This is a genomic window from Pseudorhodoferax sp. Leaf274 (assembly GCF_001422445.1).
Lineage (GTDB): Bacteria > Pseudomonadota > Gammaproteobacteria > Burkholderiales > Burkholderiaceae_C > Pseudorhodoferax.
Genome location: NZ_LMNA01000011.1, coordinates 1 through 46,010, shown reverse-complemented (window position 1 = coordinate 46,010; position 46,010 = coordinate 1). Strand labels below are relative to the sequence as shown.

Annotated in this window: 48 protein-coding genes, 2 tRNA genes and 1 riboswitch; of the genes, 19 read left to right on the top strand and 31 right to left on the bottom strand. The window is 69.2% G+C overall.

Features of this window, described 5'->3' with window-relative positions; genetic code table 11:
- From ASF44_RS14090 to ASF44_RS14075, 4 genes are all read left to right on the top strand, one after another.
- Nucleotides 1-309, top strand: a 309-nt coding sequence (locus tag ASF44_RS14090; RefSeq protein ID WP_156374505.1) for a P-loop NTPase, incomplete at its 5' end; no start/stop codon positions are given.
- Between the two features lie 89 nt (nucleotides 310-398).
- A complete protein-coding gene (locus ASF44_RS14085) occupies nucleotides 399-1,394 on the top strand; it encodes a LysR family transcriptional regulator (RefSeq protein ID WP_056899861.1) in 996 nt (331 codons plus the stop codon).
- 218 nt (nucleotides 1,395-1,612) lie between these two features.
- Nucleotides 1,613-2,593: a tripartite tricarboxylate transporter substrate binding protein gene (locus ASF44_RS14080; RefSeq protein WP_056899860.1), complete on the top strand. Its 981-nt coding sequence runs from the start codon at nucleotides 1,613-1,615 to the stop codon at nucleotides 2,591-2,593.
- A gap of 35 nt (nucleotides 2,594-2,628) precedes the next feature.
- Nucleotides 2,629-2,997 carry a hypothetical protein gene (locus ASF44_RS14075; RefSeq protein WP_056899859.1) on the top strand — a complete coding sequence of 123 codons (369 nt, stop codon included), beginning with the start codon at nucleotides 2,629-2,631 and terminating at the stop codon, nucleotides 2,995-2,997.
- Here the strand turns inward: ASF44_RS14075 and ASF44_RS14070 are convergent.
- Together ASF44_RS14070 and ASF44_RS14065 are read right to left on the bottom strand one after the other, a co-directional pair.
- Nucleotides 2,966-3,931 carry a tripartite tricarboxylate transporter substrate binding protein gene (locus tag ASF44_RS14070; protein WP_056899858.1) on the bottom strand — a complete coding sequence of 322 codons (966 nt, stop codon included), beginning with the start codon at nucleotides 3,929-3,931 and terminating at the stop codon, nucleotides 2,966-2,968. The two genes, ASF44_RS14075 and ASF44_RS14070, sit on opposite strands and share 32 nt — an antisense overlap.
- A 46-nt stretch (nucleotides 3,932-3,977) precedes the next feature.
- Nucleotides 3,978-4,895 (bottom strand): dihydrodipicolinate synthase family protein, encoded by a 918-nt coding sequence (locus tag ASF44_RS14065; RefSeq protein WP_056899857.1) that lies wholly within the window; start codon nucleotides 4,893-4,895, stop codon nucleotides 3,978-3,980.
- A gap of 101 nt (nucleotides 4,896-4,996) precedes the next feature.
- Here ASF44_RS14065 and ASF44_RS14060 point away from each other — a divergent pair, with 101 nt between their 5' ends.
- Nucleotides 4,997-5,881 carry a LysR substrate-binding domain-containing protein gene (locus tag ASF44_RS14060; protein ID WP_056899856.1) on the top strand — a complete coding sequence of 295 codons (885 nt, stop codon included), beginning with the start codon at nucleotides 4,997-4,999 and terminating at the stop codon, nucleotides 5,879-5,881.
- Nucleotides 5,882-5,888: 7 nt separating this feature from the next.
- Here ASF44_RS14060 and ASF44_RS14055 read toward each other — a convergent pair whose 3' ends face one another.
- The 4 genes from ASF44_RS14055 to ASF44_RS14040 form a co-directional block, all read right to left on the bottom strand.
- Nucleotides 5,889-6,686: an HAD-IIB family hydrolase gene (locus ASF44_RS14055; RefSeq protein WP_056899855.1), complete on the bottom strand. Its 798-nt coding sequence runs from the start codon at nucleotides 6,684-6,686 to the stop codon at nucleotides 5,889-5,891.
- 59 nt (nucleotides 6,687-6,745) lie between these two features.
- The gene (locus ASF44_RS14050) at nucleotides 6,746-8,494 is read right to left on the bottom strand and encodes a hypothetical protein (protein ID WP_156374504.1); all 1,749 of its coding nucleotides are present in this window, start codon (nucleotides 8,492-8,494) and stop codon (nucleotides 6,746-6,748) included.
- Between the two features lie 23 nt (nucleotides 8,495-8,517).
- Nucleotides 8,518-10,146 carry a peptide chain release factor 3 gene (locus ASF44_RS14045; protein ID WP_056899853.1) on the bottom strand — a complete coding sequence of 543 codons (1,629 nt, stop codon included), beginning with the start codon at nucleotides 10,144-10,146 and terminating at the stop codon, nucleotides 8,518-8,520.
- Between the two features lie 88 nt (nucleotides 10,147-10,234).
- Nucleotides 10,235-10,534 (bottom strand): DUF1161 domain-containing protein, encoded by a 300-nt coding sequence (locus tag ASF44_RS14040; protein ID WP_056899852.1) that lies wholly within the window; start codon nucleotides 10,532-10,534, stop codon nucleotides 10,235-10,237.
- 51 nt (nucleotides 10,535-10,585) lie between these two features.
- On the opposite strand from ASF44_RS14040, the gene ASF44_RS14035 reads away from it, so the two are divergent.
- Complete coding sequence (locus tag ASF44_RS14035; protein WP_162243809.1) at nucleotides 10,586-10,894, top strand: MliC family protein; 309 nt, start codon at nucleotides 10,586-10,588, stop codon at nucleotides 10,892-10,894.
- Here the strand turns inward: ASF44_RS14035 and ASF44_RS14030 are convergent, their stop codons facing one another.
- Nucleotides 10,895-11,680, bottom strand: a complete 786-nt coding sequence (locus ASF44_RS14030) for an IclR family transcriptional regulator C-terminal domain-containing protein (protein ID WP_056899850.1) — start codon at nucleotides 11,678-11,680, stop codon at nucleotides 10,895-10,897.
- Between the two features lie 167 nt (nucleotides 11,681-11,847).
- On the opposite strand from ASF44_RS14030, the gene ASF44_RS14025 reads away from it, so the two are divergent.
- The 3 genes from ASF44_RS14025 to ASF44_RS14015 are packed head-to-tail and all read left to right on the top strand — an operon-like array spanning nucleotide 11,848 to nucleotide 15,337.
- Complete coding sequence (locus ASF44_RS14025; RefSeq protein WP_056899849.1) at nucleotides 11,848-13,251, top strand: MFS transporter; 1,404 nt, start codon at nucleotides 11,848-11,850, stop codon at nucleotides 13,249-13,251.
- A gap of 39 nt (nucleotides 13,252-13,290) precedes the next feature.
- Nucleotides 13,291-14,124: a shikimate dehydrogenase gene (locus ASF44_RS14020; protein ID WP_056899848.1), complete on the top strand. Its 834-nt coding sequence runs from the start codon at nucleotides 13,291-13,293 to the stop codon at nucleotides 14,122-14,124.
- A 10-nt stretch (nucleotides 14,125-14,134) separates the two neighbouring features.
- On the top strand, nucleotides 14,135-15,337 hold the full coding sequence (locus ASF44_RS14015) for a lyase family protein (protein ID WP_056899847.1): 1,203 nt from the start codon (nucleotides 14,135-14,137) through the stop codon (nucleotides 15,335-15,337).
- Here ASF44_RS14015 and ASF44_RS14010 read toward each other — a convergent pair.
- The gene (locus ASF44_RS14010) at nucleotides 15,318-17,438 is read right to left on the bottom strand and encodes a bifunctional diguanylate cyclase/phosphodiesterase (RefSeq protein WP_082524772.1); all 2,121 of its coding nucleotides are present in this window, start codon (nucleotides 17,436-17,438) and stop codon (nucleotides 15,318-15,320) included. The two genes, ASF44_RS14015 and ASF44_RS14010, sit on opposite strands and share 20 nt — an antisense overlap.
- Before the next feature lie 213 nt (nucleotides 17,439-17,651).
- Nucleotides 17,652-17,730, top strand: a riboswitch (S-adenosyl-L-homocysteine riboswitch).
- Between the two features lie 74 nt (nucleotides 17,731-17,804).
- Here ASF44_RS14010 and ahcY point away from each other — a divergent pair.
- Genes ahcY through metF form a run of 3 tightly spaced genes read left to right on the top strand, consistent with a single transcriptional unit; the run spans nucleotide 17,805 to nucleotide 20,871 of the window.
- Entirely contained in the window at nucleotides 17,805-19,253 is a 1,449-nt protein-coding gene (gene ahcY / locus ASF44_RS14005) for an adenosylhomocysteinase (RefSeq protein WP_056899845.1), read from the top strand.
- Nucleotides 19,254-19,270: 17 nt separating this feature from the next.
- The gene (locus ASF44_RS14000) at nucleotides 19,271-20,029 is read left to right on the top strand and encodes a TlyA family RNA methyltransferase (protein ID WP_056899865.1); all 759 of its coding nucleotides are present in this window, start codon (nucleotides 19,271-19,273) and stop codon (nucleotides 20,027-20,029) included.
- Nucleotides 20,026-20,871: a methylenetetrahydrofolate reductase [NAD(P)H] gene (metF, locus tag ASF44_RS13995; RefSeq protein ID WP_056899844.1), complete on the top strand. Its 846-nt coding sequence runs from the start codon at nucleotides 20,026-20,028 to the stop codon at nucleotides 20,869-20,871. The genes ASF44_RS14000 and metF overlap by 4 nt, the downstream gene beginning before the upstream one ends.
- Before the next feature lie 9 nt (nucleotides 20,872-20,880).
- On the opposite strand, the gene ASF44_RS13990 is transcribed toward metF, so the two are convergent.
- From ASF44_RS13990 to ASF44_RS13965, 6 genes are all read right to left on the bottom strand, one after another.
- Nucleotides 20,881-22,182, bottom strand: a complete 1,302-nt coding sequence (locus ASF44_RS13990; RefSeq protein WP_056899843.1) for a hypothetical protein — start codon at nucleotides 22,180-22,182, stop codon at nucleotides 20,881-20,883.
- A 16-nt stretch (nucleotides 22,183-22,198) separates the two neighbouring features.
- Nucleotides 22,199-23,686: an ABC transporter substrate-binding protein gene (locus tag ASF44_RS13985; protein ID WP_056899842.1), complete on the bottom strand. Its 1,488-nt coding sequence runs from the start codon at nucleotides 23,684-23,686 to the stop codon at nucleotides 22,199-22,201.
- Between the two features lie 52 nt (nucleotides 23,687-23,738).
- Nucleotides 23,739-24,548 (bottom strand): ATP-binding cassette domain-containing protein, encoded by an 810-nt coding sequence (locus ASF44_RS13980; protein WP_082524771.1) that lies wholly within the window; start codon nucleotides 24,546-24,548, stop codon nucleotides 23,739-23,741.
- The gene (locus ASF44_RS13975) at nucleotides 24,545-25,531 is read right to left on the bottom strand and encodes an ABC transporter ATP-binding protein (RefSeq protein WP_056899863.1); all 987 of its coding nucleotides are present in this window, start codon (nucleotides 25,529-25,531) and stop codon (nucleotides 24,545-24,547) included. Before ASF44_RS13975 ends, ASF44_RS13980 begins: the two co-directional genes overlap by 4 nt.
- A gap of 5 nt (nucleotides 25,532-25,536) precedes the next feature.
- Complete coding sequence (locus ASF44_RS13970) at nucleotides 25,537-26,400, bottom strand: ABC transporter permease (protein ID WP_056899841.1); 864 nt, start codon at nucleotides 26,398-26,400, stop codon at nucleotides 25,537-25,539.
- A 94-nt stretch (nucleotides 26,401-26,494) separates the two neighbouring features.
- Nucleotides 26,495-27,454, bottom strand: coding sequence for an ABC transporter permease (locus ASF44_RS13965; RefSeq protein ID WP_056899840.1), 960 nt, complete (start codon nucleotides 27,452-27,454; stop codon nucleotides 26,495-26,497).
- A gap of 98 nt (nucleotides 27,455-27,552) precedes the next feature.
- Between ASF44_RS13965 and ASF44_RS13960 the strand changes: the two genes are divergently transcribed.
- On the top strand, nucleotides 27,553-27,837 hold the full coding sequence (locus ASF44_RS13960; RefSeq protein WP_056899839.1) for a YfhL family 4Fe-4S dicluster ferredoxin: 285 nt from the start codon (nucleotides 27,553-27,555) through the stop codon (nucleotides 27,835-27,837).
- Here the strand turns inward: ASF44_RS13960 and pth are convergent.
- The 8 genes from pth to ASF44_RS13920 form a co-directional block, all read right to left on the bottom strand.
- Entirely contained in the window at nucleotides 27,828-28,445 is a 618-nt protein-coding gene (gene pth, locus ASF44_RS13955) for an aminoacyl-tRNA hydrolase (protein WP_056899838.1), read from the bottom strand. The two genes, ASF44_RS13960 and pth, sit on opposite strands and share 10 nt — an antisense overlap.
- Nucleotides 28,446-28,453: 8 nt before the next feature.
- Nucleotides 28,454-29,422, bottom strand: coding sequence for a tripartite tricarboxylate transporter substrate binding protein (locus ASF44_RS13950; protein WP_056899837.1), 969 nt, complete (start codon nucleotides 29,420-29,422; stop codon nucleotides 28,454-28,456).
- Between the two features lie 82 nt (nucleotides 29,423-29,504).
- Nucleotides 29,505-30,134 (bottom strand): 50S ribosomal protein L25/general stress protein Ctc, encoded by a 630-nt coding sequence (locus tag ASF44_RS13945; RefSeq protein ID WP_056899836.1) that lies wholly within the window; start codon nucleotides 30,132-30,134, stop codon nucleotides 29,505-29,507.
- 100 nt (nucleotides 30,135-30,234) lie between these two features.
- A complete protein-coding gene (locus ASF44_RS13940) occupies nucleotides 30,235-31,209 on the bottom strand; it encodes a ribose-phosphate pyrophosphokinase (protein ID WP_056899862.1) in 975 nt (324 codons plus the stop codon).
- Nucleotides 31,210-31,274: 65 nt separating this feature from the next.
- Nucleotides 31,275-31,351: transfer RNA gene (locus ASF44_RS13935), tRNA-Gln, on the bottom strand.
- Nucleotides 31,352-31,381: 30 nt separating this feature from the next.
- A complete protein-coding gene (gene ispE, locus ASF44_RS13930) occupies nucleotides 31,382-32,224 on the bottom strand; it encodes a 4-(cytidine 5'-diphospho)-2-C-methyl-D-erythritol kinase (protein WP_056899835.1) in 843 nt (280 codons plus the stop codon).
- Nucleotides 32,221-32,712, bottom strand: a complete 492-nt coding sequence (locus ASF44_RS13925; RefSeq protein ID WP_235579221.1) for an outer membrane lipoprotein LolB — start codon at nucleotides 32,710-32,712, stop codon at nucleotides 32,221-32,223. The genes ispE and ASF44_RS13925 overlap by 4 nt, the downstream gene beginning before the upstream one ends.
- Nucleotides 32,712-34,481 carry a lipopolysaccharide assembly protein LapB gene (locus ASF44_RS13920; RefSeq protein ID WP_056899833.1) on the bottom strand — a complete coding sequence of 590 codons (1,770 nt, stop codon included), beginning with the start codon at nucleotides 34,479-34,481 and terminating at the stop codon, nucleotides 32,712-32,714. The genes ASF44_RS13925 and ASF44_RS13920 overlap by 1 nt, the downstream gene beginning before the upstream one ends.
- Before the next feature lie 38 nt (nucleotides 34,482-34,519).
- On the opposite strand from ASF44_RS13920, the gene mutM reads away from it, so the two are divergent.
- Together mutM and mutY are read left to right on the top strand one after the other, a co-directional pair.
- A complete protein-coding gene (mutM, locus tag ASF44_RS13915) occupies nucleotides 34,520-35,335 on the top strand; it encodes a bifunctional DNA-formamidopyrimidine glycosylase/DNA-(apurinic or apyrimidinic site) lyase (protein ID WP_056899832.1) in 816 nt (271 codons plus the stop codon).
- A 59-nt stretch (nucleotides 35,336-35,394) separates the two neighbouring features.
- The gene (gene mutY / locus ASF44_RS13910) at nucleotides 35,395-36,468 is read left to right on the top strand and encodes an A/G-specific adenine glycosylase (RefSeq protein WP_056899831.1); all 1,074 of its coding nucleotides are present in this window, start codon (nucleotides 35,395-35,397) and stop codon (nucleotides 36,466-36,468) included.
- Here the strand turns inward: mutY and rapZ are convergent.
- Genes rapZ through ASF44_RS13895 form a run of 3 tightly spaced genes read right to left on the bottom strand, consistent with a single transcriptional unit; the run spans nucleotide 36,422 to nucleotide 39,893 of the window.
- Complete coding sequence (rapZ, locus tag ASF44_RS13905) at nucleotides 36,422-37,354, bottom strand: RNase adapter RapZ (RefSeq protein ID WP_056899830.1); 933 nt, start codon at nucleotides 37,352-37,354, stop codon at nucleotides 36,422-36,424. The two genes, mutY and rapZ, sit on opposite strands and share 47 nt — an antisense overlap.
- Nucleotides 37,351-38,985 (bottom strand): DNA repair protein RecN, encoded by a 1,635-nt coding sequence (recN, locus tag ASF44_RS13900; protein WP_235579220.1) that lies wholly within the window; start codon nucleotides 38,983-38,985, stop codon nucleotides 37,351-37,353. The genes rapZ and recN overlap by 4 nt, the downstream gene beginning before the upstream one ends.
- Nucleotides 38,986-38,999: 14 nt before the next feature.
- Nucleotides 39,000-39,893, bottom strand: coding sequence for an NAD kinase (locus ASF44_RS13895; protein ID WP_056899828.1), 894 nt, complete (start codon nucleotides 39,891-39,893; stop codon nucleotides 39,000-39,002).
- A 28-nt stretch (nucleotides 39,894-39,921) separates the two neighbouring features.
- On the opposite strand from ASF44_RS13895, the gene hrcA reads away from it, so the two are divergent.
- From hrcA to ASF44_RS13880, 3 genes are all read left to right on the top strand, one after another.
- Entirely contained in the window at nucleotides 39,922-40,923 is a 1,002-nt protein-coding gene (gene hrcA, locus ASF44_RS13890; protein ID WP_056899827.1) for a heat-inducible transcriptional repressor HrcA, read from the top strand.
- A gap of 60 nt (nucleotides 40,924-40,983) precedes the next feature.
- Nucleotides 40,984-41,061: transfer RNA gene (locus ASF44_RS13885), tRNA-Ile, on the top strand.
- Nucleotides 41,062-41,154: 93 nt separating this feature from the next.
- Nucleotides 41,155-41,475, top strand: coding sequence for a hypothetical protein (locus tag ASF44_RS13880; RefSeq protein ID WP_056899826.1), 321 nt, complete (start codon nucleotides 41,155-41,157; stop codon nucleotides 41,473-41,475).
- 21 nt (nucleotides 41,476-41,496) lie between these two features.
- Here the strand turns inward: ASF44_RS13880 and ASF44_RS13875 are convergent, their stop codons facing one another.
- The 6 genes from ASF44_RS13875 to ASF44_RS13855 form a co-directional block, all read right to left on the bottom strand.
- Nucleotides 41,497-42,087 carry a hypothetical protein gene (locus tag ASF44_RS13875; RefSeq protein ID WP_056899825.1) on the bottom strand — a complete coding sequence of 197 codons (591 nt, stop codon included), beginning with the start codon at nucleotides 42,085-42,087 and terminating at the stop codon, nucleotides 41,497-41,499.
- Entirely contained in the window at nucleotides 42,087-42,347 is a 261-nt protein-coding gene (locus ASF44_RS13870) for a hypothetical protein (RefSeq protein ID WP_056899824.1), read from the bottom strand. The genes ASF44_RS13875 and ASF44_RS13870 overlap by 1 nt, the downstream gene beginning before the upstream one ends.
- On the bottom strand, nucleotides 42,344-42,601 hold the full coding sequence (locus tag ASF44_RS13865; protein WP_056899823.1) for a hypothetical protein: 258 nt from the start codon (nucleotides 42,599-42,601) through the stop codon (nucleotides 42,344-42,346). The genes ASF44_RS13870 and ASF44_RS13865 overlap by 4 nt, the downstream gene beginning before the upstream one ends.
- Nucleotides 42,598-43,032 (bottom strand): hypothetical protein, encoded by a 435-nt coding sequence (locus ASF44_RS13860; protein ID WP_235579219.1) that lies wholly within the window; start codon nucleotides 43,030-43,032, stop codon nucleotides 42,598-42,600. Before ASF44_RS13860 ends, ASF44_RS13865 begins: the two co-directional genes overlap by 4 nt.
- A 135-nt stretch (nucleotides 43,033-43,167) precedes the next feature.
- Nucleotides 43,168-43,407 carry a hypothetical protein gene (locus tag ASF44_RS31785; RefSeq protein ID WP_156374499.1) on the bottom strand — a complete coding sequence of 80 codons (240 nt, stop codon included), beginning with the start codon at nucleotides 43,405-43,407 and terminating at the stop codon, nucleotides 43,168-43,170.
- Nucleotides 43,408-44,484: 1,077 nt separating this feature from the next.
- Nucleotides 44,485-45,003 carry a hypothetical protein gene (locus tag ASF44_RS13855; RefSeq protein ID WP_056899821.1) on the bottom strand — a complete coding sequence of 173 codons (519 nt, stop codon included), beginning with the start codon at nucleotides 45,001-45,003 and terminating at the stop codon, nucleotides 44,485-44,487.
- 256 nt (nucleotides 45,004-45,259) lie between these two features.
- On the opposite strand from ASF44_RS13855, the gene ASF44_RS31780 reads away from it, so the two are divergent.
- Nucleotides 45,260-46,009, top strand: a complete 750-nt coding sequence (locus tag ASF44_RS31780; protein WP_156374498.1) for a hypothetical protein — start codon at nucleotides 45,260-45,262, stop codon at nucleotides 46,007-46,009.
- Nucleotide 46,010: the final 1 nt, after the last annotated feature.

The following is a 46,010-nucleotide window of genomic DNA, read 5'->3' as shown; positions in this document are numbered from 1 at the left end:
CTGGGCCTGGTGGAGAACATGGCCGTGCACGTGTGCAGCCAGTGCGGCCACCAGGAGCACATCTTCGGTGCGCACGGCGGGCAGAAGATGGCCGCCGAGTACCAGCTTGACTACCTGGGCGCGCTGCCGCTGGCCATGGCCATCCGCGAGCAGGCCGACAGCGGCACGCCCACGGTGGTGGCCGAGCCGGACGGCGAGTTGGCCGGCATCTACAAGGCGGTGGCGCGCCAGGTGGCGGTGGCGATTGCGCAGAAGAACAAGGACTTCTCGTCCAGGTTCCCGACAATCAAGGTGTCCAAGGACACCTGAAGGGCCATGGCCCCCACGCTCCGCACTGCGTGTCGTCGCTGCCCCCCCGGGGGGCACTCGGTCGCCTTGGGGCGGCCCGGCGGCGGCCGATGAACCTGGCCTCGCTGCGCTACCTGGTTGCGCTGCACGAGCACCAGCATTTCGGGCGTGCGGCCCTGGCATGCCACATCACGCAGCCGGCGCTGTCCAACGCATTGCGCGCGCTGGAACAGGAACTGGGCGTCCCCATCGTCAAGCGCGGCCGCACCTATGCGGGCCTCACGCCCGAGGGCGAACACGTGCTGGCCAGCGCGCAGCGCATGCTGCACGAGCGCGAGCGGCTGCAGCAGGAGATCGACAGCACGGCCGGGGCTCCCGTCGGCCGGCTGCACCTGGCCGCCGTGCCCACGGCCGTGCCGATCCTGGCGCGCTTCGCAGCGCTGTTGCAGGCGCGGCACCCGGGCATCGTGCCGTCGGTGCGTTCGCTGAGCTCGCCCGAGATCGAAGCCGGGCTGGACGGGCTCTCCCTGGACCTGGGCCTGGGCTACACCGACCGGCTGCAGACCGCGGGCGTGCCGCGCCTGGCGGCGCTGCCCCAGTACACCGAGCACTACTTCCTGCTGCGCCGGCGCGCCGGCCCGGCGGCCGCCGGCCTGCAGATCGGCACGCCGCTGACCTGGGCCGAGGCGGCGCGGCTGCCGCTGTGCCTGCTGACGCCGGAGATGCACAACCGCCACGTGATCGACCAAGCCTTCGCCGCCGCGGGCGTGGTGGTGCAGCCTGTCGTCGAGACCAACTCCATCAGCGCGCTGGCCCCGGCCGTGCTGGCCGGCGAAGTCGGCAGCGTGATGCCGGGGGCCCTGGTGGGGACGCTGCGCGGGGAGGGAACGCTGGAGGCCTTGCCGCTGGTCGGCCCGGAGCTGCGCACGCCCATCGGCTTCATGCTGTCGCCAGGCGGCCAGCCCACGCGCACGCAGCAGGCCGCGCTGGCCCTGGCGGGCGAGGCCGGCTGGCTCGCCACCGCGGCGGCGCACAGCGGGCGGCTCGCCGCGCCGCCGGCGGGCCTGGCGGACGCTGCGCAGGCTGCAGGTCCACGCCGCGCCTGAGCCGTGGCCCGGATGGCAGCCCCGCGCGCGTCCGGCGCCACGCACGGGAACGGCGTGCGCCGGTCGGCGCTGCCCCGCGTGAGCGCGGCAGCGCGGTCGGATGCCGCTGCGGGCCGCAGCGCCATCGGCGGCGCGCGCCCCGGGACATCACCGATGCGCGCGCTCGGCAGCTCGTGTTCAATGGCCCGCTTTGCACCGCCACGATGAGAGACCGCTCCATGTTCCGCCGTTCCTTGCTGGGCGCCGCCGCGCTCGCCTCGCTGACCACGCTCGTGGCCCCCGTCACCGCCCAGGCCCAGGCCTGGAAGAATTTCCCCGACAAGCCGATCAAGCTGGTCATCGCCTTCCCCGCCGGTGGCCCGACCGACATCACCATGCGCTCGCTGGCCGACAACGCGGCCAAGGTGCTGGGGCACCCCGTCATCATCGAGAACAAGCCCGGCGCCGGCGGCACGCTGCCCGCGCAGGCGCTGCAGACGGCGCAGGCGGACGGCTACACCATCGCGCAGATCCCGCTGGGCGTGTTCCGACTGGGCTACACCACCAAGATCAACTGGGACCCGATCAAGGACATCAGCTACGTGATCAACGTCACCGGCTACGCCTTCGGTGTCGTGGTGCCGGCCAACAGCCCCTTCAAGACCTGGGCCGACTTCGTGGCCTATGCCAAGGCCAACCCCGGCAAGCTGACCTACGGCTCCACCGGCACGCTGACCAGCCCGCACCTGACGACCGAGATCATCGCCCAGCAGGCCGGCATCGAACTGCAGCACGTGCCCTACAAGGGCAGCGCCGACCTCATGCTGGCCGTGGTCAGCGGCCAGCTGATGGCCGCCGTCGATTCCACCGGCTTCGCGCCGCAGGTCGAGGCCGGCAAGCTGCGCGTGCTCAACACCTGGGGCGAGAAGCGCCTGCCCAAGTTCCCCGATGCGCCCACGCTCAAGGAGCTGGGCTACGACATCGTGCAGAACTCGCCCTTCGGCATCGGTGCGCCCAAGGGCACGCCGCCGGAAGTCGTCAAGCGCCTGCACGACGCCTTCAAGAAGGCCATGGAAGAGCCCAGCTACGTGGCCACGCTGGCCAAGTACGACATGCTGCCCGACTACAAGAGCACGGCCGACTACACCAGGTTCGCGCAGGAGACGGTCGCGCGCGAGAAGGTCGTCATCGAAAAGCTGGGCCTGGCCAAGCCGCAGTAAGCCACAGGCCGGCGCGGGCGCGGCATCATCGCGTCATGTCCGGCGCCCATCCACCCGAGCTTTCCGAATGGCAGGTCGTGCACGTGCATCCGCACGCGCCGGCCAAGCCTGCGCATGGCGCGCCGTGCAATGGCTGCGGCATGTGCTGCCTGCTGGAGCCCTGCCCGTTGGGCATGCTGCTGTCGCGGCGCAGGCGCGGCGCCTGCAGCGCGGTGCGTTGGGATGAAGGCCAGGGCCGCTACCTGTGCGGCGCCTTGAGCGCGCCGGCCGAGGTGCTCGGCGCCCGCTGGCTGGCACCGCTGGCGCGGCGCTGGATCGCCGCCGGCATCGGCTGCGATGCGCGCTTCAGCATCGCGCCCGATGCCCAGGAGGTCACTCCGGCTCGATCCCCGCCGCCCGGATGATCTTGCCCCAGCGCTCCAGCTCGCCGAGCTGGAACTTCGCCAGTTCCTCCGGCCCCATGAAGGCCGCTTCCTGCCCGGTCTTCTCGATCACCTGCTGCACGTTCGGTGCGGCCAGGGCCTCGCGCACCAGGGCCGCCATCTTCTGCACCACGGGCGCGGGCGTGCCGGCCGGCGCGTACAGCGCGTTCCAGTAGCCGAACTCGTAGCCCGGCAGCGACTCGTTGATGGCCGGCACCTCGGGCGCCAGCGGCGAGCGTTTGGGGCTGCTCATGCCGAGCGCGCGCAGCTTGCCGGCCTTGACCTGCGGCAGGCTGGTCGTGAGGTCCACGATCATGAGGTCGATCTGCCCGCCCACCAGGTCGAGCACGGCCGGCGGGTTGGCCTTGTAGGGCACGTAGTTGAACTTCGTGCCCGTGGCCTGCTGGAACAGCTCGGTCGCGATCTGCGCCGAGGAACTGCCCGAGCCGTAGTTCAGCTTGCCCGGCTGGGCCTTGGCCAGCGCGACGAGTTCCGACACGTTGTTCGCCTTGATCTGCGGGTTCACCACCAGCGCCAGGTAGCCGCGCGCCAGCAGCGACACGGGCGCGAAGTCCTTGATCGGGTCGTAGGCGATCTTGCGCAGCAGGTGCGGATTGGCCGACTGCGTGGTGTTGGTCGTCATGAACAGCGTGTAGCCGTCCGGCTGCGCCTTGGCCACGTACTGCGCCGCAATGCTGCCGAAGGCGCCCGCGCGGCTTTCGACGATGACGGGCTGGCCGCTCAGCCGGGTGATCTCGGCGCCCACCGCGCGCGTCAGGCCGTCGGTGGCGCTGCCGGGCGTGGAGCCGATGACGATGGTGATGGGCTTGGCCGGAAAGGCCGGCGTCTGGGCCGAGGCCAGGGGGGCGATGCAGGCCGTGCAGGCGAGCGCGATCAGCGCGCGACGTGTGCGCATGGTGGTGTCTCCGGTGAAGTTGAAGGGGAACGGGAAGGCGGCCGGGTCAGCGCAGCAGGTTCCAGCCGGCCAGCAATGCGCGCAGCTGTTGCTGCTGGGTGTCGGTCAGCGGCCAGGCCGAGGGCGCCCGCGTGGCGCCGCAGTCGTTGCCCATCAGCTGCAGGGCGCTCTTGACCACGGTGACGTTGGTGCCGTTGTTCTCCTGCGCGCGCAGTTCCTCGAACGGCAGCATCTGCTCGATCAGCCGCATGGCCAGCGACTGGTCGGCGGCCTCGAGCGCGTTGTAGATCGCCACCGAGCGCTCGGGCAGCACGTTGATGAGGCCCGAGGTGAAGCCGCGCGCACCCACCGCGTAGAACGGCGGCGCCCACACCTCGGCCAGCCCGCCGACCCAGGCCAGCTGCCGGTCGGCCGTGCGGCGCATGGCGGCGGCCAGCACCAGCGGCGTGGGCGAGGCCCACTTGATGCCGACCACCTCCGGGATGCGGCACAGCGCCTCGATGGCGTCCAGGCCGATGTTCTCGTTGCGCAGGTACAGCACCAGCGGCAGCCCGGCGCCGGCCTCGGCGATGCGCTGCACATAGGCCAGCACGCCGCGCGGCGAGACGAAGGGGTCGGGCGGCTGGTGCACCATGAGCGCGTCGGCGCCGGCGTCGCGCGAGACGCGTGCCAGCGCGCAGGCCTCGCCCACGCTGCGGCCCACGCCGGCCAGCAAGGGCACGCGGCCAGCCACGCAGTCGGCCGCGATGGCCACGGCGCGCTCGGCCTCGGCCGCCTGCAGGCCGTAGAACTCGCTGGTGTTGCCATTGGCCACGAGCACCTGCACGCCGGCTTGCACGGCGCGGTCGACCACGGGCTTGAGCGGCGCGGCCACCACCCTGTCCTGCGCGTCGAACGGCGTGACCAGGATGCCGGAAATGCCGTCCAGCGCCTGGCGCAGTGCGGGACCTTGGAACGAAGGCATGGGGAGGACTCCAGGAAGCGGTGAAACGGGGTGCTACTCTAGAAAGCGGCCGCCGCGCCGTCCAATCCAATCCGTCGATCCCGCCATCCAAGTTCTGAATCGTGTTCCAGCTCTCGCAACTGCGCTGCTTCGTCGCCGTCGCCACCGAACTGCATTTCGGCCGCGCCGCCGTGCTGCTGCACATGACGCAGCCGCCGCTGACGCGCCAGATCCAGCTGCTGGAGCACGAACTGGGCGTGCAGCTGCTCGAACGTGCCGGCGGCACGGTGCGCCTCACGCCGGCCGGCACCAGCTTCCTGCGCGAGGCCGAGGACATCCTGCGCCGCAGCCAGGCCGCCATGCTGGCCGCGCGCCGCGCCATGCGGGCCGATGCCGGCACGGTCACGCTGGGCTTCATCGCCGCGGCCAGCTTCGCGCTGCTGCCGCAGGTGCTGGGCGCGGTCCGTGATGCGCTGCCCGATGTGGAAGTGGTGCCGCGCGAGTTGCAGACGGTGGACCAGCTCGACGCGCTGGCCGCAGGCCGCATCGACCTCGGCATCGTGCGGCCGTTCGCGCCGCGCAGCTTCGCGGCGTCGTGCGTGCTGTTGCGCGAGCCGCTGTTGCTGGCCGCGCCCACGGGCCACGCCATGGCGCACGGCGATGCCGCCGCGCTGGCCGAGCTGCAGGGCCAGTCCTTCATCGGCTACTGCCCCTCGGAGACCCGCTACATCTACGAGCTCATCGCGGGCCGGCTGCGCGCCGAGGACGTGGCGCCGGAGACCGTGCTGACGCTGAGCCACACCCATTCCATCCTGGCCATGGTCGATGCGGGCTGGGGCGTGGCGCTGGTGCCGGCCTCCGCGCAGCGCCTGGGCTACGCGAACGTCGCGTTCCGCCCGTTGCGCGAGCCTGCCGGCCTACATGCCGAATTGCACCTGGCCTGGCGCGCGCAGAGCCGGCATGTCGTGGCCGACACCGTGCGCGAGGTGCTGCAGCGCAGCCTCTGACCGGGGTTCAATGCCGCTGCGCCAGCACCAGGCGCGCGAACTCGGCGAAGCCGGCGCCGCGCTCGCCCTGCGCCACGAAACGCGGCAGGTGCGCCAGCTGCGGCACGAAGCGCGCGATGTTGGCCACGCCCACGCTGTTCTCGAAGGCCTCGAACATGCGCGCGTCGTTGGTGGAATCGCCCACATAGGCCCAGCGGCCCATCTCGGCGTCCAGGTCGCGCTGCCAGAGTTCGCGCACGATCCAGCGCGCGCCTTCCAGCTTGTCGTGCGTGCCGAACCAGCCGTTCACATGGATGGAGCTTACCGTGGCGTGCAGGCCGGCCTGGCGCATGGCCTGCACGACAGCGTCGATCTGCGCCGCGTCCAGCCGCGCGAACTCGCTGTGGTCGATGGCGATGTCGGTCTCGCGCCCACCGGAGTCGGTGGCGCGCCGCGCGCCGGGAATGCCGTGCTCGACCAGCGCCAGCACCTCCTGCATGCGTGCGAAGTTCGCGGCGCGCGTGGCGGCGTCCTGCACATAGCGCTTGTCCACGCGGCCATCGGCCTGCCGCAGCAGCGCCACGGCGCCGTTCTCGGCCACGATGGCATCGACCGGCCACTGCGCCGCGAACGGCAGGCTCCAGCCGACCGAGCGGCCCGTGACGGCGACCACCGCCAGGCCCGCCGCCTGCAACCCAGCCAGGGCCTGCAGCGCGTCAGGCGTGATCGCGCCTTCGGTCGTGAGCGTGTCGTCGATGTCGGTGAAGACGCCGCGCAAGGCCCGCGAGATGGATGGGGGCCAGCTGTCGGGCTGCAGGGGTGTCATCGGCTGCCCGGCATGGGCGCCTGCACCCCTCGATGGCACGTGGCCAGCGGGTTCGATGCTCATGGCTGGGCCGGGGCCTTCAACCGGTACACCTGAACGCTGCCTTCGCCGTGCAGCAGTTCGAACCAGTCACGGAAGGCAAGCTGCGTCACGACGCCGGGGACGCGCTCCGTGTCGATCACGAGTGCATCGAAGTGCTGGCTGGACAGCTTGCGGTGCATCTCCGGCGCGGGCAGGCTCTGCACATCCCGGTAGCGCCAGGGGCCGAACACCTCGCCCCACACAGGCTGCGGCGCGTAGTAGAGAGAGTCTTCGACGCCAAGCTGGTAGATGCGGCCAGCGGGATGTGCCCGCAGATGTTCCCAGACGCCGTAGCCGCGCACCTTGGCGTGCAGCAGGGACGCTCTGGCCTCGGGCGTTGCCGCGATGCCCTTGCCTTGCTTGCCGACGGTGGCGACAGCCCCGGTCGCGGCTGCCGCCAGCAGCAGCCAGGCCGCTCCACGACCCAGCCGCTTCCAACGTGCCGATGGCGCCGGCACGCGGCCGAGCAACTGCATGGTCGCCGCCGCGGACAGCAATGCCAGCAAGGGATAGGCCATCATCAGATAGCGCGGATAGCGTGAGCTGACCAGCCAGACGAGCAGCATCCACCCGCTCAGCCACATGGCGCCGCGCGCTGTGGCGGATTGCCGCAGTGCAGGCAGCCACGGTGCGAGCAGTGCGGGCCACAGCAGCCAGGAGGGCAGTCCGGCGTTGCGCCGCAGGTCGGCGAACTGGCCCTGATGGTCAGCGGCGTCCCAATCTGTGAAGCCGAAGACGGGGCCGCCGATCGGGTTGAACGGATCGCCCGTCGCGATCGCATTGCGCACGTACCAGTACGCACATGGCAGGGCCAGGCTGGCCGCGGCAACCAGCAGGGTCGAGGCCCGCCGGTCGTGCCGCAGCAAGACCAGCGCGAAGAAGGGCAACAAGGCGAGCGGCTGGTACTTCGACCCGACCGCGACGCCCATCAGGAAGGCAGCCAAGGCCAGCCAGCGCCGGTCGCGGCCGCTGCTGCGCCATTGCTCGAACGCCACGGCGGCGGTCAGCACGAACAGGGCCACGCCCATGTCGATGTACGCGCTGTCGTACTCCCCCTTGGTCAGGACCAGCCAGACGATGGCGGCCACGCAGCCCACCATGCGGCTGGCGTGGCGGGTACCCAGTCCGAGGATCAGCCAGGCGGTGAGCCACCCCGCTGTCGCATGGAACAAGTGCGGCAGGATGTCATTGCCGAACAGCAGTGCTGCGGCGTAGAGCAGGTCGAAGTTGTACGGGAACCAGGGGTAGCGCAGCCAGGGGTTGACCTGCAGCCGGCCGGCTTCGGCCCATTGCTGCGCGTGCGGAAGGTGGTACATGAGCTCGTCCCATGCCTGCGGCGGGGCCAGGGGCCGCGGCAGCAACGAGACCAGCACCAGCACGAGGCAGGCCCATGCGACCCGGTCGCCAAACCCTGGCGCGGGCAGTGCGGGCGACGGCGGAGCGGTGCGTCGCCGCACCTGCACCAGCTGGTGGCACGCGACCAGCAAGCCCGACACCCACAGCGCAACGACCGTGGGCGCAGCCAGCCATCCGAAGATGGCGATGGCCTGCAGGACACAGATGGCGATGCCCAGTCCGGCGGCGACAGCGAATGGTGTCGCCAGGCCCGGTGCCAGCGGCGCAGACCTGCCCATGCGCATGAGCAGCAGGTGGCCAGCGCCCCAGCACGCCAGCAGGATGGTGCCCAACAGGGCATAGTGCCCGAGTCCAAAGAGCAGTGTCTGCATGGCGTCGACAGTGACGGAGACGATCAGCCCGCGTTCTGCAGCGCCAGCCCCGCGTGCTCGCGCAGCGGGTGGAAGTGGATCTTGGGAAAGCGCTCCTGCGCCAGCCGCACGTCGTACGGCGAGGTGCACAGGTAGGCCAGCGTGTCGGCCGCGTCGCGCGCCATGCGGGCGGGGTAGGCGTCGACGAACTGGCGCAGCTCGGCCGGGGTGTCGGCCGTGATCCAGCGCGCGCCGGTGTACTGGCAGCCTTCGAGCCGGATGTCGGCGTCGTACTCGGCCTTCAGGCGGTGCTGCACCACCTCGAACTGCAGCTGCCCCACGGCGCCCAGCAGCATGGCGCCGCCGGCCTCGGGCTTGAACACCTGGATCGCGCCTTCCTCGCCGAGCTGGGCCAGGCCCTGCTGCAGCTGCTTGGTGCGCAGCGGGTTGCGCAGGATCACCGTCATGAACATCTCGGGCGCGAAGAAGGGCAGCCCGGTGAACTGCAGGTTCGCGCCGTCGGTGATGGTGTCGCCCAGCTGCACGCCGCCGTGCGTGGTGAAGCCGATGATGTCGCCCGCGTAGGCCTCGTCCACCGCTTCGCGGCGCTGGCTCATGAAGGTGACGACCGAGGTGGGCCGCAGCTCCTTGGAGGTGCGCTGCACCTTCAGCTTCATGCCCGGCACGTACTTGCCCGAGGCCATGCGCACGAAGGCGATGCGGTCGCGGTGGTTGGCGTCCATGTTGGCCTGCACCTTGAACACCACGCCGGCGAAGTCCTTGTCCTCGGGCTGGATCTCCTTGGTGACGGGCTGGCGGTTGACCAGCACCGTGCTCACGCGCGGCTGCGGCGAAGGCGCCAGGTCCACGAGCGCGTCCAGCACCTCCATCACGCCGAAATTGTTGACACCCGAGCCGAAGAACACGGGCGTCTGCTTGCCGGCCAGGAAGGCGTCGTGGTCCCAGGCGGGCGAGGCGCCGGTGGCCAGCTCCATGCTGTCCATGGCGGTGTCGAACTCGTGGCCGAAGCGGGCCTGCAGGGCCGCGCGATCGGACAGTGGCATGGCCTCGAAGTCCTGAGGCCGGCGCTCGCTGCCGGACTCGAACACCGTCATGGCCTGGGTGCGCAGGTTGATGATGCCGCCGAAGGCCTTGCCCTGGCCCACGGGCCAGGTCATGGGCACGCAGGGCATGCCGAGCTCGCGCTCCACTTCGTCGAGGATGTCGAGCGGCTCGCGCACCTCGCGGTCCATCTTGTTGACGAAGGTGATGATGGGCGTGTCGCGCTGGCGGCAGACCTCGATCAGCCGGCGCGTCTGTGCCTCCACGCCGTTGGCCGCGTCGATCACCATCAGCGCCGAATCCACAGCCGTGAGCACGCGGTAGGTGTCTTCCGAGAAGTCCTTGTGACCGGGCGTGTCGAGCAGGTTGATCACATGGTCGCGGTAGGCCATCTGCATGACCGAGCTTGCCACCGAGATGCCGCGCTGCTTCTCGATCTCCATCCAGTCGGAGGTGGCGTGGCGGCTCGCCTTGCGTGCCTTGACCGAGCCGGCGATCTGGATGGCGCCGGAGAACAGCAACAGCTTTTCGGTCAGCGTCGTTTTCCCCGCGTCGGGGTGGGAAATGATGGCGAAGGTGCGGCGACGCCGGGTTTCGGAGGCGAAGGACAAAGCGCGGTTCCAGGTGAGGGGGCGGGCGGCGCGGCGGGGGCGCGGCCGGGAAAACCGCTATTTTCGGGCAAACCCGTGGCCCTGGCTTTCAGCGGCCGCAGCGGCCATCCACCGGCGTCGAGCCGTCGCGGCATTCGGTGAGGATCGCCGTGTCGCTGCGGGGCGGCACATCGGGCTGCGTGTAGACGATCTTCCGGCGCCCCATGGCGCAGCTGCCCACCACCTTGCCGGCTGCGGGCTGTTCTGCCTCCACCACGCTGACCACGGGGTTGGCGATGCCGCCGGCGCGGATGCGCGCCTCGATGCCGGCGCGCAGGTCTTCGCAGTTGTCGGCGGCATGGGCACCGGCGGCCAGCAGGCACAGCAGGGGGATCGGCCAGGATGTCATGGGCACGAGTGTCTCACTGCAAGAATGCCGCGGACGAAAAAGGAGGGCCGGATGCCGCATGGATGGATGTTGCCGCGGGGGGCCGTGGTGGTGTTGCTGGCCGCGCTGGCCGCGCTGGCAGCCTGCACGCCGGTGCGCGCGCCGGCCGTGGCCTACGCCTGCGAAGGCGCGGTGCGCTTCGAACGCGACCACGCGCTGGTGGCGCTGCCGGGTGGCGACGGGGCGCGGCTGGCGCAACAGGCCAGCGCTTCCGGCTTCCTGTACGCGGGCGCCGGCTACCATCTGCGCGGCAAGGGCAAGGCCGCCCAGTGGACCGTGGGCGAGGCCGCGCCGCTGTCCTGCCTCGTGGTCGGCCCTTGATCAGATCAGGTTGCGCATGGCCTGCGCGGTCTCGCGCAGCACCGGCAGCACACGGGTGACGGCGTCTTCGCTGCTTTCGTGGCCCATGGGCATGGTGATGTTGAGCGCGCCCACGACGTCGCCGTTGCGGTCGCGCAGCGGCACGGCGATGCCGCGCGAGTTCAGGTCCAGCTGCTGCTCCGACAGCGACCAGCCCTGCGCCCGGATGCGCGCGAACTCCAGGCGCAGCCGGTCCTTGCTGGCGATGGTGTGGGGCGTGAACACGCGCAGTTCGTGCGTCTGCAGCCAGTGCTCCGTCTCGCCCTCGGGCCGCAGCGCCAGCATCAGCGTGCCTGAGGCCGTCAGCTGCGCCGGCACGCGGGCGCCCAGCACGTAGCCGGTGTTCATGCTCCGGTTGGGGCCGTTGCGCGCGATGTAGACCACGTCGTCGCCGTCCAGGACCGCCAGGTAGGCGGTCTCGTGCGTCCCGGCCGCCACGCGCTGCAGGAACGGCTGCACCACGCGCGGCAGCCGCGCCGACTCCAGGTACGACTGCCCCAGGCGCAGCACGCGCGGCGTGAGCCAGAACAGCTTGCCGTCGCCGGCCACGTAGCCCAGGTGCTGCAGCGTGAGCAGGTAGCGCCGCGCCGCGGTGCGCGTCATGCCGGTGCGCTGGCCGATCTCGCTGGCGGTCATGCGCGGGTGGGCATCGTCGAAGGCTTCGATCAGGCCCAGGCCGCGGTCCAGCCCGGCGATCCAGTCGCGCCGCTGCAGGCCGGCGGGCACCGCGTCAGAGGGGTCAATCATCGGTGAAAACCCTTGCTTTGATCGATAATCGCGCGATATTGTTCGATTATCGAACGTTTGCGCCTCTTCCAAGCTGTTCGATGCGGGGGTGTCCTCTTTAGAGTTCGGTCCGTCGCACCGGTAGTGCGATTGTCGAACGACTTACCGTTTTCATCAGGAGACAGACCATGAGCACCGCAACCGCTGCGCACGAGCCGCAGGGCCGGCACCAATCCAAGAAGGCCGCAGCCAGCGGCTGGATCGGGTCCGCGCTGGAGTATTACGACTTCTTCATCTACGCCACGGCAGCGGCGCTGATCTTTCCGCAGATCTTCTTCCCCAAGGGCGACCCCGGCATCGCCATCATTGCCTCGCTGGCCACCTACGGCGTGGGCTACGTGGCCCGCCCCATCGGCGCCTTCGTGCTGGGCCACATCGGCGACACGCACGGCCGCAAGAAGGTACTGGTCTGGTGCATGTTCCTGATGGGCTTCTCGACCATCGCCGTCGGCCTGCTGCCGACCTACGAGCAGATCGGCCTGTGGGCGCCGTTCCTGCTGGTGGTGTGCCGCCTGATCCAGGGCTTCGCCGTCGCCGGCGAGATCTCGGGCGCCAGTTCCATGATCCTGGAGCACGCGCCGTTCGGGCGCCGTGGCTTCTTCGCCAGCTTCACGCTGCAGGGCGTGCAGGCCGGCCAGATCCTGGCCGCCGCCGTGTTCCTGCCGCTGGCGCACTACATGCCCGAGGAGTCGTTCAACACCTGGGGCTGGCGCATTCCGTTCCTGCTGTCCTTCATCGTGATCGTGGCTGGCTACATCATCCGGCGCGAGGTGGACGAGACGCCCGCCTTCACCGACAAGAGCGTGCAGCAGCAGCGCGCCCGCTCGCCCATCGTCGACGCGTTCAAGTACAGCTGGCGCGACATGCTGCGCGTGGTGCTGATGGCGCTCATGAACGTGATCCCGGTCGTGGCCACGATCTTCGGCGCCGCCTATGCGGTGCAGCCGGCCTACGGCGTCAACTTCGCCAAGGACGTGTACCTGTGGATTCCCGTGATGGGCAACATCCTGGCCGTGGTGGTGATCCCTTTCGTGGGCAACCTGTCCGACCGCATCGGCCGCAAGCCGCCGCTGATCGTGGGTTCGCTGCTGGCCGGCCTGCTCGCCTTCGGCTACCTGTACGCCATCAGCATCCACAACGTGACGCTGGCCATCTTCATGTCGCTGCTGATGTGGGGCGTGGTCTACCAGGGCTACAACGCGGTGTTCCCGAGCTTCTACCCCGAGCTGTTCCCCACGCGCACCCGGGTGTCGGCCATGGCCATCTCGCAGAACGTGGGCACGGCCATCACCGCCATGCTGCCGGCGCTGTTCACCGTCGTCGCCCCGCCCGGCGCGCAACACATCTGGCTGACCGTGGGCGCCATCGCCTTCGGCATCACGGTCATCGCCGCGCTGGCGGCCGCGAGCGCCCGGGAGACCTTCCGCATCCCGATGCTGGATCTGGGCCGGCCCGACGCGCAGCCCGTGCCGCTGGACGAATACCACCGCCAGCGCGATGCGGCCGTGGCCCAGGGCCGCGCCAGCGCCTGACAATCGCCCATCCGATCACGAACGCACCGCACACATCCCATGATCTCCGGCAAGACCACGCTGATCGCCCACCTGGGCTACCCCACGGCCACCTTCAAGGCGCCGATGATCTACAACCCCTGGTTCGACCAACAGGGCATCGATGCCGTGGTCGTGCCGATGGGCGTGCTGCCCGAGGACTACGCGGTCTCGCTGCGCCAGATCATGCGTTTCTCCAACCTGCGCGGTGCGTTGATCACGATGCCGCACAAGGTCGTGACGCTGGACCTGGTCGACGAGGCCACGCCCACGGCGCGCATCGCCGGTGCCTGCAATGCCGTGCTCAAGCGGCCCGACGGCAGCCTGCTGGGCGACATGTTCGACGGCGCCGGCTTCGTGCGCGGCGTGCAGCGCAAGGGCCGCAGCTTTGCCGGCGCGCGCGTCCTGGTGTCGGGTGCGGGCGGCGTGGGCTCGGCCATCGCGGCATCCATCGCCCAGGCCGGCGCGGCCGAGCTGGCGCTGTTCGACGCGCGTGCCGAATCGGCCGACGCGCTGGCCGCACGGCTGCGCCAGCACTATCCCAGCCTGGTGGTGCGCACCGGCAGCAAGGACCCGGCTGGCTTCGACATCGTCGTCAACGCCACGCCGCTGGGCATGCAGGAGGGCGATCCGCTGCCGTTCGACATCGACCGCATCGCACCGTCCGCTTTCGTCGGCGAGGTGGTCATGAAGAGCGAATACACGCCGCTGCTGCGCGCCGCCATGGACAAGGGCTGCGCCGTGCAGGTGGGCACCGACATGCTGTTCGAGCAGATCCCGGCCTACCTGGAGTTCTTCGGCTTCGGCACCACCACCGCCGAGGCGTTGCGCGCCGTGGCCAAGCTGCAGTACTGAACCTCCGTTCGTGAGCATCTTCGAGGGCTACCTCTCCACTTCCGAGGCGGTGGCCGCGTTCAGCGGTCCCGGCGTGGTGGCGGCGATGCTGCGCTTCGAGGCGGCCCTGGCCCAGGCCCAGGCCGACGAGGGGCTGATGCCGCAGGCCATCGCGCGCTCCATCGTCGGCACCTGCCGGGTCGAGCTGTTCGACGTCGAGAAGATCGTGCGCGACAGCGGCCGGGCCGGCAGCGTCGCGATCCCGCTCATCAAGGCGCTGCGCGAGGCCGTGGGCCTGTTCAACGCCGAGGCGGTGGAGTGGACGCACTTCGGCAGCACCAGCCAGGACGTGATCGACACCGCACTGGTGCTGGTCACGCGCGATGCGCTGGCCCTGGTCGATGCCGACCTGCAGCGCTGCACCGAGACCTTGCTGGCGCTGGCCGAGCGACACGCCGACACCCCCATGCTGGCACGCACGCTGATGCAGCCCGCATCGGTCACCAGCCTGGGCTTCAAGTGCGCCGACTGGGCCGCGCCGCTGGTGCGTGGCGGGCAGCGCCTGCAGCAGGCCGCGGCACAGGCGCTGCAGCTGCAGCTGGGCGGCGGCGTCGGTACGCTGGCGCAGATGCAGGTGGACGCGCAGCGCGCGGCGGCCGTGCGCGCGCGGGTGGCCGCGGCCCTAGGCCTGCGCGACGGCGGTGGCGCCTGGCACACCCAGCGCGACGACTGGGTCGCGCTGGGCTGCGCACTGGGCCTTCTGGCCGGCAGCCTGGGCAAGCTGGCGGCCGACCTGGCGCTGCTGGGCCAGCACGAGGTCGGCGAACTCATGGAGCCGGCCGAGACCGGCCGCGGCATCTCCACCGTGATGCCGCACAAGCGCAACCCGGTCGCGTCCATGGTGGCGCTGGCGGCGGCCCAGCGCGTGCCGCAGCGTGTCGCGGCGCTGCTGGCCGGCATGGTGCAGCAGCACGAGCGCGCACTGGGCGCCTGGCAGGCGGAGCAGGCCGAATGGTCGTCGCTGTGGATGGCTGCGCACGGCGGCCTGCGCGCCCTGGCCACGGCCTTGCCGGGCCTGCGCGTCGACACGGCGCGCATGCAGGCCAACATCGACAGCGTGTGCGCCGAACTGCCGGGCGAGACCGTGCGCGCATGGTTCGCGCCGGCCCAGGTGGCCATGGCCGGCGTACAGGCACGCCAGCGCGTCGCCGAACTCAGGCGCGCGGCTGGCTGAACCAGGCCTCGAACTGCTCGGCCGGCATGGCCTGCGCGAACAGGTAGCCCTGCGCGTAGTCGCAGCCGGCCTCCAGCAGCAGGTCGCGCTGCGCCGGGGTCTCCACGCCTTCGGCGATGACGGCGATGCCGAGCTGGTGGGCCATCACGATCATCGCCTTGCACAGCGCCAGGTCGTTGGACCGCGGCGCGAGTCCGCCCACGAAGGACTTGTCGATCTTGATGAAGTCGATGTCGTAGCGCTGCAGGTAGGCCAGCGAGCAGTAGCCCGTGCCGAAATCGTCCAGCGATACGCTGATGCCCGCTTCGCGCAGCGCCATCAAGTGGTCGGCCACGTTGGCGCTGGGGTCCAGCAGCAGGCTTTCGGTGATCTCCACCGCCAGCGCATGGCGCGGCAGCTGCCATGCCGAGAGTTCGCGCAGCCACTGCGTGCGGTCCTCGTCGGCACGGTGGAACTGCACAGGCGACTTGTTGACGCTGATCTGGAAGCGCGCATCGAGCCGCGCACGCCACAGCTGCGTCTGGCGCGCCGCCTCGCGGAACACCCATTCGCCGATCTGGACGATCATGCCGTTGGCCTCGGCGATGGGCACGAAGTCCACCGGCGCCATGCGGCCGCGTTGCGGGTGGCTCCAGCGCAGCAACGCCTCGGCCATGTGCACGGCGCCGCTGGCCAGCGCCACGATGGGCTGGTACTCGACGCTGAACTGCCGCGCCGGCAGCGCGCCGTGCAGGTCGTTGGCGACGCGGGCCCGCAGCTGGGCGCCTTCCTGCAGCGCCGGCGTGAAGTAGCCAAAGCGGTTGCGGCCGCCGTCCTTGGCCACGTAAAGCGCCTGGTCGGCCTGGCGCAGCAGGTCGTCCACGCTCTGGCCGTCGCCGGGATAGAAGGTGATGCCGATGCTGGCGGTGACGAACGCGGCCTCGTCGCCGATGTGGAAGGCCCGCGCCATCTCGCGCAGGATGGCCTGCACGATGCGCTCGACCTCGCGTGCGTCGTGCAGTTCGGGCAGCACCACGGTGAACTCGTCGCCGCCCATGCGCGCGACGGTGTCGGAAGCACGCACGCAGCTGCCTAGCCGCTGCGCGGCCTCGATCAGCAACCGATCGCCGCCCTCGTGGCCCAGGGTGTCGTTGACGGCCTTGAAGTGGTCCAGGTCGATGAACAGCAGGGCGAGCTGCCGCCGCTCGCGGTCGCAGCGCAGCATGTGCTGGCCCAGGCGGTCGCGCAGCATGCGGCGGTTGGGCAGGCCGGTCAGCGCGTCGAAGTTGGCCTGGTGCCAGATCAGTGCCTCGGCCTTCTTGCGCTGCGTGATGTCGGTGTGCGTGCCCACCATGCGCAGCGGCCGGCCCTGTGCGTCGCGGCCGATCACCATGCCGCGCGTGAGGATCCATTTCCACGAGCCGTCCGCGCACAGCACGCGGTGCTCGTTCACGTAGCTGGGGGCGCTGCCATCGAGATGGGCCTGGCGGTCGCGCAGCATCTGCGCCTTGTCGTCCGGATGGGTGCGCTGGTCCATGCCGCGCGGCGACAGGCGCGGGTCGTCCTCCGCGAAGCCGTACATCTCCAGGCAGCGGCGCGACAGCTGGGCCAGGCCCTCGGCCAGGTTCCAGTCCCAGACGCCATCGCCCGTGCTTTCCAGCGCGAGCTTCCAGATCTCGTCGCGCTGGCGTAGTTCGGCCTCGGCACGCACCCGCTCGGTGATGTCCTCTACGGTGCCCTCGTAGAACTGGATGCTGCCCTCGGCATCGCGCACCACGTGGGCGTTCTCGCTGACCCAGATGCGTTCGCCCGTCTTGTGGCGGTAGACCTCGGAGACGAAGCCGCGCACATAGCCCTGTCCGTCCAGCAGTGCCCGGAACGTGGCGCGCCGCGTCGGGTCCACATACCAGTCGCGGCCGATGTCCTGCATCACTGCCAGCAACTCGGCCTCGTGCGCGTAGCCGTTCAGGCGAACCTGGGCCGGGTTGGCACGGATCTGGCGGCCATCGGGCGAGGAGCGGTAGGCCCCGATGGGCAGGAAGTCGAAGAGGGTCGAGAAGTCGGCGGCCTGCGCCGGCGTGGCGGCGGGCACCGGTGTGCTCGGTGGGGCGTCGGGTTTCATGGGCGGCGTATTGTTCCGACCAATCCTGCAGGTGGGTCCACGCAATCGTGCACTTTCGCACGGTATGGGCTGGGGCCTGTCTTGTGCCTGGGGCAGGGCGTACGACCCGCGCGTGCCACTTCCACTTGCGCCGGTGGCTGGCATGGCAGACGGCGCGGCGCGGGGCGCTGCGCGCGCGGTTGCCGCCACGGCCGACGCTCCTATAATCCGCCGCTTCCGAGGAGCGTTGCAGCGCCGCCCGACACGAGGTGGCGCGAGGCTCGGATTCCATTTGCAACGACGCTCGCCCACGCTCCGTGCGGTGAGTCCTCTTCCCCCAAGCGTGGTCGTCTTCAACCTGTCCCTGCCCGGGACCACGGAGCCGTCATGAACGCCCCAGCCTCTTCCAAGCAACTGTTGAACGCCGATTGCGCCATCGCCGACCTGGGCCTCGCCGCCTGGGGCCGCAAGGAAATCGCCATCGCCGAGACCGAAATGCCCGGCCTCATGGCCATCCGCGAGGAATTCGCCAGGGCCCAGCCGCTCAAGGGCGCGCGCATCACGGGATCGCTGCACATGACGATCCAGACCGCCGTTCTGATCGAGACGCTGCAGGCACTGGGCGCGCAAGTGCGCTGGGCTTCGTGCAACATTTTCTCGACGCAGGACCACGCGGCCGCCGCCATCGCCGCGGCCGGCACGCCGGTGTTCGCCATCAAGGGCGAATCGCTGGTCGACTACTGGGACTACACCCACCGCATCTTCGAGTTCGACGGCAAGAACGACGGCCCGAACATGATCCTGGACGACGGCGGCGATGCCACGCTGCTGATGCACCTGGGTGCCAAGGCCGAGACCGACATCAAGTCGCTGGGCCGTGCCAAGAGCGAGGAAGAAAAGATCCTGCACGCCGCCATCAAGGCCAAGCTCAAGGAAGACCCGACCTGGTACAGCCGCCGCCTGAAGAACATCATCGGCGTGACCGAAGAGACCACCACGGGCGTGCACCGCCTCAACGAGATGTCGGCCAAGGGCACGCTGCAGATGCGCGCCATCAACGTCAACGACTCGGTGACCAAGAGCAAGTTCGACAACCTGTACGGCTGCCGCGAGTCGCTGGTGGACGGCATCAAGCGCGCCACCGACGTGATGATCGCCGGCAAGGTGGCCGTGGTGGCCGGCTACGGCGACGTGGGCAAGGGCTCGGCCCAGGCGCTGCGCGCGCTGTCGGCCCAGGTCTGGGTGACCGAGATCGACCCGATCAACGCGCTGCAGGCCGCCATGGAAGGCTACCGCGTCGTGACCATGGAGTACGCCGCCGACAAGGCCGACATCTTCGTCACGACCACCGGCAACAAGGACGTGATCCGCTACGAGCACATGGTGGCCATGAAAGACCAGGCCATCGTCTGCAACATCGGCCACTTCGACAACGAGATCGATGTCGCCGCGCTGGAGAAGAACTGCCAGTGGGAAGAGATCAAGCCGCAGGTCGACCACGTGATCTTCCCCAAGGTCGGCCGCAAGCCGGGCAAGCGCATCATCCTCCTGGCCAAGGGCCGCCTGGTGAACCTGGGCTGCGGCACGGGCCACCCGAGCTATGTGATGTCGTCCTCGTTCGCCAACCAGACCATCGCCCAGATCGAGCTGTTCACCAAGCCCAAGGAATACAAGGTCGGCCAGGTCTACGTGCTGCCCAAGCACCTGGACGAGAAGGTCGCCCGCCTGCAGCTGTCCAAGCTCGGCGCGCAACTGAGCGTGCTGACCAAGGAGCAGGCCGCCTACATCGGCGTGCCGGTGCAGGGCCCTTACAAGCCCGACACCTACCGCTACTGATGGCGGCGGGCCTGGGCATGCGTGCCGACCAACTGCTGGTGGACCGCGGCCTGGCCGCATCCCGCTCGCAGGCCCAGCGGCTCATCGCCGCGGGCCTGTCCTGGCGCGTCGGCAACGGTCCCTGGAAGGCGGTGGCCAAGAACCGCGACGAGCTGCCGGAAGCGGCCGAGCTGCAGCTGGCCGACGCGGCCGAATCGCGCTACGTTTCGCGCGGCGGGCTCAAGCTCGAAGGCGCGTTGCAATCGAGCGGCATCGACCCGACCGGCCTGGTGTGCCTGGACGTGGGCCAGTCCACCGGCGGCTTCACCGACTGCCTGCTACAGCACGGTGCGGCGCATGTCGTGGGCGTGGACGTGGGCCACGGCCAGGTCCATGCACGCGTGCGCGCGGACGAGCGCGTGGACTGCATCGAGGGCGTCAACGCCCGCGCGCTGCAGGCCGAAGACCTCGGCGATGCGCTGCCTGCAGAGGGCTTCGGCCTCATCGTGGGCGACCTGTCCTTCATCTCGCAGACGCTGGTGCTGCCGGCCATCGTGCCGTTCCTGGCCGACGACGGCGCGCTGCTCATGCTGGTCAAGCCGCAGTTCGAGCTGCAGCCCGGGCAGGTGGGCAAGGGCGGCATCGTGCGCGACGAGGCCATGTACCCCATCGTGCGCGAACGCGTCGAGGATTGCTGCACCGGGCTCGGCCTGGCCGTGGCCGGCTGGTGGGACAGCGCGATCAGCGGGGGCGACGGCAACCGCGAGTTTTGGATCCTGGGGAGAAAGAAGACATGAACACGGGCACCCAGCCGGCCACGCCGGTCAGCTACGAGTTCTTTCCGCCGAAGACGCCCGAAGGCGCGGTCAAGCTGCGCGGCGTGCGCCAGGCGCTGTACGCGCGCAAGCCGCAGTTCTGCTCGGTGACCTACGGCGCCGGCGGCTCGACGCAGCAGGGCACCTTCGGCACCGTGGGCGAGATCCTGGCCGAGGGCGTGGACGCGGCCTCGCACTTCTCGTGCATCGGCGCCACCAAAGAGACCGTGCGCACGCAGCTGGCCGAGCTGCGCGCGATGGGCGTCAAGCGTCTGGTGGCGCTGCGCGGCGACCTGCCCAGCGGCTACGGCGCGGGCGGCGAGTTCCACTACGCCAGCGACCTCGTGGCCTTCATCCGCGCCGAGACGGGCGACGCCTTTCACATCGAGGTGGCGGCCTACCCGGAAGTGCATCCGCAGGCGCGCTCGCCCGAAGCCGACATGCAGGCCTATGCGGCCAAGGTGCGTGCCGGTGCGGACTCGGCCATCACGCAGTACTTCTACAACGCCGACGCCTACTTCCGCTTCGTGGAGGACAGCCAGCGGCTGGGGCTCGCAGTGCCCGTGGTGCCGGGCATCATGCCCATCGGCAGCTCCACGCAGCTCATGCGCTTCTCGGACGCCTGCGGTGCCGAGATCCCGCGCTGGATCCGCTTGCGCCTGCAGGCCTTCGGCGACGACACGGCATCGATCAAGTCCTTTGGCCTGGATGTGGTCACGACGCTGTGCGAGCAGCTGCTGCGCGGCGGCGCGCCGGGGCTGCACTTCTACACGATGAACCAGTCGGTCGCGACGCTGGAGCTGTGCCGGCGGCTGGGCCGGTAGGCGCCGCCGTCAGTCGATGCCGAGCGCCGCCGCCAGCGCGTGGCCCTGGCGCTCCAGCCGGCGCGAGGCCGGCGACAGGCGTGCCTGCTGCTGCACGAGGTTCTGCGCTTCGGCCAACTGGCCGCCCCGCGCGAGCGCGTCGATGTAGATCTGCTGGAACAGGTCGCGCTGCGCATGGCTGCCGCCGATCTCGCGCAGCCGGGGCAAGGCCAGCGCCAGCGCACGGGCCGCGTCGGCATGCTGGCCGCGCGCGTGGGCCACCAGGCCGTGTGCGGCCGGCAGGGCGACTTCGCGCCAGGTGGTGTCGGCGGCGGCGTGCCGCTGCAGGTTGGCCAGCAAGGCATCGGCCTCGGGGCGGCCGGCGCGGGCCAGGCCGTACAGGTACTGCAGGTCGAGGAAAGCCAGCACCTGGTCGGCCACGCGCGGCGCCAGCCAGGTCGCCAGCGCCTGCCAGCGCGGGCCCACGTCGGTGCCCGCCAGCTCCAGCCGCGCCAGCAGCGAGACGGCGTTGATCTGGTCCTGCGAGTACGCCGGCAGCACGCCCCAGACCTGTTCGTCGTAGAGCCGCAGCGCGTCGTCGAACCGTTCCAGCTCGATCGCGAACAGCGCGGCGTGCCACCAGTTGTGCGTGCGCATGAAGGAGTTGAGGCCGGCCCAGTGCGGCGCCATCTCCGCCATGAACTGCTGGCCCTCGGCAAGCCGGCCTTCGGTCAGCATCACGTGCGCGAGCGCGTGGTGGGCCCAGGGTTCGCCGGGCTCGCCGGCCAGCGCCTGCTGCGCGGCGGCCTCGGCCTCGCGCAGGTAGTGGCACTGCTCCCAGCCGAAGGCCAGCATGCCGTGCAGCTGCGGCACATCGCCGGCGGCGGGCAGCACTGCGCGCGCGAGACGCAGCATGCCGGGCGCATCGCCGCGGTTGAACAGGTGGTACTGGCCGAGCTTGAGCGACACCAGGTCGCGCGGGAACTCGGCGGCCTGCTCGACGTGCAGCGCGATGGCGCGGTCGATGTCGCCGGCCACCCAGGCGGCGGTGGCTGCCACGAAGCGCTGTTCGCGCGGCGTGGCCTGCGCTGCCGCAGCCTGTGCGCGCGCCACATGCGGCCTGGCCGCGGCCGGCGCACCGGGCGTTTCCGCGAACATCTGCAGCGCGGCGGCGTAGGCCTGCACGATTGCGCCGGACTCCTGGTCGGCGATGTCCAGCAGCCGCACCGCGCGCGGTTCGTAGCGCAGCAGGCCCTGGACGAAGTCGTCGACATGGTCGAGGCTGGCCGCGTCGGCCAGCGTGACGGTGTTGCCCAGGCTGTCGACCGGCATGCCCGTCAAGCCTCGCTCAACCCCAGGACAGCGCGCCGAGGTCGTTGGCGAAGATCGGCAGGCTGGCCCACAGGCCCTTGACGTTCTTCTTCGCGATCGTGGGGAACTGCGGCTGGTACAGGAAGCCGTTGGCCGCGTCCGTGGCCAAGAGGCGCTGGGCCTCGCCGAGCAGCTTGTTGCGCTCGGCCAGGTTGCCCGTGGCCATGAGCTTGTCGTACACCGCGCGGAACTCCTTGGAGTCGTAGCCCCAGTAGTAGTCGGGCTTGGCGTAGTTGTTGAGGTCGAACGGCTCCACGTGCGAGACGATGGACAGGTCGAAGTTGAAGCCGCCGCCGTAGGTGCCCGACAGCCACTGCGCCCACTCGACGTTCTGCGTCTTCACGCTGATGCCGATCTTGGCCAGCTGCGCCGTGATGACCTCGCCGCCCTGGCGCGCGTAGGGCGGCGGCGGCAGCGTCATGGTCAATTCCAGCGGCGTCTTGATGCCGGATTCGGCCATCAGCTTCTTCGCCTTGTCCAGGTCGAAGGGGTTGATGCCCGTGGTGTCCACATAGCCGGGCGCGCCGGGCACGTAGTGGCTGCCGATGGGCGTGCCGAAGCCGTCGGCCGCGCCTTCGATCACGGCCTGGCGGTCGATCGCGGCCAGGATGGCGCGGCGCACGCGCACATCCTTGAGCGGGCCGCGCCGGTGGTTGAAGGCCAGGATGGTCTTGGCGCGCGAGCCGGCCAGGATGGTCTGGAACTGCGGGTTGTTCTTGAACTGCGCCACCACGCGCGTGGCGATGCGCGGGAAGGCGTCCACGTCGCCAGCCAGCAGCGACGCGGCCTGGGCGGCCGGGTCGGAGATGAAGCGAAAGCCGATGCGCGAGAGCTTGGCCGCGGCCGGGTTGCGGTAGGCCGGCCACTTGCGCAGCCACAGGGCCGAGCCCTTGTTGTAGCTCTCGAGCTGGTACGGGCCGGTGCCCACCGGCTTGGCGGCATTGGTGTCCACGCTCTTGGGCTCGACGATGACGGCCGTGGCCTGGCCCAGCGCGAACGGCAGGTCGGGGTCGATCTCCTTGTTCAGCAGCACGACGGTGTAGTCGTCCACCGCCTGCACCGACAGGTTGGCGAAGGTGCGCTTGTCCTTGTTGGTGCTCTTCTCGCCGCCGGCGCGCTCGTACGCGAACTTGACGGTCTGGGCATTGAAGGGCTCGCCGTTGTGGAACTTGACGTCCCTGCGCAGCCGGAAGGTGTAGGTCTTGAGGTCGGGCGAGACATCCCAGCTCTCGGCCAGCAGCGGCACGACGCGGCCGTCGGGCTGGATCTTGGTCAGCGTCTCGTAGATGCTGTAGAGCGTGACCTCGGCGATCGAGGCGGCGGCGCTGACGGTCGGGTCCAGGCCCGTGGGTTCCAGTGTCATGCCCAGCACCATGGCATCCTTGCGGTTCTGGGCAAGGGCCGGCAGCGCGGCGGTGAGGGCGCCGGCGGCGCTGGTGGTCAGGACGGTGCGGCGGTTCAGCATGTCATCGCTCTCCAGGAAAGAAGGCTTGCAGGAAAAACGGCCGGACCATACCTCAAATCGGTCGCCGGTCCGGTGGTTCGGCGCGCGGCACGGCCGCCAGCAGCGCCTGGGTGTAGGGGTGCTCGGCGTGCCGGAACAGCCGGCTGGTCTCGCCGCGTTCGACGACGAGGCCGCGGTGCAGCACGCAGACCTCGTCGCACAGGTGGTGCACCACGGCGAGGTCGTGGCTGATCAGCAGGTAGCTCACGCCGTAGCGCTCGCGCAGGTCCTGCATGAGGTTCAGCACCTGGGCCTGGACCGACACGTCGAGCGCGCTGACGGGTTCGTCGGCCACGATCAGCTGGGGCCGGGTGATCAAGGCGCGCGCGATCGCGATGCGCTGGCGCTGGCCACCCGAGAACTCGTGCGGGTATTTGTCGAGGTCGGTGCTGCGCAGGCCGACGGCGTCCAGCATCTCGGCGGCGCGCTGGCGCTGTTCGCTGCGGCTGGAGCCGGCCAGCGCGGCCAGCGGCTCGGCCACGATGCGGGCCACGGTCTGGCGCGGGTCGAGCGAGCCGTAGGGGTCCTGGAACACCATCTGGAAGTCGCGCCGCGCGGTCTTCAGCGCACCGGTGCCCAGCTGGTGCAGGTCCTGGCCCAGCAGGCGCACGCTGCCGCTGGTCGGCCGGTCCAGCGCCATGACCAGCCGCGCGATGGTGGACTTGCCCGATCCCGATTCGCCCACGATGCCCAGGCTGCGGCCGGCTTCGAGCGTGAAGCTCACGCCGTTGAGCGCGCACACCATCGGCGGCGGGCCGAACAGGCTTTCGCGCGGCATGGCGTAGTGGCGCACGAGGTCCTGCACCTGCAGCAAGGCCGTCATGCCGGCGCTCCCGCGATCTCGCGCAGGCGGATGCAGCGCACGGCATGGTCGTGCGGCAGCAGCGTCGGCGGCGGGGGCGTGGCCTCGCAAGCGGGCACCGTGTAGGCGCAGCGGCCTGCGAACGGGCAGCCCGGCGGCAGGTCGACCAGCTCGGGCACGCTGCCGGCGATGGTCGCCAGGCGCTGGCCCTTGGCTGCGCCGAGTGCCGGACGCGCCGCGAACAGGCCCTGCGTATAGGGGTGTGCGCGCTCGGCGAACACCGCCGCCGTGGGCCCGCTCTCGACCACGCTGCCGCCGTACATGACCAACATGCGCGAGACGGTCTGCGCGATCACGCCGAGGTCGTGCGAGATCAGGATCAGCGCCATGCCGCGCTCGGCCACGAGCTCGGCCAGCAGGTCGAGGATCTGCTTCTGGATGGTCACGTCCAGGGCCGTCGTGGGCTCGTCGGCGATCAGCAGGTCGGGCCCGCAGGCCAGCGCCATCGCGATCATGATGCGCTGGCGTTGGCCGCCCGAGAACTGGTGCGGGTAGGCGTCCAGGCGCTGCGCCGCGTCGGGGATGCCCACGCGGTCGAGCAGGGCCAGCGCCTCGCGCCGCGCCTCCAGCTTGGACAGGCCGCGGTGCAACCGCAGCGGCTCGGCCACCTGGCGCGCGATGGTGTGCACCGGGTTCAGCGCCGTCATGGGCTCCTGGAAGATCATGCCGATGCGGTTGCCGCGGATCTGGCACATCGCGGACTCGGGCAGGCCCACCAGTTCCTGGCCGCCAAAGCGGATGCTGCCGCCCACGCGCGCGTTGGCTGGCAACAGGCCCATCAGCGACATCACGGTGATGGACTTGCCGCAGCCCGATTCGCCGACGATGCCCAGCGTCTCGCCGCGGGCCAGGCCGAAGGAGATGCCGCGCACGGCGTCGGCCGGGCCGCGCTGCGTGGTGAGGCCGATGCGCAGATCGCGCACCTGGAGCAGGGGTTCGGTCATCTCGTTCACCGGGCGCGTGCGAGTCGCGGGTCGAGCAGGTCGCGCAGACCATCGCCCAGCATGTTGAGCCCCAGCACGGCCAGCGCGATGGCCAGGCCCGGGAACACGGCCAGCAGCGGCTGCTGGAACATGAGCGTCTGCGCCTCGCTGAGCATGCGGCCCCAGGAGGGCTGCGGCGGCTGCGTGCCCAGGCCCAGGTAGGACAGCGCGGCCTCGGCCAGGATCGCGATGGCGAAGCGGATGGTGCTTTGCACGATCAGTGCGGCCGAGATGTTGGGCAGCACGTGCTGGATGGTGATGGCCCAGGCGCCCTTGCCGCAGGCGCGCGCGGCCGTCACGTACTCGCGTGCCCAGACCGCCTTGGCCGAGCCGCGCGCGATGCGCGCGAACATCGGGATGTTGTAGATGCCGATGGCGACGATGGCGTTGACGATGCCGGGCCCGAACACCGCCGTCAGCATGATGGCCGACAGGATGGCCGGGAAGGCCAGCGAGAAGTCGGCCAGCCGCATGATGGCCTCCTCGACCCAGCCGCGCCGCGCCGCGGCCAGCAGGCCCAGCGCCGTGCCGGCGACGAGGCCGATGCCGACCGCGATCACGCCCACGAGGATAGACGCGCGGGCACCCACCAGCAGCAGCGAGGCCACGTCGCGGCCGAAGGCATCGGTGCCCAGCCAGTGGCTGGCCGAGGGCCCCTGGAGCTTGTTGGCCATGTCCATCTCCAGCGGCGCCCAGGGCGTCCACAGGTAGGAGAGCAGGGCGGCGGCGAGCAGCAGCGCGGTGAGCACGGCGCCGAGCACGAAGCTGCGGTGGCGCAGCGCGCGCGACCAGAAGCCGGGGACTTGCGCAACAGGGAGGACGGCGCTCATGTCGGCCGCCGCCGGGCCGCCCCAAGGCGGGCCGAGCCGCCCCCCTGGGGGGTGGAGTTACACGGAGCGAAGCGAAGTGAAAAGCCGGGGGGCTTCATATGTCGGAGGCCTTCAGGCGCGGGTCGATCACGGCATAAAGCAGATCGACCACGAAGTTCACGATGACCACCATGGCCGCCAGCAGCATCACGCAGTTGCGCACCACGATCAGGTCGCGGTTGGCGATGGACTGGAAGATCAGCCTGCCCAGGCCCGGCAGGTAGAACACGTTCTCGACCACGATGGTGCCGGCCATGAGTTCGGCGAACTGCATGCCCATGACGGTGATGACGGGGATCAGCGCATTGCGCAGCACATGGCCCCACAGCACGGCGCGCTGCTTGAGGCCCTTGGCGCGCGCGGTCCGCACGAAGTCCTCGCGCATGACCTCGAGCACGGCCGAGCGCGTGATGCGCGCGAGGATGGCCGCCTGCACCACGGCCAGCGACAGGGCGGGCAGCACCAGGGCCTTGAGGCCTTGCCACAGGCCTTCCAGGCCTTCGCCCCAGCCGTCGAAGCCGCCGGCCGAGAACCACTGCAGCTTCACCGAGAACAGCAGGATGAGGAGGATGGCGAACCAGAAATTCGGGATCGCGATGCCGACCTGGGTGAGCCCCATGAGGCCGACGTCGCCCATCTGGTTGTGCCGGGAAGCGGCCGTCACGCCCACGATCAGCGCCAGCACCGTGGTCAGCAGCATGGCGATGATGGCCAGCGGCATGGTCAGCGCCAGGCGTTCGAGGATCAGGTCCAGCACGGGCGAGCCGTAGGCATGGCTGTCGCCGAGGTTGCCGGTGACCAGGCCGCCGATCCAGTGCCAGTAGCGCGTCCAGGCCGGCAGGTCCAGGCCCAGCTTGGTGGCGAGTTCGGCCACGGCTTCGGGCGATGCGTCGGGGCCGAGCAGGATCTGCGCGGCATTGCCGGGCAGGATGTCCAGCACGAGGAAGACGATGACGGAGGCCCCGACCAGCGTGGCGATCAGCGTGGCGAAGCGCTTGGCCAGGAACAGGCTCATGCGGCGCCGAGCAGGGGGAGCGGCCTTGGGCCTGTTGTGGGTCGGGTCATCGTGGGCCGCCATGATAGCCATCGCGGCGCGGGCGGGATAATCACGCCATGGCCCTGACCATCACCGATGAGTGCATCAACTGCGACGTGTGCGAGCCCGAGTGCCCGAACGACGCCATTTCCATGGGCGAGGCGTTCTACGAGATCGCGCCCGAGCGCTGCACCGAGTGCGTGGGCCACTTCGACGAACCGCAGTGCGTGCAGATCTGCCCGGTGGCCTGCATCCCGCTGCACCCGGACTTCGTGGAGAGCAAGGAAAGCCTGTGGGCCAAGTACCGCAGGCTGCAGGCCGAGGCTGGCAAGCCGGCCACCGGCAGCGCGTCTCAGGCCTGAGGCACGGACGGCGGCGGCGGCTTGGGCCGTGGCGGCTTGCTGGTGTGGATCTGCATCATGGCCTGGGTGAAGTCGCCCGCCACCAGCAGCGGCAGCGCACGCACCGAGCGCTGGATGCACTCGTCGATGGCGTCGCGGTGCTCTGCCATCGGCTTCTTGAGCACCCAGCCCAGCACCTGGTCCTTGGCGCCCGGATGGCCGATGCCCAGGCGCAGCCGCCAGTAGTCGGGCGAGCCCAATTGCGCGTGGATGTCGCGCAGGCCGTTGTGGCCGGCGTGGCTGCCGCCCTGCTTGAGCTTGACCTGGCCCGGCACGATATCGAGTTCGTCGTGCGCGACCAGCACCTCTTCGGGCGCGATCTTGAAGAAGCGCGCGAGCGCCGCGACCGACTTGCCCGAGAGGTTCATGAAGGTCTGCGGCTCCAGCAGCCACAGCGTCTGGCCCTGGAACTGCGCGCGCGCCGCGAGCCCGAAGTAACTCTTCTCGGGCACCAGCGTGACCTTGAGTTCGCGCGCCAGCGCGTCGACGAACCAGAAGCCGGCGTTGTGCCGGGTCTGGTCGTATTCAGAGCCCGGGTTGCCCAGGCCGACGAAAAGCTTGATCCCCATGGCCGCGATTATTCCGCCGAGATCCTGGCGCTGCGGATGATGCGGCCGTTGGCCTCGTGCTCGGCGGCGATCGCACGTGCGAAGTCGGCCGCCGTGCCGCCGGTGGGCAGGTTGTCCGTGGCCTGCAGCTTGGTGCGCAGGTCGGGCGTGGCCAGGGCCTTGTTGATCTCCGCGTTGTAGCGCGCGAGCAGCGCGGCCGGCAGCCCGGCGGGCGCGAAGATGCCGAATTGGGAGGACAGGTTCGCGGCCGGCACGCCGAGTTCGGCCAGCGTGGGCACCTGCGGCAGGCTGTCCAGCCGCGCTGGCGAGCCCACGGCCAGCGGGCGCAGCTTGCCGGCGCGGATGTGGTTGGCCAGTGCCGGGCCGGCGTTGGTGGACAGGATCTCGAACTGGCCGCCCAACGCGTCGTTGAGCTGCTGGCCGCCGCCCTTGTAGGGGATGTGCGTGATGTCCACGCCGGTGGCCGCGCGCAGTTGCGCCAGCATGATGTGGCCCAGCGAGGCCTGGCCCGAGGTGGCCCAGCGCACGGCGCCGGGCTGGCTGCGCGCCTGTGCGAGCAATGCCGTGAAATCGGCCGCGGCGCAGGCCGGCGTGGCCGCCAGCACCACGGGCGAGACCATCACGCTGGCCACGGGCGCGATGTCCTTGAGCGGATCGAACGGCGACTTGCCCAGGTGCGGGTTCAGCACCAGCGGGCTGACGGCCGCGAAGCCCAGCGTCGCGCCATCGGGCGCGGCCTTGGCCACCATGTCCATGCCGATGGAGCCGCTGGCGCCGGCCCTGTTCTCGATGATGACGCTGGTGCCCAGCTGCAGCGCCAGCTTGTCGGCCAGCGCACGCGCGACCACGTCGGACACGCCGCCGGCCGGGTAGGCGACGACGATGCGCACGGTGGACGGGATGGACTGGGCCATGCCTGCCAGCGGCAAGGCTGCCAGGGCGCCCAGCACGCTGCGGCGGGACACGGGATGGTTCATGGGGGCGGCGTCGGGTGGATGCAGGAGTGTGCAGAAACGAAAACGGCCCGCCGAGGCGGGCCGTCGTGGCGAGGCGCAGAGCTTACTTCTTGCCCTTGCCCTTGGCGGGAGCGGCCGGGGCAGCAGCAGCCACCGGTGCCACTTCTTCTTCTGCCACGGGTGCCGTGGCCGAAGCCAGCACCGGGGTCTTGCGGCCATGGCTGACCCACTTGACGCCCTTGGGCAGCTTGATGTCGTTCAGCGTGACGGTGCCGTTGTTCTTCAGGCCCGACAGGTCGACTTCGATGAACTCGGGCAGATCGGCCGGCAGGCAGTTCACTTCCAGTTCGGTCGTCACGTGGTTGACCAGGTTCTGGTCGATCTTGACGGCATCGGACTCCTCCTCGCCCTTGAAGTGCACGGGCACCTTCAGGTTCATGCGGGTACGCGCGTCCACGCGCTGGAAGTCGATGTGCAGCACCAGCTGGCGGAACGGGTGCATCTGCACGTCGCGCAGCAGGACCTTGCTGACCTGGCCGGCCACTTCCATCTCCAGCACGGAGGAATGGAAGGCTTCCTTCTTGATGGCGTGCCACAGTGCGTTGTGGTCCAGCTCGATCAGCTGGGGCTCGCCGGAGCCTCCATAGACGATGCCGGGGGTCCGGCCGGTGATGCGGAGACGGCGGCTCGCACCCGTGCCCTGCTTGGCGCGCTCGAAAGCGACAAATTTCATGGTGAACTCCTGTGGGAACGGGCCGCGACCAGCCTGCGCTCCTGTTGAAAAAACGCCGCCTCGCGCAAGGCGAGTGCGGCGTCCGCTTGATGTTCCCGGTTCAGAACAGGTTGTCCTGGTCCGAGAACAGACTCATGACCGACTCGCCCTTGGCAATGCGCTGGATCGTCTCAGCGATCAGCGGTGCCACGGTGAGTTGGCGGATCTTCTTGCAGCCCGCAGCGGATTCGCTGAGCGGGATGGTGTTGGTGACGACGACTTCGTCCAGGGCCGAGCCCTGCGTGATGCGTTCGATGGCCGGGCCCGAGAAGATCGGGTGCGTGCAGTAGGCATAGACCTTCTTGGCGCCGCGCTCCTTGAGCACCTCGGCCGCCTTCACGAGCGTGCCGGCGGTGTCGATCATGTCGTCCATGATCACGCAGTTGCGGCCGTCGATCTCGCCGATCACGTGCATGACTTCGCTGACATTGGCCTTGGGGCGGCGCTTGTCGATGATGGCCATGTCGCAGTTCAGCTGCTTGGCCAGCGCACGGGCGCGCACCACGCCGCCGACGTCGGGCGAGACCACGATCAGGTCTTCGTAGTTCTTCTGGCGCAGGTCGCCCAGCAGCACGGGCGAGGCGTAGATGTTGTCGACCGGGATGTCGAAGAAGCCCTGGATCTGGTCGGCATGCAGGTCCATGGTCAGCACGCGGTCGACGCCGGCGGACTGCAGCATGTTGGCCACGACCTTGGCCGTGATCGGCACGCGGGCCGAGCGCGGGCGGCGGTCCTGGCGGGCGTAGCCGAAGTAGGGGATGACGGCACTGATGCGCTCGGCCGAGGCGCGCTTGAGCGCGTCGACCATGATCAGCAGCTCCATCAGGGTGTCGTTGGTCGGCGCGCAGGTGCTCTGCACCACGAACACGTCGCGGGCGCGCACGTTCTGGTTGATCTCGACCGTGACCTCGCCGTCGGAGAAACGCCCCACGCTGGCCGCGCCGAGCGTGATGCCGAGGTGGTGCGCGATCTCCGCGGCCATACCGGGATTGGCGTTGCCGGTGAAGATCATGAAATCGGGATGGAGGGCCTGCATCATGTGCCTCGGCAGAAAATTCGCCAGAAAAAACAGCGGGCCTGTATCAGGCCCGGCTTGTCAGGTGGCAGGGGAAGAAGGATTCGAACCTTCGCATGCTGGAATCAAAATCCAGTGCCTTAACCAACTTGGCGACTCCCCTACACAGGTGTCCGGCAAAGCCGTCCACCGTTCAATCGTCTCCGGAAGCCCACCCCGCCAAAGGATGGACCTCCATGTTGCTGCAGATCCGTGCTTGCCAACCCTGCGGAACGACCGGTAGGTCATCCCGTTGCCAGGGTGCAAACACCGCACTTCCAGAGCCCGTCATTCTGCCATTTGTGCCGTGTGCCGAGAGCCATGAAAGGGCGTCTGCGACATCGGTGCTCAGGCTTTGAGCGACGTCCTGCAAGTCGTTTCTACCGAAGTAGAAGGGGTGTGCAGCAAAGCCTGTGAGTATAGCACTATCTGAATCGCGCTTCAAAAGCGGCGACCCAAAAATTTTCGCGGTCTCCAGTCCCTGGGGCGGCTTGACCACCAGGAAGCGGGCCGGCGGAATGTCCACGGGCTGCAAGGATTCGCCGATGCCTTCGACCCAGGCATTGCGGCCGAACAGGAAGAACGGCACGTCCGCACCCAGCGTGAGGCCGATGGTGGACAGCGTGCGCAGGCTGAGGTTCAGGCCCCACAGGCGGTTGAGCGCCAGCAGGCAGCTGGCGGCATCCGAAGAGCCGCCGCCCATGCCGGCCTGTGCGGGTACGCGCTTGAGCACGCCGATGTGCGCGCCCAGCGACGTGCCGCTGGCCTCTTGCAGCGCGCGCGCGGCACGCAGCGTGAGGTCGTCCGCCGGCAGTGCGGGGCCGAGGTCCTCGCGGCTCAGCTGGCCGTCGGTGCGCAACTCGAAGTGCAGCGTGTCGTGCCAGTCGATCAGCATGAACACCGATTGCAGCAGGTGGTAGCCGTCCGCGCGCCGGCCCGTGATGTGCAGGAACAGGTTGAGTTTGGCCGGCGCCGCGACCTCGTACAGCGCCTTCACGGCTGCTGCAGCACGATGCGCAGTTCGGCCGTGGGCAGCGGCTGGCTGCGCCGCGCGATGAGGCGGCCATCGGCGATGCGCGACAGGTCGGCCTGCCATCCGGGAACCTCCGCAGCCCGACCGTCGAGCCAGGCGAACAGCGCGGGCAGCGGCAAGGCCGTGCCGGTGGCTTCCTGCGTCAGGGCCTCGATCGATGCGTACTGGCGGCGTCGGCCGTCCGCCTGGAGTTCGGCCATGCCGGGCGCCCAGCGCAGCTGCGCGAGCGTGGCGCCGAGCGGGGAGTACAGCGACAGTTCGCCGGCCTGCGGCGCGCCGCGCAACTCGAAGCCGGCCGAGAAGGACTGGGGCCGGTCGCCATCGACCTGCAAGGCCAGCCGGCCGTTCCAGTAGGGCTGGCCGGCCGTGTCGGGCGCGCGCGGCGGCAGGGCGCAGGCCGCCAGGCTGAGCACGGCCGCCAGCAGCAGCGCGCGCCGAGCGTGCTGGCGCATCATTGCAGGCCGGGCACGCGCAGGCGCTTGAGCGTGCTGCGCAGGGTCTCGTTGTCGGCGTTCAGGCTCAGGCCCTCGCGCCAGATCGCCACCGCGCGTTCGCGCTGGCCGCCAGCCCACAACACCTCGCCCAGGTGGGCGGCGATCTCGGCATCGGGCTTGGATTGGAAAGCCTGCAGCAGGATCTTCTCGGCCTCGGCGCGGTTGCCCAGGCGAAACTCCACCCAGCCCAGGCTGTCGGCGATGAAGGGGTCGTTGGGCACGATCTCCAGTGCCTTCTGGATCAGGCGCCTGGCTTCGTCCAGCCGCACGTTGCGATCGGCCAGCGAGTAGCCGAGCGCGTTGTAGGCGTGGTGGTAGTCCGGACGCAGCTCGATCAGCCGGCGCAGCAGGCGCTCCATCTCGTCCAGGCGCGAGAGCTTCTCGGCCATCATGGCCTGCTCATACAGCAGGTCGACGTCGTTCGGCTCGCGCTCCAGCGCCTGTTGCAGGCGGTCGTAGGCTTCCTGGTAGCGCTTGGCGTCGCGCAGCAGCTGCACTTCGGCATTGAGCTTGGCGCGCGCTTCTGTCTCGTTGCGTTCCGGCAGCCCGCGGATCAAGGCGCGGGCCTCGTCCAGCTTGCCCTGGCGCGCGAGCAGCGAGGCACGGCGGCTCTGCGCCGCCAGCATTTCCTCGGCGTTGTCGATGCGGCCGAGCCAGCCTTCCGCGGCGGCGAAGTCCTTGCGCTTCTCGGCGGTCTGCGCCAAGGCCAGGTAGGCCTGGTTCATGGCACGCTTGCGCTGCTCGCTGTCGGGCAGCGGCTGGGCCAGTTCGAGAAAGCGCTTGAGCGATGTCTCGGCCTGTTCGGGGCGGCTGTCCTGCGCCTGCACCGAGCCGAGCACGAGCCAGCCGTCCGGAAAGTCCGGATGGCGCGTCGTCAGCTGCTCGAGCTGCACCAGCGCTTCGGCGTAGCGCATCTCGTCGAGCAGCCCGCGCGCATAGGCCAGCTGCATCTCGGGCGAGGGGCTGGCCTGCAGCTGCCGCTTGATGATGTCTTCGGCCTGCGGCTGGTTGCGGCCGAACATTTCCAGCGCCAGGATGGCCGGCGCCTGCGCGCCGGGCTCGATCTCCTGCCCGCGGCGGGCCGCGTCCAAGGCGCCGGCCGTGTCGCCTGCCAACAGGCGCATGCGACCGAGGCTGGTCCAGGCCGATGCGCCGGTGGTCTGGTCCTGCAGATAGCCTTGCAGCGACTGCTCGACAGCCTGCAGCGCCAGCTTCTTGTCGGGCACGCGGCCGAACACGCGCGGCACCGCCAGAATGGCGGCATTGCGCTCCATCGGCGGGCTGCTGGAGATCTCGGTGCGCAGTGGCTCGACGGCTTCCAGGACCCGGTTTGCCGCGACCATGATCTGCAGCAGGAAGCGGTTGGCTTCGCGCGATTGCGGCAGCGTGTCGCGCCAGGCACGCGCGGCGCGCAGGGCCGCATCGGGCGAGCGCGACTGCAGGGCCAGTTCGACCGCGCGCTGGAACAGCTGCGGGTCCTTGGCCTTGATGGCGGCGTCGAGGATGAGCGCGTAGCCGGTCGCACGTTCGCCGCCGGAGACATTCATCTCGCCCAGCAGCAGTTCGTAGAACAGTTCAGCGGTCAACGCCGAAGGCACCGGCGGATCGGCCGGTGCGGGCGTTGATTCGGTGGAGGGGGCGGGGGCTTGCGCATGCGCCGGCAGCAAGCCCAGCAGCAATGTCAGCGAGACAAGACCACGGGCGGCCGGTCGCAGGAGACGCTTCATCGACCCATCATAATCCAGCCCGCCAAGCCCTATGGACCATGCCGGAACTGCCAGAAGTTGAAGTCACGCGCCGCAGTTTTGCCGAGCGCATCGCCGGCGCGACCGTGACCGGCGTGCGCCTGGGCAAGCCGTTGCGCTGGGCGCTGGGCTGCGCGCCCGAGGCCCTGGTCGGCCGGCGCGTCGAGGCCGTGCGCCGGCGCGGCAAATACCTGTTGCTCGACCTGGACCGCGGCCTGCTGCTGCTGCACCTGGGCATGTCGGGCAGCCTGCGCTTCGACCTGCAGATGCAGCCGGCCGGGCCGCACGACCACTTCGACCTGCAGACCTCGCTGGGTCTGCTGCGCCTGCACGATCCGCGGCGCTTCGGCGCCGTCGTGCATGCCGAGAGCCAGGATGCGCCCGAGGCCGTGAAGTTGCTGGGCCGCCTGGGCGTGGAGCCGCTGGACGAGGCCTTCGACGCCGCGGCCTTCCATGCCGGGCTGCAGCTGCGCGCGGCGCCCATCAAGCAGGTGCTGCTGGCGGGCGAACTCGTGGTCGGGGTGGGCAACATCTATGCGTCGGAGGCGCTGTTCCTGGCGGGCATCCGGCCCACGACACGGGCGCGGCGGCTGGGGCCGTTGCGCGCACGCAAGCTGCATGCGGCCGTGCGCGAGGTGCTGGCGCGCGCGGTGCAGCGCGGCGGCAGCAGCCTGCGCGACTTCTCCAACGCCTATGGCGAACAGGGGCACTTCCAGTTGGAAACCATGGTCTACGACCGCGAAGGCCTGCCTTGCCGCGTCTGCGGCACGCCGATCTGCGCGCTGCGCCAGGGCCAGCGCTCCACCTTCTTCTGCCCGCAGTGCCAAAAGGCATGAGCGCCGCGCCGGGCCGCGCCGAGCAAGCTCGCTCCGCAGGCGAAGCCGAAGGTACGCCAATGGGCGCGGCCGATCCCCGCGCGCCCGTTTGGGCCGCGCAGCAGGTGGTGCAGTGGCAGGCCACCCACGGCCGCCATGCGCTGCCCTGGCAGAACACGCGCGATCCCTACCGGGTCTGGTTGTCCGAGATCATGCTGCAGCAGACCCAGGTCGCCGCCGTGATCGGCTACTACGCCCGCTTCCTGGAGCGGTTCCCCGACGTGCAGGCCCTGGCCGATGCCAGCGAGGACGACGTCTTTGCGCACTGGGCCGGCCTGGGCTACTACAGCCGCGCGCGCAACCTGCATGCCTGCGCGCGCCAGGTGGTGGCGCTGCACGGCGGGCAGTTCCCGCGCACGGCCGAGGCCCTGCAGACGCTGCCAGGCATCGGCCGTTCCACGGCCTCGGCGGTCGCGTCCTTCTGCTTCGCCGAGCGCGTGGCCATCCTGGACGGCAACGTCAAGCGCGTGCTGACGCGCCTGCTGGGCTTTGGCGAGGACCTCGCCGAGGGCCGCAACGAGCGCGCGCTGTGGGCGCTGGCGACCGAACTGCTGCCGCAGGACGACCTGGACAACGCCATGCCGCGCTACACCCAGGGCCTCATGGACCTGGGCGCGACGGTCTGCACCGCGCGCAGCCCCGCCTGCCTGCTGTGCCCGCTGCAGGCGCGCTGCGTGGCCCGGCAGCAGGGCCGCATGCAGGACTATCCGGTCAAGACGCGCAAGCTCAAGCGCAGCCGTGCCAGCTGGTGGCTGCTGTGGGCCGAGGATGCCGCGGGCCGCATCTTCATCGCGCGCCGCCCGGCCACGGGCATCTGGTCGGGCCTGCACTGCCTGCCCGTGTTCGAGGACGAGGATGCCCTGCTGGCCGCCTTGCCGATGGGCGCGCGCGCGCTGGCGCGGCCGCTGCCGCCCTTCACGCATGTGCTGACGCACAAGGATCTGCTGCTGCACCCCGTCCATGTGCAACTGGCGCAAGGGGATCTGCCGCGCGAAGGCCAGTGGCTGCTGCCCGAGGAGCTGGCCGGCATCGGGCTGCCGGCCCCGGTCAAAAAACTGTTGAACCCCACTTCGGGTTGGGTGCCGGCCCCATGACGCTGCTGGCGTGCGCGTCCATCTCGCGGTGGCGCTTGAGCGTCACCCAGTTCCGGCTGAAGGCCTTGGCCAGCTGCTCCACCAGGTAGACCGAGCGGTGCTGGCCGCCGGTGCAGCCAATGCCCACGGTCACGTAGCTGCGGTGGTCGCGCGCAAGCGGCTCCAGCCAGTGCGCGAGGAAGCGTTCGATGTGCGCGAACATCTGGCCGACCTCGGCGCTTTGGCGCAGGAACTCGGCCACCGGCGGGTCCATGCCCGTCAAGGGCCGCAGGTCCGGGTCGTAGTGCGGGTTGGGCAGCATGCGCACGTCGAACACGTAGTCCGCATCGAGCGGAATGCCGCGCTTGAAGGCGAAGGACTCGAACACCAGGGTCAGCTGGCTGTTGGGCGCTGCGATCAGCGACTTGACATAGCCCTGCAGCTGCGACGCCCGGATGATGCTGGTGTCGATCACATGGGCCTGCTCGCGCAGGTCGGCGAGCAGCTCGCGCTCCAGCTCGATCGCCTCGAACAGCGCATGCTGCTGGTCCAGCAGGTCGCGCCGCGAGAGCGGGTGGCGGCGGCGCGTCTCGGAATAGCGCCGCACCAGCGTGTCCGTCCCCGCGTCCAGGAACAGCGACTTGACCGTCACGCCCTGGCTGCGCAGCGCCGCCAGCTGCGCGGGCACCAGCGGCAGCGAGGTGGCACTGCGCACGTCCATCGCGATGGCCACGCGGCGGCTGCCGTGCTTTTGCTCCAGCTCTGCCAGGTTCAGCAGCAGTTCGGGCGGAAGGTTGTCGACGCAGTAATAGCCCGCGTCTTCCAGCGCATGCAAGGCCACCGACTTGCCCGATCCGGACATGCCGGTGATGAGCACGATGTCCAGGTTCGTCGCTCCGTCGGTCATTGCCCGACCCCCAGCATCTCGCGTGCGTGCGCCAGCGTGGTGCCGGACAGCCGCTCGCCGCCCAGCATGCGAGCGACCTCGGCCACGCGTTGCTCGGCCTGCACCTCGCCGACATGGCTGACCGTGGCCGCGCCCTCGCGCTGCTTGGCCACCACCAGGTGGTGGTCGGCGCAGGCCGCCACCTGCGGCAGGTGCGTCACCGCCAGCACCTGGCGGTCGGTGCCCAGCTGCTTCATGAGCCGGCCCACGGTTTCGGCCACCGCGCCGCCGACGCCCGAATCGACCTCGTCGAAGATCAGCGTGGGCGCACCGCCCAGCGCGCTCGTGGTCACGGCGATGGCCAGCGCGATGCGCGAGAGTTCGCCGCCCGACGCGACCTTGCCCACCGGGCGCGGCGTGCTGCCCGCGTGGCCCGCCACCAGGAACTGCACCTCGTCCAGGCCGAAGGCGGCCGGTTCGGCCAGCGGCTCCAGCGCCACGGCGAAGCGGCCGCCCTGCATGCCCAGGCTCTGCATGGCGGCCGTGATGGCCTTGGCCAGCTTGGGCGCGGCCTGCGCGCGCGCCTTGGCGATGTGCTTGGCCTGCGCCTCGAAGGCCGCGAAGGCCGTGCGTTCGCCACGCTCCAGCGCAGCCAGGTCGGCCGCGGCGTCGAGCCTGGCGAGCTCTTCCTTCCAGCCTGCCCACAGCGCCGGCAACTCGGCCGGCTGGCGCTTGTAGCGGCGCGCCAGGCCCATCCACAGAGCCAGGCGCTCGTCCAGCAGCGCGAGGCGCTCGGGGTCCAGCTCGGTGCGGCGCTGGCTGGCGTGCAGCGAATGCAGCGCGTCTTCGGCCTGGGCCAGGCTTGCGGCCAGCACCTCGGCCATCTCGGCGTATTCCGGGGCGACGTGCTGCTGCTCGGCCAGCGCGGCATGGGCCCGCGTGAGGCCGCGCAGCGCGCCCTGGTCGTCGTCGTCGAGCGCCGCGATGGCGGCCTGGAGCGCGTCGATCAGCGCCTGGGCATGCGACAGGCGGCCGTGGTCGGCGTTGAGCTCTTCCCATTCGTCCTCGCCGGGAGCCAGCTTGTCGACCTCTGCGATCTGCCAGGCCAGCCGCTCGCGTTCGCGCTGCAGCGAGTCCTGTGCGGTGCGCGCCTCGGCCAGCGCACGGGCTGCGGTGCGCCAGCCGCTCCACAGGCGGTCCAGCGGGGCCAGGTCCAGCCCGGCATAGCCGTCCAGCAGGCCTCGCACGCTGGCGGGGCGCGTCAGGCTCTGCCAGGCATGCTGGCCATGGATGTCCAGCAGCAGTTCGCCCAATTCGCGCAGTTGGGTGGCCGTGGCGGCGCTGCCATTGATCCAGGCGCGGCTTTTGCCTTGCATGTCCACGCTGCGTCGCAGCAGCAGCGCGTCCGGCGCATCGAAGCCGGCCTGCTGTAGCCAAGCCAGCACGGCCGGCGTGGCGTCGAACTCGGCGCTCACCTCGCTGCGCGTGGCGCCTTCGCGCACCACGCCTGCATCGGCCCGGCTGCCCAGCGCCAGCTGCAGTGCGTCGATCAGGATGGACTTGCCCGCGCCGGTCTCGCCGGTCAGCACCGTGAAGCCGCCGGAGAGGTCGAGTTCGAGTTCGCGCACGATCACGAAATCGCGCAGTTGCATGCGCCTGAGCATCTTCAGCCGCCTCCGTTCCAGTGCAGTTTGGCCCGCAGTGTGTCGAAATAGTGCCAGCCCTTGGGGTGCAGGAAGCGCACGCAGTGCTGCGAACGCCGCACCGTGATGCGGTCGCCCTGCTGCAGCGAGGCCAGCGATTGCATGTCGAAATTGGCGCTGGCGTCTCGTTCGGACACCAACTCGATCGCCACCTCGGCCGGGTCGGCCAGCACCAGCGGCCGGTTCGACAGCGAATGCGGCGCGATCGGCACCAGCACCCAGCCCGGGATCGACGGATGCATGAGCGGCCCGCCGGCCGACAGCGCATAGGCGGTCGACCCCGTGGGTGTGGCGACGATCATCCCGTCGCAGCGCTGGTTGGACACGAAATGCCCGTCGATCTCGATGCGCAGCTCCACCATGCCCGAGGTCGGGCCGCGGTTGATCACCACGTCGTTCATCGCGCGGGCGTCGAACACGCACTGGCCCCCGCGCATCACGCGCGCATGCATGAGGCTGCGGTGGTCTTCCTCGTACGCGCCGGCCAGCATCGGCGCCAGCGTGGTCTGGTAGCCCTCCAGCGGGATGTCGGTGATGAAACCCAGGCGGCCCTGGTTGATGCCGATCAGCGGCACGCCATACGGCGCGAGCTGGCGCCCGATGCCCAGCATGGTGCCGTCGCCGCCGACCACCAGGGCCAAATCGCACTGCTCGCCGATGGCCTCGATGTCCTGGGCCTCGAACTCGTGCAGGCCGGCATTGGCCTGGGTCTGCCGGTCCAGCACCAGATCGCAGCCCTGGCTGACCAGGAACTGGGCGATCTCGCGCATGGCCGGGGCCGGGGTGGAAGACGAACCGCCGAAGGCCGAGGGCTGGTACTTGCCGAACAGCGCGACCCGGCGGAACGTGGATTTCATCGGCAAATTACATCACTAAAATGCGCCGATGCTGGATGACAGAGCCAAGTTGTTGATGAAAGCGCTGGTCGAGCGCTACATCGCCGATGGCCAGCCCGTGGGCTCGCGGACATTGTCCAAGGCCTCGGGCCTGGACCTGTCGCCCGCCACCATCCGCAACGTGATGTCCGACCTCGAGGAACTGGGGCTGATCGCCAGTCCCCACACCTCGGCCGGGCGCATTCCCACGGCGCGCGGCTACCGGCTGTTCGTCGACACCATGCTGACGGCCCAGCGCGACCAGCTGCACACGCCGCGCCTGGCGGCAGAGCAGCCGCAGAAGGTCATCGCCAATGCGGCCAACCTGCTGTCCAGCCTGTCGCAGTTCGTCGGCGTGGTGCTGGCGCCGCGGCGGGCCTCGGTGTTCCACCACATCGAGTTCCTGCGCCTGTCCGAACGGCGCGTGCTGGTCATCATCGTCTCGCCCGATGGCGACGTGCAGAACCGCGTGCTGTTCACCGAGGCCGACTACACCCAGTCGCAGCTGGTCGAGGCCGCCAACTACCTCAACGCCAACTACGTCGGCATGGCGTTCGAGCAGGTGCGCGACAAACTGGCCGGCGAGGTCGAGACGCTGCGCGGCGAGATCGCCACGCTGATGCAGGCCGCCGTGAGCGTGAGCACCGAGACCTCGGGCTCGCAGGACGAGGTCGTGATCTCGGGCGAACGCAACCTGCTGGCCGTCAGCGACTTCTCCAGTGACATGCGGCACCTGCGCCGCGCCTTCGACCTGTTCGAGCAGAAGACGCAGCTGCTGCGCCTGCTCGACGTGTCCAGCCGTGCCGAGGGCGTGCGCATCTACATCGGCGGCGAGAGCCAGGTCGTGCCGTTCGAGGAACTCTCGGTGGTCAGCGCGCCGTACGAGGTCGATGGCCAGATCGTCGGCACGCTGGGCGTGATCGGCCCCACGCGCATGCCCTACGACCGCATGATCCAGATCGTGGACATCACCTCCAAGCTGGTCAGCAACGCGCTGAGCCGGCCACGCTAGGTTCACAGCAGGCCCCCTACAATCGCCGCCGCCCGCCACCGGTTCTGCCCGGTGCGGCGCGGGGCCCTAGCTCATGTTGGTTAGAGCAGCGGACTCATAATCCGTTGGTGCCGAGTTCGACTCTCGGGGGCCCTACCAATATCCATGCGGGTTTCCAGCTTCGAAATGCATAGCAAGCCGCCTTTCCAAGGCCCGTATGTAGCCACGATGTAGCCACATTGCGAACGCAACATGAGCACTGGATCGACCGACTTCCTGAAGCACGAAGTGGAGAGGCATTCGTCGCTTGCTATGCAGGTGAACAAGGGCCGCCGCCACCGCATCGTGCGGCACGATCTGAGGCCTGGCAGTTTGTGGGTTACGCCGCAGCAAGACGCCTTCCACGTGGCCCTTTCGGGTGCTGCGGTGAAGGGCTTGTTCGGGCCTCTCATGGCCGAGATCGCGGGGCGGGCTAAGGACGGCGAAGACCAAGATCGGATCTATTGGAAGATCACCGACACGCTGATCATCACGCGCGCAGTCGAGGCGTTCAGCAAGGTGCTCGCGTCCTAGCCTTTGACGCCGCCTTGCTGCTCATGCCACCCTTGAACGATGCAGAAGATGGTTATCTAGATGGTGCCCGTCTCCCGGGACAGGCAGAGGGCCAAAAAGACCCCGGATAGGTCCGCCTCGCGGGACAGTAGCCGATGCCCCTGTCCCGTCTCCCGGACCTATATCGCGCGCTCCTGTCCCGCCAGACGGGCTAAGGGGTGCGTTTTCGCTGGCACGGTAGGCGCCGCGCTTGAAGTTGGCCACCGCGCCCACGTCGTAGCCAGGGTGTCGGTCGAGCGCGCGCCAGGTCAGCGCGTACCACGCGGCCTTGTTGGGCCGCTGGCCCATGACGGTCTCGAACAGCAGGCCGGCGGCGATCAGCTCGCGCTTGGCCCGCTGCAGCACGTCGTGCGAGTACCAGCCGCGGCCGGCCATGTAGGCGCGCGAGCAGAGCAGCTGCCCATTGTTGTCGCGGACGAACTGCCGGGCCACCTCGAGCAGCAGCGCCTTGGCGGGGTGCGACAGCCCCAGGTAGGCCGGCGAGTCCAGCACGGCCCAGGGCAGGGCCACGAATCCGCCGGCGTCTCTGCTGCTGTCGTGGCCGCGCCTCTTCGGGTTGCGGCCGTTGCTCATCAAGTCGCCTCTGGCGGCCGGCAGCGCTCGATCTGACCGGCCTTCCCCATCTCGTGGCGGCGGACCTCCCTGCGCTGGCGCTCTTGGACAGCCCAGGTGCGCAGCCAAGCGTCGACGCATGCCCGGTCGTCGGCCGGCAACTGGCGGAACCAGGCCTGCCGGCGTGCGTGGCGCGGCGCATAGTGGTGCTCTTGGCCCTGCGCCGCCACGATGAAGCCTCGCCCTTGGACGCGCAGGATGACTCCCTGCAGCCCGCTCATGCTGCACCTCGCTTCGCTTCTACAGCAGCAGCCGCGGCCAGCAGTTCGGCCGCCACGGCCCGGGCGTCTGCAGCGCTCAACCGGATGGCGCAGCTGATACCGCTGATCAGCGCGGTCATGTCGATCTCGCCCAGTCGGGCCGATGCGTGGATGGCCAGCAAGCACCCACTGGCTGGTAAGGTGCCGTCGGACGAGTGAACGTAGCCCTGCCAGCCCGTGGGCCGGAACTGGATGGCGTTGTCGGCGGTACTCATGCTGCCCTCCGCAGGGCCTGTGCCAGTTCGGCGATGCGCCGGGCGGGCTTGTAGACCTCGATCACGTAGCCGACCACCCGCAGGCCCACCGCCGCGGGCGACTGGATGAGCTTGTGGTCCCCTTCGCCAGTCTGGTCGATGTACAGGCCGGACAGGTCATGATGGAAGCGCCGCGCGCCGCGCCATGCCACTTGCCCGTCCCTCACGAGCTCCACTAGGTAGAGCCCATCGGGGCCGATCTGCCGCCGGTCGAAGTTGACCTCGAGCAGGTCGGATGCGTCGATGGCTGGAGGGTAGAAGCAGCCGATGTGGGCCGGCACGATGTGTGTGCCGTGCAGGGCCTGTGGCTGATTGCTGGTGGTGCTGAGCGCGTTTCCTGCGCCTTGCGGATGCGTGGGTGCCCCTCCCGGGGCGACAATGCGGGTAGCCATGATGTGCGTTTCCTTCACCGGTTGCACGTTGTGGTTAGACGGCTGCGGAGTTCGTACCTCCGTGGCCGTCGCCTTTTTTGCCTCTGAAATCAACGGGCTCACTTTTGAGCCCGGTGCCGCCCAGAGGCGCGGCGGTTATTCCTTCGGTGTCGGCACCTTGGCCTTGTCGATCTTGTCGCGCACCCAGGGCGCACCGCCAAGCTGATGCAGCTTCGCCTTCTGCTCCTCGGACAGCTTGATTGACACGGACTGCGTAGCCGGTGCGCCTGCAACTCTTGGCTTCCTGCCGGCCCCTGGCCTTGCGCCGCCCATTGGTTTCTGTGTGCTCATGAAGGAATGGTACTCTAAATCAATAGATTTGGTGATCTTTTTCAATTGAACGTGTCTGGCTGCCTTGCTTTTTCACCATTGACCTGGGCATGCACTGCCAGACCTTACGCAAGGCCCGGGCCCAAGGCGGCCACCTGAAATCGCTGCATCCCTGGTGGAGTTGCTTGTAGGACAAGCCCATGGCCAGGTTCAGCGGTCCTTGCGGCTGCAGGGCCGGCTGAATACTGGCGATGCGGTCTTCCTCGTGCCTTGATCGCCTTTGTCACCTGGCGCACGGTCGAGGGTCCTTCTTGCCAAGTCCAGTTTTCCGGGAGTGGGTTGCCGCCGAGCGCGCGGCGGAACAAGCACAGGCGGCACTTGCCGATGCGGTGCGCCAGCAGCGGCCTCCGACCGCCGCCGAACTTGAGAACGTGGCCAAGCTGCGGTGCCAGGCCTTCGACCTGTTCGTTGCGATGGTCACGGACATGAGCCACCCTGGCACGGCAGCGTCGGACGGTTAGCCAACCACGGCTCAAAAGTGAGCCGTCATTGACCGGCTGAAATTTCAGCCGGTGAGGCGTTGTCCAAGGTGGCCACCTGTAGCAGCTTTTCGCTGAGCGCGAATCTGCGCTCTGCTTGCAAATCAAGGGGTTGCGCTACCCAATGAGGTGGCCTGCTGCTGGGCCAACCTGGGCCGGCCCACTGCCGGTATCATCCGACGCACTTCCCCCTCTTGGGAGGCGAAAGGAGCTTCATGTTGAAGCGTTTCTCCGCTTCCCTTCCCTGGGCGCTGGCGCTATCCGGCGAGAGATGAGCTGATCGGGAAGCACAACTAGGGCAAACGCGAGCGAGAGCAACTGGCGCACCTGGAACGAGGTGACCGCGGACTCTGCCTGAAAGCGATAGCGCGCTGGATGGCCTGTCCTCACGGACGGCAAGCGGAAGGTGCAGGTTCATCAGCCGTGTGGCGATCGGGCCCAGGAGGGGAGAGATCTCCGAACGGATAACCCACAAGCGCGGTTCCTAAGGGAGCACCTTCGCCCTGGCCCGCAAGGGCAGCGCGCGGTTTCGCATCTGTTTGCAGATCAAGGGCTCGCGAGCGCTGCTACCCAGGCTCGACCGCTTGCAGCACTGCAAGACACGTCAGTCGCTCAGCCGCATTCGTCTGGAGCTTCGCGCTTTCAACTTACTGAACAGCTCTTCTCGACGGGCAAGGGCCCTTTGCAGGCACTGCTGGCAGGTTTGCGAACGCTGGAAGAGCTCACCATCGGTCATGTCCTTGTGGTGCACAGAGATGAGTTCCAGGGCAACACGGAAGGCCCTGATGTTGGAGTACACGTAGACCACTGGCTCCACGATGTCAGGCCCCAAAAGACCAATCTTGGACACTACCTCATCGAAGTAAAGATCCTTTGCTCGCTCGCCAAAACGCATGGAGAAGCGCTCGCGTGCGCCGGCGCTCACGGCATCGTCCAGGCCCCGCAACATGGCTTGTACTAAGGGCCACGCCTGCTCATAGGAGCTCAGTTCGCCCAGGATGCCGGCGGCAACAGATGACCCCTCTTTGAAACGCCGGTACTTCTCTCCAAGCACCTGGGTGAGGATGACGCCGAAAACCGCAGCCGAAGCCGCGATGAATGCAGAAATGATCCCGTCCGACATGAGCCCTCCAGATTGAGGCCGCGAGGATAGCCGGCTACCGCGTCGCCCAGACCGAGAGATCTTGCGCGCGGCAGTGCAGCGGCGATGCAGCTGCGCGACCGGTAATGGGAGGAGTGGAGGGCGGCGCGCGGGCGGCCGATGCCGGCGCAGGGCTCGGGGGTTCGCCGGGATCGGCCGGCGCGGACCTACCGCGGCGCCCAGATCGAGAGGTCTTGCGCGGGCGGTGCATGCGCACGTTCAAACGCACAATGTTCCTATGACAACAGCTAACCAGGGCCGATGCTATGCATGCGATCAGGCGGCAACTTCGCGCGAGCATGTTCCGCCAAGGGGCCTGTTTCCCACTATCGAAGAAGCTAGGGGTGAGAATCTTAGGAAAGAGTTAATTACCGTCCCCTCCTGCGACTTGCACAACAGCGAGAAAAGCGGCGACGACGAGTACTTGCGCCTTGTGCTCGTCCAAACATTTACTTCAGGACGACATGCTAAGAATGTGGCCGCAGGGCGAGTGGCGAGGGCTATTCTTCGCAGGCCCGCGCTTCAGCGTGAATTGGACGGTCGCTCAAGGCCGATGATGTTTTTCTCGCGCTACAACGGCTTCCCAACGCGCGTCTTGAGCTTGGTGGAGGACGACAAAGCGCGGTCTCACAAATCTTTCGAGCTAATCGGAAGAGGCCTCTACCACCACCACACCGGCGTGACTTTCGCGCGGGATGTTGGGGTCATTGTCGAGTTCATGAGGCTGAGTGAAGATGAACCGTGGGCCCACGGTCAAGGGCAGAAGGCGGCCGAAGGAAATCTAAAGCTTGAAGAGCTGGTGCGCCGTACCGACGAACACTACCAGGGGCTTCCTTACCATGGCGCCAATCCTCAAGTGTTCAGCTACCAAATCTCACGTGACGCCGCTGTGAGGTTGCCCCTGAAAACCGGAGTGCGTAGCCCGATCTTCAAGCGGCAGATTTGCGCTGCGCCGCCAACCAGCGTTGTTCGAACTGCATCGGGCTGAG

Coding starts and splice junctions, on each gene's coding strand:
- ASF44_RS13975 (WP_056899863.1), bottom strand. CDS start 25,531: ATGACCGAACCCCTGCTCCAGGTGCGCGATCTGCGCATCGGCCTCACC.
- ASF44_RS13920 (WP_056899833.1), bottom strand. CDS start 34,481: ATGAAGCGTCTCCTGCGACCGGCCGCCCGTGGTCTTGTCTCGCTGACA.
- ASF44_RS13985 (WP_056899842.1), bottom strand. CDS start 23,686: ATGCTGAACCGCCGCACCGTCCTGACCACCAGCGCCGCCGGCGCCCTC.
- ASF44_RS13960 (WP_056899839.1), top strand. CDS start 27,553: ATGGCCCTGACCATCACCGATGAGTGCATCAACTGCGACGTGTGCGAG.
- ASF44_RS13870 (WP_056899824.1), bottom strand. CDS start 42,347: ATGAGCGGGCTGCAGGGAGTCATCCTGCGCGTCCAAGGGCGAGGCTTC.
- ASF44_RS13880 (WP_056899826.1), top strand. CDS start 41,155: ATGAGCACTGGATCGACCGACTTCCTGAAGCACGAAGTGGAGAGGCAT.
- ASF44_RS14085 (WP_056899861.1), top strand. CDS start 399: ATGAACCTGGCCTCGCTGCGCTACCTGGTTGCGCTGCACGAGCACCAG.
- ASF44_RS14040 (WP_056899852.1), bottom strand. CDS start 10,534: ATGACATCCTGGCCGATCCCCCTGCTGTGCCTGCTGGCCGCCGGTGCC.
- ASF44_RS14070 (WP_056899858.1), bottom strand. CDS start 3,931: ATGCGCACACGTCGCGCGCTGATCGCGCTCGCCTGCACGGCCTGCATC.
- ASF44_RS13980 (WP_082524771.1), bottom strand. CDS start 24,548: ATGACGGCCTTGCTGCAGGTGCAGGACCTCGTGCGCCACTACGCCATG.
- metF (WP_056899844.1), top strand. CDS start 20,026: ATGAACACGGGCACCCAGCCGGCCACGCCGGTCAGCTACGAGTTCTTT.
- recN (WP_235579220.1), bottom strand. CDS start 38,985: ATGCAACTGCGCGATTTCGTGATCGTGCGCGAACTCGAACTCGACCTC.
- ASF44_RS14025 (WP_056899849.1), top strand. CDS start 11,848: ATGAGCACCGCAACCGCTGCGCACGAGCCGCAGGGCCGGCACCAATCC.
- ASF44_RS14020 (WP_056899848.1), top strand. CDS start 13,291: ATGATCTCCGGCAAGACCACGCTGATCGCCCACCTGGGCTACCCCACG.
- ASF44_RS14010 (WP_082524772.1), bottom strand. CDS start 17,438: ATGAAACCCGACGCCCCACCGAGCACACCGGTGCCCGCCGCCACGCCG.
- ASF44_RS13875 (WP_056899825.1), bottom strand. CDS start 42,087: ATGAGCAACGGCCGCAACCCGAAGAGGCGCGGCCACGACAGCAGCAGA.
- ASF44_RS13970 (WP_056899841.1), bottom strand. CDS start 26,400: ATGAGCGCCGTCCTCCCTGTTGCGCAAGTCCCCGGCTTCTGGTCGCGC.
- ASF44_RS13945 (WP_056899836.1), bottom strand. CDS start 30,134: ATGAAATTTGTCGCTTTCGAGCGCGCCAAGCAGGGCACGGGTGCGAGC.
- ASF44_RS14065 (WP_056899857.1), bottom strand. CDS start 4,895: ATGCCTTCGTTCCAAGGTCCCGCACTGCGCCAGGCGCTGGACGGCATT.
- ASF44_RS13895 (WP_056899828.1), bottom strand. CDS start 39,893: ATGAAATCCACGTTCCGCCGGGTCGCGCTGTTCGGCAAGTACCAGCCC.
- ASF44_RS14030 (WP_056899850.1), bottom strand. CDS start 11,680: ATGATTGACCCCTCTGACGCGGTGCCCGCCGGCCTGCAGCGGCGCGAC.
- ASF44_RS14080 (WP_056899860.1), top strand. CDS start 1,613: ATGTTCCGCCGTTCCTTGCTGGGCGCCGCCGCGCTCGCCTCGCTGACC.
- ASF44_RS13940 (WP_056899862.1), bottom strand. CDS start 31,209: ATGCAGGCCCTCCATCCCGATTTCATGATCTTCACCGGCAACGCCAAT.
- mutM (WP_056899832.1), top strand. CDS start 34,520: ATGCCGGAACTGCCAGAAGTTGAAGTCACGCGCCGCAGTTTTGCCGAG.
- ASF44_RS13855 (WP_056899821.1), bottom strand. CDS start 45,003: ATGTCGGACGGGATCATTTCTGCATTCATCGCGGCTTCGGCTGCGGTT.
- hrcA (WP_056899827.1), top strand. CDS start 39,922: ATGCTGGATGACAGAGCCAAGTTGTTGATGAAAGCGCTGGTCGAGCGC.
- ASF44_RS14055 (WP_056899855.1), bottom strand. CDS start 6,686: ATGACACCCCTGCAGCCCGACAGCTGGCCCCCATCCATCTCGCGGGCC.
- ASF44_RS14035 (WP_162243809.1), top strand. CDS start 10,586: ATGCCGCATGGATGGATGTTGCCGCGGGGGGCCGTGGTGGTGTTGCTG.
- ASF44_RS13950 (WP_056899837.1), bottom strand. CDS start 29,422: ATGAACCATCCCGTGTCCCGCCGCAGCGTGCTGGGCGCCCTGGCAGCC.
- ahcY (WP_056899845.1), top strand. CDS start 17,805: ATGAACGCCCCAGCCTCTTCCAAGCAACTGTTGAACGCCGATTGCGCC.
- ASF44_RS13925 (WP_235579221.1), bottom strand. CDS start 32,712: ATGCGCCAGCACGCTCGGCGCGCGCTGCTGCTGGCGGCCGTGCTCAGC.
- ASF44_RS31780 (WP_156374498.1), top strand. CDS start 45,260: ATGACAACAGCTAACCAGGGCCGATGCTATGCATGCGATCAGGCGGCA.
- ASF44_RS14075 (WP_056899859.1), top strand. CDS start 2,629: ATGTCCGGCGCCCATCCACCCGAGCTTTCCGAATGGCAGGTCGTGCAC.
- ASF44_RS13990 (WP_056899843.1), bottom strand. CDS start 22,182: ATGCCGGTCGACAGCCTGGGCAACACCGTCACGCTGGCCGACGCGGCC.
- ASF44_RS13965 (WP_056899840.1), bottom strand. CDS start 27,454: ATGAGCCTGTTCCTGGCCAAGCGCTTCGCCACGCTGATCGCCACGCTG.
- ASF44_RS14000 (WP_056899865.1), top strand. CDS start 19,271: ATGCGTGCCGACCAACTGCTGGTGGACCGCGGCCTGGCCGCATCCCGC.
- rapZ (WP_056899830.1), bottom strand. CDS start 37,354: ATGACCGACGGAGCGACGAACCTGGACATCGTGCTCATCACCGGCATG.
- ASF44_RS13865 (WP_056899823.1), bottom strand. CDS start 42,601: ATGAGTACCGCCGACAACGCCATCCAGTTCCGGCCCACGGGCTGGCAG.
- ASF44_RS13860 (WP_235579219.1), bottom strand. CDS start 43,032: ATGGCTACCCGCATTGTCGCCCCGGGAGGGGCACCCACGCATCCGCAA.
- ASF44_RS14050 (WP_156374504.1), bottom strand. CDS start 8,494: ATGCAGACACTGCTCTTTGGACTCGGGCACTATGCCCTGTTGGGCACC.
- pth (WP_056899838.1), bottom strand. CDS start 28,445: ATGGGGATCAAGCTTTTCGTCGGCCTGGGCAACCCGGGCTCTGAATAC.
- mutY (WP_056899831.1), top strand. CDS start 35,395: ATGGGCGCGGCCGATCCCCGCGCGCCCGTTTGGGCCGCGCAGCAGGTG.